Here is a 55,093-nt window from a genome sequence, read left to right on the forward strand (position 1 = left end):
GTCAACCTGACGCTGCGCTTCGCTGGCGCGCGCACCTCGCTGCTGGAAACCCAAATCCTGACCGACACGCCGCTGGAGCTGGTGTGGGACGGTGAATTGCTGGAGCGCTACGCGGCCAAAGAGCAAAAACCGCAGCCGCCGGCAACCCTCGAGCAGGCGTTCCCGGACTATACCCGCCGCATTGTGCCAACGGCTGACGGCCTGCGCGTCACCTTCGGCAAAGTGCGCGCACCGTCGCAGCTGATGACTTCCGGCCAGTCCGAGTATCAGATCCACAAATCGCTGCCGCAGCGCACCACGGTCGACGGCCATCGCTTCCGCGCCACGGCGCGCATCGCCGGCTCCACCACCCTGTACACCACCTACTCGCACCTGCTTACCGCCGAAGAAGCGCGGCGCGAACAACGCGCCATCGCCGACATCCTCGCTCACCCGCAGCGCTATATGGCCGCGTCGGCCCAGCGTTGGGAACGCTATCTCGCCACAGGGCTCAGCAACCCGCACGCCACGGCGGAACAAACCCGCGTGGCGGTCAAAGCGATGGAAACGCTCAACGGCAACTGGCGCGGCGCCGCCGGGGCGATGAAGTTCGACTCGGTCACCCCGTCGGTGACCGGACGCTGGTTCTCCGGCAACCAGACCTGGCCGTGGGACACCTGGAAACAGGCCTACGCCATGGCACACTTCAACCCGGACGTGGCCAAGGACAACATCCGCGCGGTGTTCGCCTTTCAGATCCGGCCGGGCGATGCCCTGCGCCCGTGGGACGCCGGTTTCCTGCCCGACCTTATCGCCTACAACCCCAGCCCGGAGCGCGGCGGCGACGGCGGCAACTGGAACGAGCGCAACACCAAGCCGAGCCTGGCGGCCTGGGCGGTGATGGAGGTGTATCGCGTCACCGGCGATAAGGGCTGGCTGGCGGAGATGTACCCGAAGCTGGTGGCCTACCATGACTGGTGGCTGCGCAACCGTGACCACAACGGCAACGGCGTGCCGGAGTACGGCGCCACCCGCGACAAAGCGCACAATACCCCCGACGGACGCATGTTGTTCACCGTCAAGCGCGGGCAGCGCGAGCAAACGCTGGCCGGCCTCGACAATTACGATCGCATCGTGCGCGAGGGGCAGTACGACAGCATCGAGATCCCGGCGCAGACCGCCGCCTCCTGGGAGTCGGGCCGCGACGATGCGGCGGTATTCGGCTTTATCGATCCGGATCAATTGGCGCGCTACTTGGCGCAGGGCGGCAAACGCGAAGACTGGCAGGTGAAATTCGCCGAAAACCGCGCGCCGGACGGCACGCTGCTCGGCTACTCGCTGCTGCAGGAGTCGGTGGATCAGGCCAGCTACATGTACAGCGACAACCGCTATCTGGCGGAGATGGCCGATATTCTGGGCCACGGCGCCGAGGCCGCCGCCTTCCGCGCCAAAGCCGACCGGCTGGCGGCCTACATCAACACCTGCATGTTCGACAAGCACAGCGGTTTCTTCTATGACATCCGCATCGAAAGCCGGCCATTGGCCAACGGCTGCGCCGGCAAACCGATCGTCGAACGCGGCAAAGGGCCGGAAGGCTGGTCGCCGCTGTTCAACGGTGCCGCCAGCCAGCCGCACGCCGATGCGGTGGTCAGGGTGATGAAGGATCCGCGCGAGTTCAATACCTACGTGCCGCTCGGTACCGCGGCGCTGACCAATCCGGCGTTCGGCGCGGACATCTACTGGCGCGGCCGCGTGTGGGTCGATCAGTTGTATTTCGGCCTCAAGGGCATGGAACGCTACGGCTATCGCGACGATGCGGTGGCGATGGCGCAGGCTTTCTTCCGCCACGCCGACGGCCTGGTCGCCGACGGGCCGATCCGCGAGAACTACAACCCGCTCACCGGCAAGCAACAAGGCGCGCCGAACTTCTCCTGGAGCGCGGCACACCTGTACATGCTGTATAACGACTTCTTCACGCAATAAGCCGCAGCGGCCACCGCCATCGTTGCCCGGCGGTGGCCCGCGTTTATGAGCGGATCGGGATCACCAGCACGTCGATATTCAGCTGGTTGATGGCGTTGCGGGTGGAAGAAAACAGGTTGCTCCACAAATCGTGGTGGTGGCCGAACACCAGCAGATCGATATTCTTGTCCACCACTGCCGTGCGCAGTTCGTCAACAAAGCCGCCGCGCCCGATAATCACCTCCGCGATCGGGTAATTGACGTTTTGCGTAGTGGGTTCCAGCTCTTTGCGGATCTTCTCTTCGAACGACGCGCCCTCATAGCTGTGCTCCGAAAAGCCGATCGCCGCGTGGTAGGTGTCGTAGTGAACGTCCACATAGATCAGCGAGAGTTTGGCCTTCAGCGCCTCCGCTAACAGCGCCCCCTTTTCGACCAATCGTTTGCCGTCATCGCTCAGATCGGTGGCAATGACAATATGGTGGTAACACATAGCGCCTCCTGTCATGGACTCGGTAGAGCCGAGGCTCCGATATCACGTCAGAGTCATATCGTTATGGTTAATTTTAGTTCAGAAACGGCGCGCGCGGCGGGAGAGATAACGGCGGGAAAGCCCCGTTGCCGGGGCGGAAGGGAGAGGTTACTTTTCGCGCTGCGCCTCAAACCAGACGTTGCACAGCGACAGGATCAGCGTGTTGGCGTCTTTCACCAGCACGTTATCGCCGGGCACCCCATCGGTGCCCTGATCGGTGATGCCTTTGATGACGGTATCCGCGTGCTGAATGGCCACGCGCTCGACCGACGGCGTGCTGATGCCCAGCATCGGGAAATCGATGTAGGAACTGCTGCCGGAATTGTCCTCGACGAACTCCTGCGCTTCTACGGTGCTGACGGTGGCGCCTTCGCTTTTCAGCGCCGTGCCGTTCCAGCTGAATGCATCCGCCTTATAGCTGATTTTACCGCCGATCAGGCTCTGCGCCTGCTGTTGATCCCAGCAGCCGGTGGTCTGAGTCGGCACAATTTTACTGACGCGCCAGTTGCCCAGCAGCTGTTTGGGGATCGGCCCGGTATCGCTCTCCGCCGCCCGAACCTGAGTCGCCGAGACGCAGGCCAACACCACCAGCGGCAGCAGCGCCTTGCTCCAAGTGTTCAATCGCATTGTTTTTTCCTTCGTTTCAGTACCCAGTCTGCCCTCGCGGGCCAACGGCTATCATAATAAGCCCGCCGATTCGCCGTCAAAACAATCCGCACCGCGCCAGGCGGCGGCCGCTCATAGCTAATCGCTATGAGTCATAGTGAATCAGTATTTTGTTTTATCCCGACGCTCACCTACAGTCACTGCCACTATTCTGTCCGCCAAAATTAGCAGGCAATGTTGACAAGGACCCTGGGAAAATGACATTTACGCTGAAAAACCTCACCCTGGCGCTGGCCGCCGCCGGCACACTGCTGCTGACCGCCTGTGGCCCGACGGCACAGGACGATCACCACATCAAGGTCGGCATCAGCGCCGGCATCGATCAGTCGCTGTGGGCGGTGGTGCAAAAGGTCGCCAAGCAGAAATACGATCTGGACGTGGAGGTGGTGACCTTCAACGACTACGTGCTGCCAAACGAAGCGCTGAATAACGGCGATCTGGACGTCAACGCCTTCCAGCACAAGCCGTATCTCGACAAGCAGATGCAGGAACGCGGCTACAAGCTGGCGGCTGTAGGCAACACCTTCGTCTACCCGATCGCCGGCTATTCGAAGAAGATAACCGCACTCAGCCAGCTGCCGGACGGCGCGCAGGTGGCGGTGCCGAACGATCCGACCAATCTGGGCCGCTCGCTGCTGCTGTTGCAAAAACAGGGGCTGATCACCCTGAAAGACGGCGTCGGCCTGCTGCCGACCGCGCTGGACATCGTCGGCAACCCGAAAAAGCTGAAGATCGTCGAGATTGAAGCGCCGCAGCTGCCGCGCGCGCTGGACGATCAGAAAGTGACGCTGGCGATCATCAACACCAACTATTCCAGCCAGATCGGCCTGTCGCCGGCCAAGGACGGGCTGTTTGTCGAAGACAAAAACTCGCCGTACGTCAACATCTTCGCCAGCCGCATCGACAACAAAGACAGCGAGAAAGTGAAGGATCTGGTCAAGGCCTATCAGACCGACGAAGTGGCGGCCAGCGCCGCCGACATCTACAAGGGCGACGCCGTCAAAGGCTGGTAACCCTCCCCCGCATGCCCGTGGCGCCCGCCACGGGTTTTTCATTTCCGCCCTCCGCCGCGCCGTTCAATTTTCGCCCACTCAGATCACAAATCAAGCATGGCGCTTTAGGTGAATAAAGCTGCCATGTTGTATACAAGTTTGCGTAAATGTTTTCTATTTGTTTCAAAAAACCGCTGGGGAAAATAATGAAAAATAGAAAAATCAAAGCGTTGCTTGTTACCTGCGCCGTGGTCGGCGCCGCGTTGCTGGCCATCGCCGGTAAAGCGGAGAACGCCGATAAAACCTTCCTCTCCGTCGCCACCGCCTCCACCGGCGGCACCTACTACCCGATGGGCGTCGGGTTGGCCAACGTCTGGAGCAACCGGCTGAAACGCCAGGGGATACAGGTCACCGGCCAATCCTCCGACGGTTCGATCGAGAATATCGACCTGCTGCAAAAAGACGAGGCGCAGCTGGCGATTTTGCAGAGCCTGATCGCCGTCGAAGCCTATCAGGGCGTGCGCAACTTCGACGGCCGCGCCTACGGCGATCTGCGCTCCATCTCCATGCTGTGGCCCAACGTCGAACACTTCGTAATGCTGGAAAGCCGGGTCAAAGACGGCACGCTGAACGATATCGCCGGCACGCGCTTTTCCGTCGGGCCGCAGGCCAGCGGCACCGAACAGTCGACGATGATCATCCTACAGGGCGTCAACCTGACCAAGAAGTCGCTGTCGGCGGAATACCTCGGCTACGGCGACACGGTTTCCGCGATGCGCGACGGGCGCCTGGACGGCGGCGCCCTGCCCGCCGGGGTGCCGGCCGCCGCCGTCACCGACATGTATGCCAGCGGCGTGCCGGCACGCATCCTGGAAGTCACCGACGAACAGCTGGCCAGCATCAACGCCATCGCCAACTCCTGGTTCCGCTTCGACATCAAGGCGGAGACCTACCCCCGCCAGCCCAAAGCGGTCGCCACCATCGCGCAGCCCAATATTCTGGTGGCCCTCAGCCGGCTCGATGAAAAGCTGGTGTACGACCTGACCAAAACGATGTTCGAGAACCTGCCGGAAGTGCACCAGGTGCACAGCTCGGCCAAATACATCTCGCTGGAGAATGCGCTGAAAGGCGTTTCCGTGCCGCTGCACCTCGGCGCCTATCGCTACTACCGCGAAGCCGGCGTCGAGATACCCGATTATCTGATCCCGCCGGAAGCCGCCGCGCTGGCCGCCAACCCCTAACCCAGGAGGACGTATGAGCACTCACCCTTCTTCACCGCAGCCCGCCGTCGATCTGGACAAGGAAGCCGGCGCCGGCAACCGGCCGCTGAGCGGCATCTATTTGCAGCTGGCAACCGTCCTGGCGATCGCCATTTCCGCCTATGCCATCTACGCCAACGCGCTGTCCAACACGCAGGAGTTCTACCGCAACACCACGTTCCTGAGCGGCATTCTGATCCTGGGCTTTATCCTGTTCCCTTTCTCGGCCCGACACGCCACCCGCAGCTTCAACCGCTGGGACTATCTGTTCATCATCCTGACGCTGGTCAGCTACGGCTATTTCTACGTTAACTACGTCGATCTGCACGTGGTGCGCAAGAGCATCCCCAACGCCACCGACTATGTGATGGCGGCGATCGGTATCGGCGTGCTGTTCGAAGCCGCGCGGCGCACCACCGGCTATTTCATCCCCGGACTGGCGACTTTCGCCATCCTCTATGCGCTGTTCGGGCAGTACTTCATGGGCATCTTCGGCCACGGGGGCTTCTCGGTGGAACGCCTGCTGTATCGGCTGTTCATGACCAGCGAGGGGATTTTCGGCATCACCCTGTCCACCGCCTCCACCGCCATCGTGGTGTTTATTCTGTTCGGCGCCTTTCTCAGCGTCAGCGGCGCAACCGCGCTGTTCAACGATCTGGCGCTGGCCGCCGCCGGACGCCGCCGCGGCGGCCCGGCCCAGGTGGCGGTGATCTCGTCGGCACTGACCGGCTCATTGAGCGGCAGCGCGGTGGCCAACGTCGCCACCACCGGCACCTTCACCATTCCGCTGATGAAAAGCATCGGGCTGTCGTCCCGCTTCGCCGGCGCCGTGGAAGCCACCGCCTCCACCGGCGGCATGATCATGCCCCCCATCATGGGCGCGGCGGCGTTTATCATGGCCGGCTTCCTCGGCATCTCATACACCACCATCGTCATCGCCGCCATCGTGCCGGCGCTGCTCTATTACGCCGCGCTGATCATGGCTATCGACCTGGAGGCCAAGAAACAGGGCCTGAAGGGCATCAACAAGGAGAACATTCCTCAGGTGCGCGCGGTGCTGAAGGCGCGCGGGCTGTTGCTGCTGCCGCTCGTCATCGTCATCGGCACGCTGCTGCTGGGCAAAACGCCAATCTATGCCGGCTTCCTCGGCATCATTGCCATCATCGTCGCCAGCTGGCTCACCCCCGACAGCTCGGTGCGCATGACGCCGAAAAAAATCGCGCTGGCCCTGAACGACGCGGCGCGCGGCTCGATCCAGGTCACCATCGCCTGCGCCGCCATCGGCGTGATCATCTGCGTGGTGACCATGACCGGCATCGGCTCCACGCTGGCGTTCAACATCGTCGCCATGACCGACAACACCCTGTGGATGATCCTGCTGGTGGTGATGCTGGTGTGCATCGTGCTCAGCATGGGGCTACCCTCCACCGCGCTCTACATCGTGGTGGCGGTGACCGTGTCGCCGATCCTGATCAAAGCCGGCGTGCTGCCGCTGGCGGCGCATTTCTTCGTGTTCTGGTTCGGCGCGTTGTCCAACATCACGCCGCCGGTGGCGCTGGCCAGCTACACCGCCGCCAGCATCGCCCGCGCCGATCCGATGCAAACCTCGTGGGACGCGGTGCGCCTGGCGCTGCCGGGCTTTATCATCCCGTTCATTCTGGTCTACAACCCGATGCTGTTGATGCAGGGCGACGATCTCAACCCGCTGTCGGTGCTGCATATGGTGATCAGCGCGCTGGTGGGGATCTACGCCCTGTCGATCGCCAGCGCCAATTTCTGGCTGATGAAGACCCACTGGCTGGAGCGGGTGCTGTTTACCGCGGCGGCGATTTTACTGATCAAACCGGGCCTGATGACCGATCTGGGCGGCGCGGCCCTGATCGCCGCCGCCGCCGCCATGCACCTGCTGCGCTATAAACAGCGCGCCGCGCTGCCGGGAGGCGCGTCATGATCCGCAAGGTCACGCGCCAGAAAGCCTCTCATCAGGTGCTGGCGCAGCTGAAAGCCGGCATCAACGACGGCACCTTTCCGGTCGGCGAGAAGCTGCCGTCGGAAAACGTGTTGGCGGACGCGTTCGGCGTCAGCCGGGTGCCGGTGCGCGAGGCGCTCGGCGTGCTGGAGGTCAGCGGCATCATCTCCTCACGCCAGGGCGGCGGCCACCGGGTGGAACAGCATTCGCTGCTGAGCAAATACGAACCGCTGGTGATGGAGGTAGCCGACCGCTGCGAGGTGGAAGCGCTGCTGGAAATGCGCGAAGTCATGGAACAGCAGGCGGCGCGCATGGCCGCCGAGCGCCGCACCGAACAGGAGTTGCAGGCGATCGAACAGGCGCACCTCGCCTTTCGTGACTGTACGCTCAACGACGGCCAGATCGGCTATCGGCAGGACTACCTGTTCCACCGCGCCATCATGCAGGCTTCGCATAACCCCTTTTTCGTGCAGATCCTCGATAACATGCACGAGCTGTATCTGGGGGTGCTGGTGTACTCGCTCAGCAAAAACCTAGGGCGGCAGGCCGAGCGCCAGCGGGTGATCGACGAACATGAGCGGGTATTTATCGCCATTCGCGACGGCGATGCGGCGGCGGCCACCGCCGCCATGCAAAGCCATCTGAACAACGTACGTGGCAAATTACGCCGCCTGGAAAACGAGGAGCAAGAGCCGTGATGTACGACGCGATCGTTATTGGTGCCGGCCTGGTGGGGCTCGGCGTGGTGAATGCGCTGCAGGAAGCGGATCCGCAGCGGCGCATTCTGATCCTGGAAAAAGAGCGCGGCCCGGCGGCGCACCAAAGCGGCCACAACAGCAACGTGGTGCATTCCGGCATCTACTACACGCCCGGCAGCCTGAAAGCGCAGTTGGCAAAACAGGGCAACCGCAGCATGTTCGCCTTCTGCCGCGAACACGACCTGTATCACGACCAATGCGGCAAGGTGATTGTCGCCACCCAGCTAAACGAACTGGATCGGCTGGAGAACATCTATCAGCGCGGTCTGCAAAACGGCCTGCAGGTCACCCGGCTGTCGCAGGCGCAGCTGCGGGAGCGCGAACCGCACGTCAATGGCCTTGAAGCGCTGCTGGTGCCCGACGCCGGTATCGTCAACTACGCGGAGGTGGCCGCCAAGCTGGCGGAGATCATCGTGCGGCGCGGCGGCGAGATCGCCTACGGCCATCAGGTTGAGGCCATCCGCGAACACGCCGGCGGCGTCACCGTCACCGCCGCCGGCGACACCTTCGAGGGAAAACTGCTGATCAACTGCGCGGGGCTGTTCAGCGATCGCATCGCCAAACTGGCCGGTTACGAAACCGGCATGAAGATCGTGCCGTTCCGCGGTGAATACTATGTGCTGGACGACGCGAAAAACCACCTGGTCAACCATCTGATCTACCCGGTGCCCAACCCGGATTTCCCTTTCCTCGGCGTGCATTTTACCCGTATGTATAACGGCAAGCGCGACGTCGGCCCCAATGCGGTGCTGGCCTTCAAACGCGAAGGCTACCGCAAATGCGACTTCAGCCTGCGCGATCTGAGCGAGGTGCTCGGCTATCGCGGCTTTTGGAAAATCGCCGGCAACTACCTCGGCGAAGGGCTGGCGGAAATGCGCCGTTCGCTGTCGCGCCGCCGCTTTGCCGAGAACGCCCGTCGGCTGATCCCGGCGCTGCAGGAGCAGGATATTCGCCCCGGCCCGGCCGGCGTGCGCGCCCAGGCGCTGACCGCCGACGGCAAGCTGGTGGACGACTTCCACTTCGTGCAGGGCCAACGCTCGCTGCACGTATGCAATGCCCCCTCTCCGGCAGCGACCGCCTCGCTGGAGATCGGCCGCGAGATCGTGCGCCGCCACCTGTCCGCTTTCTGACGCCCGTTGAGGCCACGGCGCCCGTGGCCTCAGCCGCGCTGGATGGACACGCCGCCGTCCACCAGCATCGCGGTGCCGGTGACGAATGAAGCTGCGTCGGACGCCAGATACAGCGCCGCATGCGCGATCTCCTCCGGCATCGCCAGCCGCTTCAGCGCGTGCAGATCGGCCACCTGCGCCAATGCCTCCGGGGTATTGCTCATCTGCCGCCCCATTGCCGTATCGGTGCCGCCCGGCAGCAGCGCGTTCACCCGAATGCCGCGCCCGCCGAATTCCACCGCCAGCGCCTGCGTCAGGCCGATCAGCCCCGACTTGCCGGCCGCATAGGCCGCCGTGCCGGGAAACGCCGCGGTGTGGCCGACGAAGGTGGAGGTGAAAATCACCGAGCCCGCGCCGCGCGCCAGCATGGCGGGGATTTGATATTTGGCGCCGTAGTAGGCGCTGGACAGGTTGGTTTCCAGCACCTCGCGCCACTCTGAGGCACTCAACGCCAGCGACGGCCCCAGCGGCCCCAAGGTGCCGGCGTTGTTGAAGGCGATATCCAGCCCGCCGAATTCGTCGACCGCAGTCGCCGTCAGCCGTTCGGCGAAGGCTTCGTCGCGCACGTCGCCCGCCACCGCAAGCGCCCGGCCGCCCTCGCGCCGAATGTCCTCCACCAGCTCCGCCAACAGCGGCTCGCGCCGCGCGCCCAACACCAGCGCTGCGCCCTGGCGGGCGAACAGCAGCGCCGCCGCTTTGCCGATCCCCGAACTGGCGCCGCCGATCACCGCCACCTTGCCGTTTAATGCGTTCATCGCTCATCCTCACACGGTTTAAAGATCCTCAGTGTGAAGCAAGATCCGGCACCGCGCTGGCCGCAAGCGGACATGTAACTGACGCCAATAAAAAAGGCGCTGCAAGCAGCGCCCCGGCAACGCGAATCTGACGGTTAACTCACGGCCTGGCCGCATACTTCTGCATCGTGGCCGGCGTCACCAGCTCGAACGGGATCCAGTAATACGGTTCGAGTTTTTCCCCGTTGATCATGCGCAGCGCCACATCGACCGAGGCTTTGCCCTGGCCGACCGCGTCCTGGAACACCGTGACCTGCATCTTGCCGGAGGCCAGCGCCTTGAGGCCGTCCGGCGTGGCGTCGATGCCGCCGATCAGCACTTTCCTGTCCGCCTTGCCCGCCTGCTGCAGCGCCATGATTGCGCCGATCGCCATCTCGTCGTTGTTGGCGGCGACGATGTCGATCGCTTCGCCGTTGGTCAGCCAGTTCATCATCAGATCCATGCCTTCACTGCGTGAATAGTTGGCGCTCTGCTTCTGCACCACCTTCATTTTCGGGTACTTGCTCACCACCTGCTCCACGTCTTTGGTGCGCTGCAGCGCGCCGGCGTCGGTCAGGTTGCCGATCATCACCGCCACGTTGCCCTGATAGCCGGCCAGCCGCGCCAGCTCTTCCATCTGCAGCGTGCCGGATTCCCGCTCGTCGGAGCCGACGAACACCACGCCCTGCGGCAGTTTGGCGTCGCCCGGCGTGCGGTTCACGTACACCAGCGGCACGCCGGCGGCCTGCACCATTTTGGTCATCACCGGCGTGCTGGCCGAGTTGACCGGATCGACGATAATCGCGTCCACCCCGGCGCTGATAAAGCTCTGCACCTGATCGGTCTGGCGGCCGACGTCGCCGCGCGCGTCCTCAAACTGCACGGTGATGCCGCGCGCCTTGGCCTCCTTGTCGATCGCCTGGCGGATGATGGTGAGGAAGTTCTGGTCGAAATAGGCCATCGACACGCCGATGGTTTGCGCCCATGCCGGGGTAGACGCGCACAGCGCCACCGCCAGCCACAGCCCTTTCAGGTAGTTCATGATGTGCCCCCCAGGTAAAAAAAACGCCGCCGGCCAACCCTGGCACCGGCGGCAATTCACGGCAATCAGTGTTTTTTGCGGTTGCGCCGCATGTCGATCGACACGGCGGCGACGATAATCACGCCCTTGATGATGTCCTGAATGTAAGAGTCGACGCCGATAAAGGTGAAGCCGCTTTTGATAAGGCCCAGGATCACCGCGCCGATCAGCGTGCCGGTGATGCGCCCGACGCCGCCCATCAGGCTGCTGCCGCCGATCACCGCCGCGGCGATGGCGTCCAGCTCATACGACATCCCCATGCTCGACTGGCCGCTGCTGACGCGCGCCGCCAGCACCACGCCCGCCAACCCCGCCAGGCCGCCGGCGATGGTGTAAACCGTCACCAGGTACTTGTTGACGTTGATGCCGGAAACCCGCGCCGAGGTCATGTTGCCGCCGATGGCGTAGATGTATTTGCCGTAGCGGGTATGCTTGAGCGCGATATGGAAGATCACCGCGATCACCAGGAAGATGATCACCGGCATTGCGCCCTGGCCGATTGACGTGAAGCCGTCAGACAGGAAGCTGACCGGGTTGCCCTTGGTGTAGTACTGCGCCAGGCCGCGCGCCGACACCATCATCCCCAGCGTAGCGATGAACGGCGGAATGCCGGTGCGGGTGATCAGGAAGCCGTTGATAAAACCGCAGACGATGCCCACCCCAATCCCCGCGCCGATCGGGATCGCCGCCGGCAGATCGAGCAGCCCCGGGTACATCGGCGAGATGCTGTCCGAGGTCTGCGCCAGGCTGGCCGCCACCACCGCGGTCAGCGCAATCAGCGAGCCGGAGGAGAGATCGATGCCGGTGGTGATGATCACCTGGGTGACGCCCACCGCAATGATGCCGATGATCGCCACCTGCAGCACGATCAACAGCAGGCGGTTCGGATTCAGCAGGAACGACTGATCGCGCATGTACCAGCCGAGGATTTCGAAGATCAGCGCGATGCCGATCATCACGATGAAGATGCCGGTATCCTTCGGCATTTTGCCGCTCAGCCCGGAGAACAGCGTTCCCTTGCCCGTTGAATCGGCGGAGAGCGGCTTCTCAATCTTTACGTTACTCATGATGTTCACCCTTCGTTATTCTGAGGCCAGCGCCAGGATCTTCTCCTGGTCCGCGTCGTCTTTGTCCAAAATGCCGGTGATGCGGCCGCCGTGCATCACCATCACCCGGTCGCTCATGCCGAGGATCTCCGGCAGCTCGGAGGAAACCAGAATGATGGCGACGCCGCGGTTGGCCAGCTCGCTGATCAGGCGGTAGATTTCCGCTTTCGCCCCCACGTCGATGCCGCGCGTCGGTTCGTCGAGGATCAGGATTTTCGGCTGCGCCAGCAGCCAGCGCGCGATCAGCACCTTCTGCTGGTTGCCGCCGCTGAGGTTATTGATGATCTGATCCATAGTCGGCGTTTTGATGTTGAGCTTTTTAATCTGATCCATGCAGTCTTTGGCCATCTGCACGTGGCTGACGAAACCGTTCTTGCCGATGTATTCCGACAGGTTGACGATGCTCATGTTCTCGACCACCGACAGCACCAGAAACAGGCCGGATTTCTTGCGGTCTTCGGTGAGAAACGCCAGCCCGCTCTCGATCGCCTTCGCCGGGGAGTCCACTTTCACTACCTGGCCTTCGATAAAGACCTCGCCGCCGTCCGCCGGGTGCATGCCGAACAGGCTTTCCATCACTTCGCTGCGCCCGGCGCCCACCAGCCCGGCGACGCCGAGGATCTCGCCGCGCTTGACGCTGAACGACACATCCTGGAACCAGCCGCTGCGGCGCAGCCCCACCACCCGCAGCACTTCCTCGCCGATATTGTTGTTGAATTTGGGGAACATCTGCGTCAGTTCGCGCCCCACCATCATGGTGATCAGCGACTGTTTGGTCAGGTTTTCGGTTTTGTCGCAGGCGATGAAGGTGCCGTCGCGGAAAATGCTCACTTCGTCGGTAATGGCGAAGATCTCGTCCATCTTGTGGCTGATATAGATGATGCCTTTGCCCTGCTCGCGCAGTTCGCGAATGATGGCGAACAGGTGCACCACTTCGCCTTCGGTCAGCGCCGAGGTCGGTTCGTCCATGATCAGCACGTCGGCGTTGTAGGACACCGCCTTGGCGATCTCCACCATCTGCTGATTGGCGATGCTCAGCTCGCCCACCAGCGTGTCCGGCTGCAGTTTGATGTTCAGCCGCGCCAGCAGTTCGCGGGTCTGTTCGTTCAGCTGTTCGTGGTTGACGAACCCCAGCCGCGCCGGCTCGCGCCCCAGCCAGATGTTTTCCGCCACCGTCATGTAAGGCACCAGGTTCAGCTCCTGGTGGATCATGGAAATGCCCGAATGCAGCGCCTGCAGCGTGTCGCTGAAGGTGACCGGCCGGCCTTTGATTTTGATCGAGCCTTCGTCCGGGTGGTAGATGCCGATCAGGCATTTCATCAGCGTCGATTTGCCCGCGCCGTTTTCCCCCATCAGCGCGTGCACGCTGCCGGGTTTGATTTTAATCGAGACCTTATCCAGCGCTTTGACGCCGGGGAACTGCTTGCTGATGCCTTCGGCCTCAAGAACATAAGGGTACATACCGCTTACCTCCGCACTGACCCACGTTTTCCGCCGCGCGCGCCCCACACCGGCGCCCGCGGCGGGCTTCAAGGCTTATTTCTTGTTTTTATCGGCGAATTGCTGGTAATTGGCCTGGGTGATCAGCTGGTAAGGGATCAGCACGTTGCTCTCCACTTTCTCGCCTTTCACCAGTTGAACGGCGGTCTGCACCGCGCCTTCGCCCTGGCCTTTGGCGTCCTGGAACACGCTCAGCGCCAGATCGCCCTTCTTGATGAACTCCAGCGCGTCGGGCGTGCCGTCAACGCCGGCCACCAGCACGCCGGATTTCTTGGCTTGCTTCAGCGCCAAAATAGCGCCGATGGCCATTTCGTCGTTGTTGGAGGCGATGGCGTCGATCTGCTGGCCGGACAAAATCCAGTCGGTGGTGACGTCTACCGCCTCTTTGCGGAAGAATTTGGCGGTTTGCTTATCGATAATCTTGATGCCGGGGTAGTTGGCCGCCACCTCTTCCACGCCGCGGGTGCGGTCGCGCGTGGCTTCGCTCGACAGCTCGCCCATCAGGATCATCACGTTGCCCTTGCCGTTCATCAGCTTGGCCAGTTCCTCCATCTGCAGCTTGCCGGCCAGCTTGGAGTCGGAGCCGACGTAGGCCATGCCGGCCGGCAGCGCCACTTCCGGCTTGCGGTTGACGAACACCAGCGGGATCTTGGCCTTCTCGGCCAGCTTGATCATCGGCTTGACGCCCTGGGTATCCACCGGGTTGAGGATGATGGCGTCGACGCCCTGGCTGACGAAGTTTTCGATTTGTTGAATTTGCTGCGCGATGTCGCCCTTGGCGTCTTCGAACTGGCCACTGACGTTGCCGTCGGCCTTCATTTTGTTTTGCATCGACTGGCGCAGAATGGTGAGGAAGTTGTCATCGAAGTAAGCCATGGAAACGCCGATCTTGATGTCTTTCGCCAGCACGCTGGCCGGCAGCATGCACATCAGTACCGAGGCGGCGATCAGTTTCTTCAGCTTCATGTTCGTTACCCTTTAATCGTTAGAATGAAGAGGTCTGTTGGTTGACAGCTAATGAAAAATATTTTTTACATTCAAACAACAATACGGTCGGTGTTATCCCTTTGATACGGCGAATTTACCGCGTTATCGCCGTATCAAGGCCGTTGTAAAAATGGTGATCGATGTCTCAAAACAGATTAAAAACAACCAATTGAAATAAACCCCTGGCACAACAAACGGCGTCTTTACCGCTTTTTTAAATGTTTATTTCATAATTTAGGTTATTGAAACTTTTTAACCCAAACAAGCGAAACATGCATTTTGGAATGGCTTATTAACAAAAACATGACACGGATCTAACAAATGAAGTGCAAGCCGCTGGCGAGCGTTCCCCTTTCGTGCGCCGGCAAAAACTGCGAGCGGCCGCGCAGTTTGCGGTTTCCGCGTTTCCCGACCATCCTTACTCGGCAATAATGGACATATCCCTATCTCAGGAGGACCTGACATGCAGCTCAGCAGCAAGGTGCGGATGAACCGCCTGTTCAACAACGGCAAGTGCCTGGACGTGGCGATCGATCACGGCATCGCCAACGAACCGGATTTCTTGATCGGCCTGGAAGATATCGAACGGGTGATGGGCAACCTGATCGCCGCGCGCCCCGACGCCATTCAGGTCAACTACGGCCAGGCGGATCTGCTGCAGCGCGCGCCGCAGCGCGAAAAACCGGCGCTGGTGATACGCACCGACGTCGGCAACGCCTATAACGCCGCCCGCCACCGCGAGATGTGGGCAGTGCTGCACAATCCGGAGGCGCCAATCCTGGCGGCGCTGCAAATGGACGCCGCCGCGGTGGTGGTCAATCTGTATATGATCCCGGATGAGCCCGGCATTTTCCGCCAGTGCGTGGAGAACATCGGCCGCCTGCGCCACGCCTGCGATCGCTACGCCATGCCGCTGATGATCGAACCGCTGGTGATGGCGCCGGCCGGCCAGGGCGCCGCCTACGGCTCGCTCGGCGACGTGGAGAAGATCGTGCCGCTGGTGCGGCTGGCGCGCGAACTGGGGGCCGACATCATCAAGGCCGATCCAACCGAGCGGGTGGAAGATTTTCACCGCGTGGTGGAAGCGGCGCGCTGCCCGACGCTGGTGCGCGGCGGCGGCAAGGGGGAGCTGGGGCCGGTGCTGGAGAAATCCGCCGCGCTGATGGCCCAGGGTGCCTCCGGCATGGTTTACGGCCGCAACGTCTATCAACACAGCAATCCGTCGCAGGTGGTGCGCGCGTTGATGGCAATCATCCATCAGGGCGCCAGCGGCCAACAGGCGCTGGAGATCTACCACCAGCAGTGACCCGCTTTTGTAACTAAAATAAGCCCCCCGCTCCCCGGCAGCATGCTATAACCTGCTGCCGGTAACTGCAGCTTGCCTCATTCCTCGCTAGAATACGCCGTGATATCGCCATTCGGAGAACCGCCATGCCAAAACAACGGGTGCCGCTCAAGCTGAGCACCTCCATCACGCTGATGGTGTCCGCCATCATCGCTTCGGTGCTGCTGGTGGTGTTCGCGCTGTTTTTCGTGCAGATGAGCCGCGAGGGGCAAGATCAGCTGCAGCAGAAAGCCATCGCCGTCGCCAATACGCTGGCGCTCTCCAGCACCGTGGTCGACGGCCTGCAGCAGCGTGACCAAAGCGGCGCCATTCAGCGCTTCGCCGAGCAGGTGCGCCATCAAAACGAGCTGCTGTTCGTGGTGGTGGTGGATATGCAGGGCATCCGCTATTCGCACCCCAAACCCTGGCTGATCGGCAAGCATTTTATCGGCGACGATCTGGCACCCGCGCTGCAAGGCCACGTCAACAGCGCCATCAACCGCGGCACGCTGGCCCCGGCGCTGCGGGTGTTCGTGCCGGTGTATGACGCGCAGAAACAGCAAATCGGCGTGGTGGCGCTCGGCATCGCGCTGGACACCGTGCAGCGGGTGGTGGCGGAGAGCCGCTGGATCATCTATTGGACCATCGCCTTCGCCGCCCTGGTCGGCAGCCTGGGCACCTTCTTCCTGGTCTCTGCGCTCAAACGCATCATGCTGGGTTTCGAGCCTTACGAAATCTCCAACCTGTTCGAACAGCGCAACGCCATGCTGCAGTCGATTAAAGAAGGCGTGATCGCGGTCGATAATGAATCCCGCATCACCATCGTCAACGACGAAGCCAAGCGCCTGCTGCGGCAGAGCGGCCCGGTGGAAAACCTGCTGCTGGAAGCCGCCAGCAAGCACTGGCCGGCGCAGCTGCATCTGGCGGAGGTGCTGGCCAGCGGCCAACCGCTGCGCGATCGGCAGATCGGCTTCAACGGCAGCGAACTGCTGACCAATACCGTGCCGGTGATCGTCAACGGCCAGGTGACCGGCGCCATCGCCACCTTCCGCGACAAGACCGAGGTCAGCCGCCTGCTGCAGCGGCTGAGCGGCATGGCGCACTACGCCGATGCGCTGCGGGTGCAGTCGCACGAATTTATGAACAAGCTGCATGTGATACTCGGCATGCTGCACATGAAGGCCTATCAGCAGTTGGAAAACTACATCATCAACACCGCCAGCAACTATCAGGAAGAGATCGGCGCGCTGCTGCGCAAGATCCACTCGCCGGAAGTGGCGGGCTTCTTCATCGGCAAAATCAGCCGCGCCCACGAAGCCGGTGTTGAGCTGACCATCGAGGAAACCAGCCTGCTGCCGGAAACCGACGATCCGGAAACCACCCACGTGCTGATCAGCGTGCTCGGCAACCTGATCGAAAACGCCATCGACGCCATCGACGGCGTTGAGGGCCACGAGATCGGCCTGAGCTTCCATCATCACGACGATCAATTACACTGTATCGTCAGCGACGATGGCCCCGGCATCGATCCGGCGATCGGCGCGCGCATCTTCGAACACGGATTTTCCACCAAGGGAACCGGACGCGGCATCGGCCTGGCGCTGATCCGCAGCCATCTGGAGAAACTGGGCGGCAGCATCGATTTCGAGTCCGAACCGGGCGAGCTGACCCAATTTTTCGTGCACCTTCCCTATCAGGCCAAGAGCAGAACCCATGATTAACGTACTGATTGTCGACGACGACCCGATGGTGGCGGAGCTGAACAAATACTACCTGAGCCAGGTCGGCGGTTTTCACTGCCAGGCGACGGTCGCCACTCTGAGCCAGGCGCGCGCGCTGCTGGCCGATGCCGGCGTCAGCATCGATTTGGTGCTGTTGGATATCTACATGCAGCAGGAGAACGGGCTGGATCTGCTGCCCGGCCTGCGCGAGCTCGGCGAGAAGACCGACGTGATCATCATCTCCTCCGCCAGCGACGTGAACACGGTGCAAAAAGCGCTGCACTACGGGGTGGTGGATTATCTGATCAAGCCGTTCCAGTTCAGCCGCTTCAAGGAGGCGCTGAGCCACTACCGGCAGCAGTCGCAGCTGTTGGCGCAGCGCGAGTTTTCGCAGGCCGACGTCGACAGCCTGCTGCGCCGCCAGCCCGGCGGCCAAGAGAGCAAAAAGCTGCCGAAGGGCCTGACCAGCATCACCCTGAGCACGGTCTGCGAGTGGATCGAACAGCAGCACGATAACGAGTTTTCCACCGACAATCTGGCCAACGCCATCGGCATTTCGCGGGTCTCCTGCCGCAAGTACCTCATCTATCTGGCGGAGAGCGGCATTCTCGGCACCCGTATTCTGTACGGCGCCACCGGCCGCCCGGTCTATCTGTATCAGCTGAAACCGGACGCGATCGCCATGCTGAAGGAGCATTGCCGCCCGGCCTAAACGACGCCGGGCGCTGATGGCGCCCGGACGATTAATGTTAGAAGCTGTGCGTGTAACACTTCGCCTCGCGGTGAGGATCTTTCGAGTGTCTCCGCAGGCAGCGCTGCTTTTTCTGCTGCTGCTCCAGGTTCCGCTGCTGCCGCTCGGCGGTCTCTGCCGCCTCGCGCTGCTGTTCGCGCGCAATCGCCTGCTCGTTGGCCAGCGTCAGGTTATCGACATTCCACACCTTGTGGCGCAATGCGTCGCGCTTTTTCTGGTACTCCTCGGTGACCTTACTGTCCTTCGGCGGCGCCGCATGGTATTCCAAATCCACCCGCGCCTGCGCGAAGCAGCAGCTACACAAGGCCGAACCGGCCAACACTATCCTTTTCATCAATGACTCCTTTTACATCGCTTGACTCTGCGCGCACGCCGGCTCAACAACCGTTTGGCGATGCCGGCGGTTTTTCCTCTGAACGGGGCGCGCGCTGCCCGCCGGTGACGGGCGCTTTGCCGGGCTCGATACCGCACTCCGCCAAGCGCGCCAGCTCCTCCGCATCGCGCTCTGTCGGCGTCGCTTCCTCACTCATTTCCTGCCGCAAATCCTGCGCCAACGCTTTCAGGCGCTTTTGAAACAGCACCGGCGACACGCCTTCGCACGGCCTGTCGTAACGCGCCGCGCCGGCGCTTTGGCTTAACGGCAGCAACAGCAAGAGAAAGATCGCGGCCATCTCCTTCGCCATGGGCAACTCCTTTGATTACGCCGAAATAAACCGGCGGTTCCCTATAAGGAAAACGAATTGTCTGTTAACGCAATGAATGGTTGGGCCACGGCAGAATAACGCAGGAAAGGTAAACCCTCCGACAATATCGGCAGAATGCGCGCATTAATTTGGCTGAATATATTTAGCGGCTTAACGATCGAATATTTTCGCCCCATCAAAGGTGCCGCCAATGCCGACGTTTCCTTCATGTAATACCGAGGAGGCGGACTCACCCGCCATGATGCGTTGCCGCTGCTCCCGCGTGGCAGGCTGCGGCTGAGACCAGTCTGGGGACGTCGACGTCGGCTGAATCGCGCTGCAAGCGCTCAACAATAATAACGGTACCGGTGCCCAAAAACGCCATGTCATAATTTTCTCCTTAAAGGAAATAAAATACTCGCAGCTGGCGGCAAGGGTAAATAAAAAAATGACTTTCTTTAGTTTAATAACCGCCGTTATTTCACCATCCGCCCGCCGATGTTAATCACCTGGTTAACCTATTAACCTGAAATAAACATTTTCGCTTAGCCACCCGATAATTCGCAGGCAATAAAAAAGGCCGGGCTAACCCGACCTTGTTTGACCGCTCGACGCGCTTAGACTAGCTCGATCACGTCGAAGTTGGCTTCGCCGCTCAGATCGGCGTCGTAGTCAACGCCCTGCAGACCAAAGCCGAACAGGCGCAGGAATTCCGCCTTGTAGCCCTGGTAATCGGTCAGTTCGTTGATGTTGTTGTCGTTCAGCTGCTGCCAGATGGCACGGCAGGTTTCCTGCACTTCGTCGCGCAGTTCCCAGTCATCCAGACGCAGGCGGTGTTTCTCGTCGGTGTCCGGCGCCGCGCCGCTGTACAGCTTGGTGGCGAACAGACGCTGGATCTGCTCGATGCAGCCTTCGTGAATGCCCTGCTCCTTCATGATTTTGAACACGATGGAGATATACAGCGGCATCACCGGAATGGCGGAGGAAGCCTGAGTCACCACCGACTTGAGCACCGCAACGTAAGCCGCGCCGCCTTTGGCCTGCAGCTTCTGGTTGATGGCGTGCGCCGCGCGATCCAGATCTTCTTTCGCCTTGCCCAGCGTGCCGTGCCAGTAGATTGGCCAGGTCAGATCGGTGCCGATGTAGGAGTAAGCGACAGACTGCGCGTTATCCGCCAGCACGCCCGCTTCGTCCAGCGCGTCCATCCACAGCTGCCAGTCCTGGCCGCCCATCACCTTCACGGTGTCGGCGATTTCTTGCTCGTTGGCCGGCTCGACCACGGCTTCAACCAGCACGTCTTTGTTGGTGTCCAGCGCGACGGATTTGTACGGTTCGCCGATCGGCTTCAGTGCGGAACGCACCACTTCGCCGGTTTCCGGCATCTTACGCACCGGCGAAGCCAGCGAGTAAACCACCAGGTCAACCTGACCCAGGTCTTTTTTGATCAGATCGATCACGGTCTGACGGCACTCGTTGGAGAATGCGTCGCCGTTGATGCTTTTCGCGTACAGGCCTTCTTCTTTAGCTGCCTTGTCGAAACCGGCGGAGTTGTACCAACCGGCGGAACCGGTTTTGCCTTCGCTGCCAGGCTTCTCGAAAAATACGCCGATGGTGGCCGCACCGCTGCCGAAAGCGGCATTGATGCGCGAGGCCAGACCGTAACCGGTGGATGCACCAATGACCAGCACCTTTTTAGGCCCGTTTTTCAGTTCGCCGCGCGACTTAACGTAGGCGATTTGCTCACGGACGTTGGCTTCACAGCCTGCCGGGTGAGCGGTGGTGCAGATAAAACCACGAATTTTAGGTTTGATAATCATAGTAATTTTTTCTTGGTAGCTAAAAACCGAAGGACAATATACCTGATTTTCTCAATATACTTAAGAAAGTACGAAAACAAGCGCAGTGAACAGACCAGTCGGCAAGCCCACCGCCGAGGCATGTCATGATGGTAAAGGGATAATCATGGCAGGCCGGATTGCGATTACCCGGCCTGTCGAGGGTCACGCCTTGTTCTTTTCCAACTGCTCAATCAGCGTGTAACGCAGCGATGAGGCATCGGCCGGCACGTTCTCTACCGGAGTAACGCGCACTTTCAGCCGATACTGATAGCCCGGTTCGAAGGTGAAACCTTCGATGCCGGTATAGAACAACTCCCACGGCTGCTGCGCGGAGCGGCGCACCTGCATGCACTTCATCGGGGCGACGCCCACGCAGTCCACCAGCGCGCTGTTCACCAGCAACACTTCCGTTTGGCCGCCTTTCTCGTTTGCGGGCTGATTCATCGAGGTTCCCTCCTGGCTGCAGCCGGCCAGTGCGGCCAACGTAACAAATAACAACGCTTTAATTTTCAATGTACTGCACCAATAGTCATGTAGGTCGGGCGATCCTAACAAATTGACTGGATGAATTGAACCTTGCTGCGTGCCGGTGGTGGCGCCATTCATCGTAAAGAACGTCTTGTTAAGCGAAATGACTCACGCAGGAATATCAATCTCCGGCACGCTTATCAGCCTGGTAAATACCTGCAAATAAATCCCCTGTTCTTATCCGAACCGGTAATTATCCCCGCCGTTTTTTCTGTTAAAAACAGCTGGCTTGCGCAAGCTATACGCCATTTAACCGAATCGATAAAGAGGGAGTTTTATGCAAGAGATCGAGGCTAAATATTTTCACCTGATCGCCGGCGCAGGTAACTTTGCCAACAACCGCGGCAGCAATGGACGCGTCAACAACAACGGTGGCAACAAGAACAACAGCAGCAGCACAGCAATAAAGGCGGCAATACCTGCTCACGCTCAGCTGTTTTAACTAATCAGAGCTCCGGCTGAGTCTTTCCGTTCAGTCGGCGCTTTCAGCATTTCGGTGATAACAATGTTTAAACTGTTCCGTACCTTGTGCCTGCTACTCGGCTTTTGGATCGCCACCCTGCTGCTCAGCGGCGCCGGGGTTTCTTTTACTCACGGCTACGCCGCGCCGAAAAACCTGTCGCATTTCGTCGTCTCGCTGGTGGTGGTCGGCGCAATGCTGCTGTGGACCCATAAATTGCTGCGGTTCTTTTTTGCCGAGAAATTTGAGAAGAAGCCGCGCTAAGCCGTGTTCTCATTTTGGCTGTCGCCCGCAATGGTAAAACCGGCATCGCGAATTGCCGCCTTCACCTGCCTGGCGTCCATCACCGCCGTTTTCACATAGCCAAAGAAGGCTACCCGTGCGCCGGGCAAACGGATTGGCGTCGCCAGTTGGGCACTGAGCTCACGATTGCGCTGCGCCATCAGCTCGGCGCGCGCCTGCCAAAACGCGGCGGGATCGGTTGGGGTTTCAGTCGCGGTTTCGAACAGCGACGCCAATTCGCTCAGCGCCTCCCACTCCGCCAACAGGGCGGCAACCACTTCAGGATTAGCCACCTGCCCCCAGTCAGAGGGTAAAGCGCCCTCACGCCACGCCTCAAGATAGGCGGGCAACACCCTCTTCAACTGGCTCAACCGATCGTTCAACACAGGTTTCCTTTTATAACGCTTAATGCCTTGATATTCCCCATAATGCCACTCTCATTTAACCGGTGATGGGAGCAATGACCGGAGCTTATCAGCGCCATAAATGACGTAATGACTTTTGGTGCGGCTAAATTAGCGATATGTGCGGGTGAGGAGTGCGGAGCTGAGGTGTTACGACTGGAAAGAGAAACCAAAGTTTTATTGGCGCTTTAAGTGGAATTCCCTTATAAATCAATCACACAAAAAAAGACCGAATACGATTCCTATATTCGGTCTAGGGAAATGGCTCTTGGGAGAGAGCCGTGCGCTAAAAGTTGGCATTTAATGCAGGGCTTGTTCAGCCGTGCACTTTAAGAGTAGCCTACCGCGCCAGTTTTGCCAGCCGCCCGGCGGCCGCGTGATAGTTTCGTGACGAAATAACTATGCGGCAAATGCGCATCAATCCGCGCGCGCTGGGCAAGGCGTTGGCAAACAAGCGGTTAGTCAGCGCACAGCTTCTCGGCGCGTTCGATAAACGGCGCCAGGCTCATTTTTTTCCCCGGTTCGGCAGGGTCGTCCAGCAGGAGCACCTCCAGCGGCTGCGCGCGCTGATGGCCCTTCTTCACCTGCTGCTCCGCTGCGTCGTTGAGCGGGTATTGCATCAGGGTGCTGTTATTCAGCACGAACAGCGCGCCGCCGCTGCGGCACTGCAGCGTCACTTCTTCCTTGGTGAACGCCCACTGTTTGCCGTATTCCAGTTTGGTGATGTTCACCAGTTTGTCTGCCGCCAGCGCGCCGGTCGCGGTTGCCAGCAGCGTAATGCCGAGTAATACCGATTTCATGTGTTGGCCTTAAGGTTGCTATTCACGTCGATTTTCCCGCAGCTTGCCCGGTTGCGGCAAGCCGAAATGTCAAACCGGCGCATAGGTTGCAAATAAACTGACCAGCAGCAGCACCGCCACCCCCAGCCCGACTTCGAGCCAGCAAGCCAGCACCACGCCGCGCTGCGCCAGCGCCGGCACGCGGCTCATCGCCGGCACGATGGCGTAGCGATTGGCCAGCGCCACCATCACCATCAGCGCCACCAGCGCGGTTTTAATCAGCAGCAGGCGCTGATAAGGCGAACCGAGGTTGAGCGGCCAACCGCCGAGAATGATCAGGCTGTTGACGATACCGGTGACGATCACCGCCGCCACCGCCAGGTGCCCCCAGCGCGAAAAACGGATCAGCGTGGTGATGGCGTCGCTGCGCCACTGCGGCGGCTGCAGATAGCGCAGGCAAACCAGCAGCGGCGCCAGGCAGCCGAACCAGTAGCCGGCGGCCAGCAGGTGCACTGCGTGGTTGGCGCGGTGCAGCGCGCCCAGCGCGCCTTCGTGCATCGCCGCGTGGCCGATAAACGCCAGGCTCACCAGCAGCAGTACCGAACACAGCGCCAACGCCTGCGCACGCGGCCGTTCCGGCAGCAGCAGGCTCAGGATCGCCAGCAGCGACAGGCCCAGATGCCAGCGCCACACTTCGCCGAAGGTGGTGCCGAGCACCGCCCACCAGACCTCCAGCCGCCAGGCGTCTTCCCAACCGTCGCCCATTTGCCCAGCCTGAATGGCCAGCAGCGCCACGGCGGAAAGCCCGGCAATCCAGGTGCCGGCAAGCAGCAGCGGGCGCACATCGCGGGAGAGGATCGGGGAGAGGCGCTGCGGTGACAGTAAGGCGGTGAACAGACTGATGCCGAACATCAGCATCACCGCCGCAAAGTGCACCAAGCGACACAGAACGAACAGGGTCGCCAGACTCACGATCAGTTTACGGTGAAGCTGTACTGGCCTTTGGTTTTATGCCCGTCGACCGAAACCACATGCCAGCTGACGTTGTATTTGCCCGCGCTCAACTCACCTTCGATCGGCACATTGACCTGGGTGTTGTTGTTCGGATCGAGCTGCAGTTTGCCGGTTTTCACCACGGCGTTGTCCGGGCCGGTGATTTTCACGCCGCTGAAGTTCGGTTCGATGCCTTCGGAGAAGCTGAGGGTCAGCGCCTTCGGCGCCGGGCTGACGCTGGCGTCGGCCTTCGGCGTTTCCACTTTCAGGTGGGCGTGCGCCAGCGCTTGCTGCGAAGACAGGCCGACGAACAGGACGAAAACGGTGGAAAGCAGGCGACAAGAGGAACGAATTTTACCGATCACAGTGGTATCCCTTAACAGTAAAAGAGGGTCATAAGGGTTAAGGCCACAGCCAAGGCGATGTATCAGCGGCCCCAACCCACCGCAAATGATTGCGCCACGGGTAAACAGAAAAACGGGTTGTATCGGCTAACCCGCTGTTTTGACTCTACCATCCCTGTAGCGTATCGCGGTAAATCATAACGACCGCGCTGCGGCAAGTCGAGCGCATCACTGGCATTTTGCGATCCGGCAGCACGTATCGCCGCATAACCGCGATAAACGCAGGGTAAAAAAAACCGCGCGTCAGGCTCGCCCGCGCGCGGTTTTCCGATATTCTGGTGCGAATTAAGCCTGGCCGTTGCCGCCCTGGCCCATCGCGCCCATTTTCTTCAGATCTTTGTCGATGAAGAACAGGCCTTTGCCGCTGGTGCCCACCAGCGCCAGCTTATCCAGCACGGATTTGAACAGTTTCTCTTCTTCGTGCTGCTCCGCCACGTACCACTGCAGGAAGTTGAAGGTGGAATAATCGTGTGCGGTCATGGCGGCGTGCGCCAGTTCGTTGATCTGACGGGTGATCAGCTGTTCGTGTTCGTAGGTCTGCTGGAACACGTCCGCCAGCGATTCGAACGCCACCGGCGGCGCGGCGATGCTGCCCAGCAGCGGCAAAGAGCCGGTGTCGCTCAGGTAGTCGAACAGGCGTTGCATATGCTGCATCTCTTCCTGAGAGTGCTCTTTAAGAAATGCGGCGGCGCCTTCAAAGCCTTTATCGCTGCACCATGCGCTCATTTGCAGGTACAGGTTCGCGGAGTAGAACTCCAGATTCAGTTGCTCATTCAGCTTTTGAGTCATTTCTTGCGTCAGCATAATGATTCCTTTTATTTTGCAGGTCATGAATTTAATTTCCGCGCATTATGCCCTGCTGCCGTAAAAATAAAAACACCTTATTTACACCCGATCAATATTAATTATTTATTTACTTAAAATCAAACACATAAAATCATATAGAAATTCACGCTAATTATTATGATAATTATTCCCATCTTTTATTTTAATCAAAAAGCGAATCATTCTTATTTAAAAGAATAAATAGATTGCATTACTCTTTGGAAAATATCGTCCGCCGCGGCGGCGCTACGGGCTTGCCAAGCGTCGCCGGGTGGATTACCTTCTGCGCAGGTTCAATACGGCAAAGTAAGTAAGGAGCATAGCGTGGGTTACAATCTGGCCGAGCTGTCCAAAGAAGAGATGGACAGGGTGAACGTGGATCTCGCCGCCTCTGGCGTGGCGTACAAAGAGCGCTACAACATGCCGGTGATCCCGGAAGTGGTGGAGCGCGAACAGCCGGAACCACTGCGCGACTATTTTCGCGAGCGTGTGGCGCACTACCGCGCGGAATCCCACAAGTTTTCGCGCCTGCCGTACGAGCCGAAGGCCAAATAACAAAACCCGCCGTTACGGCGGGTTTTTTGCGTCACTTGCCGGCGAACCGGTCGGTGGCGATCATCAGCTGGTGCAAGATGCCCGGCTCGTCATACGAATGCCCCGCCCCTTCCACTATATGCAATTCCGCTTCCGGCCAGGCCTTGGCCAGATCCCAGGCGTTCTGCACCTGGCAGGCCATATCATAGCGGCCGTGGACGATCACCGCCGGGATATGGCGGATCAGCGGCACGTTGCGCAGCAGCTGGTCATCGCTCTCCAGGAAGCCCAGATGGGTGAAATAGTGGTTTTCAATGCGGGCGAACGCCAGCGCGAAATCATCCTCGCCGAACGAAGCGGATTCGCGGCTCGGCAACAGCGTGACCGTCTCCCCTTCCCACACGCTCCACAGCTTGGCCGCTTCGAGTTGCACCTGCGGATCGGCCGAGGTCAGCCGCTGCCGGTAGGCGGCGATCACGTCTTTACGTTCTTCATCCGACAGAATGGACAGCACGCGCTCCCATTTGTCCGGGAAGAAGCGTGACGCGCCGTCCTGATAATACCAATGCAGCTCCTGCTTGCGCAGGGTGAAGATGCCGCGCAGCACCATTTCACTGACGCGCTCCGGGTGAGTCTGCGCATAGGCGAGCGCCAGCGTCGATCCCCAGGAACCGCCAAACACCAGCCATTGATCGACGCCGGCCATTTCGCGCAGCCGCTCGATATCGGCCACCAAATGCCAGGTGGTGTTGTTGTCCAGGCTGGCGTGCGGACGGGAGCGGCCACAGCCGCGCTGATCGAACAGCAGCACCTTGTAGCGTTCGGGATCGAACAACTGGCGATGATGCGGGGAGATGCCGCCGCCCGGCCCGCCGTGAATGAAGACCGCCGGCTTACCGTTCGGGTTGCCGCTCAGCTCCCAGTAGATCCGGTGGCCATCCCCAGTGTCCAGCCAACCGCTGTCGTATGCCGCTAACGGCGGGTACAAACCTCGTAATTGTTCCATGGCGCTTTCCGTCTCTCTGTGAGTCATGCTTTCATCAAAGCGGAAGCCGCCCGGCAGGTCAACGGTAAAACCCGAAAACTAGAACGCGCACCGAGAACTCGGCGCGCGTTTGCTCAAAATCGCAACGACCTGCCGGCAAAATGCCCACAGGCGCGATCGGTTGAGGGGCGCATTCGCCCCCCGGTAACTCAGTTAGCCACCTTTGCGCATATGCGGCTCGCGCATCTCCTGCGCGGTTTTCGCCTCGATGCTCAGTTCCGCCGTCGGGCGCAGCAGCAGGCGCGCCAGCCCGATAGGTTCGCCGGTTTCCCGGCAGTAGCCGTACTCGCCGTTCTGCAACCTTGCCAGCGCCGCATCGATTTTCGGCAGCAGGCGGCTTTCGCGATCCAACTGGCGGAACAGCAGGCGCAGATCCTCTTCGCGCGCCGCCTTGTCGGCTTCATCGCCCGTCGCTTCGCCGCCGTCGATCTCTTTTTTCAGCTCATCGATGTGCAGCAGCAGCTTTTGCCGCTCATCTTGCAGCAGCTGGCGGAAAAACGCCCGTTGAACCGAGTTCATATAATCAGAATCCGGCATGGCCAGCAGTTGCTGCGCATCCGGTAACGTCATGACTGTCATTGCGCTCTCCCAACACCAAAAGTGTAACATTATAACATAATATTTATTTTTAACACCCGGTCATCCAAAAACAAAATTTCATGCACAAACAGCCGGTTAACCTAAACCTGCACTTTGCCGCTTGCATCCTCTTGGCTTTAGGCGGTTAATGGCTGAGCAAGCCACCCAATCATAGGTAACGAGAGGCCATCATGAGTAAGGGAATGGATAGCAAAAAGAATGCGAAGAAGAAGCCGTTGAAAACCCCAGCTGAGAAACGTGCGGAGAAACGCGCCAAAAAAGCGCATCCGTCTGGTGAGTAAGCGCCCTTCCATCCGTCATTAAACCCGCCAAGGCGGGTTTTTTATTGCCTACAACCTGGGTGCGGTTGGCACGGCCGCCTGCGGCGGTTAAGCTGAGGCCTGACGGCAACGCGGAGGAAAACATGACGTTACGCGTAATAGATACCGAGACCTGTGGGCTGGACGGCGGCGTGGTGGAAGTGGCCTCCCTCGATCTGCTCGACGGCCAATTGACCAACCCGATGAGCGATCTGGTCAGCCCGGATCGCCCCATCAGCCTCGACGCGATGGCGATTCATCACATCACCGAACAGATGGTGGAAGGCAAACCGCGTATTGCGGTGGCGATCGGCCGCTATCAGGGCAGCCCCTACTATGTGGCGCACAACGCCGCTTTCGATCGCGGCGTGCTGCCGGAGATGAACGGCGCCTGGATCTGCACGCTCAAGCTGGCGCGCACGCTGTATCCGGACATCAAGTACGGCAACCAATATCTGCGCTACGCGCTGAACCTGGACGTGCAGCTGCCGGCAGACGCCACGCTGTACCCGCACCGCGCGCTGTATGACTGCTACGTCACCGCCGCGCTGCTGCAACGCATCATCAAGGATTCGGGCTGGACGCCGGAGCAAATGGTGCAGATCACCGAACAACCGGTGCTGCTGAAGAAGTTCAAATTCGGCAAGTATCGCGGGCAGGAGATCGATCGCATCGCCCAGGAAGATCCTGGCTATCTGCGCTGGATGCTGAAATCCATCGACGATCTGAGCCCGGACATGAAACACACGCTGAAATACTATCTGATTGGCTAACACGGCGGGCGGCGCAGGCCGCCCGCCGAATGCCGTTACTCCGCCAGCGCCAGAATGAAGGCATACTCCAGCGCAATATCCTCATAGGCCTTGAAGCGCCCGGACTTGCCGCCGTGGCCGGCATCCATGTCGGTATACAGCAGCAGCTGCCGATCGTCGGTTTTCAGCTCGCGCAGCTTGGCCACCCACTTGGCCGGCTCCCAATACTGCACCTGCGAATCGTGCAGGCCGGTGGTCACCAGCAGATGCGGGTATTCCTGCGCCTTCACCTGATCGTACGGGCTGTACTGCTTGATGTAGTCGTAATAGGCCTGCTCGTTCGGGTTGCCCCACTCGTCGTATTCGCCGGTGGTCAGCGGGATCGACTCATCCAGCATGGTGGTCACCACGTCGACGAACGGCACCTGCGCCACCACGCCGTGGAACAGCTGAGGCGCCTGGTTGATCACCGCGCCCATCAGCAGGCCGCCGGCGCTGCCGCCCATGGCGAACACCCGCTTGCCGTCGCCGTACCCCTGGGCGACCAGCGTTTCGGTCACGTCGATAAAATCGTTGAAGGTGTTCTGCTTGTTGAACAGCTTGCCGTCTTCATACCACAGCTGCCCCAGCTCGCCGCCGCCGCGAATGTGCGCCAGCGCGAACACGAAACCACGATCGAGCAGGCTCAGGCGGCTGGCGCTGAACGCCGGATCCATGCTGCTGCCGTAGGAGCCGTAGCCGTACACCATCAGCGGGTTGGCGCCGCGCTGAAAGCTGTCCTGGCGATACACCAGCGAGACCGGCACCTCGACGCCGTCGCGCGCCTTCACCCAGACTCGCTCGCTGTGGTAGTTTTCCGGCGTGAAGTTCTTCACTTCCTGCTGTTTGAGCATCGTCCGCTCGCCGCTGTCCATATTCAGCTCGTACAGCGTGGTCGGGGTGGTCATCGACGAATAGCCGTAGCGCAGCAGCGCGGTTTCCGGATCCGGGTTGTACGCCAGCCAGGTGGTGTAAGTCGGATCGTCGAAGGCGATGCGCTTCTCTTCGCCAGTCTGCCAGTGGATCTGGCGCAGCAGCGTCAGGCCGGCGCTGCGCTCCTCCACCACCAGCCAGTCGCGGAACAGGCTGAAGCCCTCCAGCATCACATCGGCGCGCGGGGCGATCAGCGTCTGCCACTGCGCTTCGTCCGCCTGCTCGCTCTGGTACAGGCCGAAGTTCTTGCCGTCCTTGTTGGAGCGGATGTAGAAATGCTGGTGATAGTGATCGATGGCGTATTCGTGATCCTTGCGGCGCGGCACGAACAGCTGCGGCTTGGCGTCCGCACGGTCGGCGTCCAGCAGCAGGATCTCCGAGGTGGTGGTGCTGCTCAGGTGGATCAGGATAAAGCGCTCGGAGGTGGTTTTCTCCAGCCCGACGTAAAAGGTATCGTCCAGCTCTTCGTAAATCAGCTCGTCCTGCTGCGGATCGCTGCCCACCACGTGACGATAAACCTGATACGGCAACAGCGTCTTGGCGTGCTTGCGCACGTAGTACACCGTCGAGGAGTCGTTGGCCCACTCGAAGCTGCCGGAGGTGTTCTCCAGCACTTCGTCCGCCCAACTGCCGTCGGCAAGGTTCTTGAAGCGAATGTCATACTGGCGGCGCGACAGGAAATCCTCCGCCACCCCCAGCCGCTGGTTGTCGGGGCTGACGTCCAGCCCGCCCAGGGTGTAAAACTCGTGATTCTCGGCGCGCTGGTTGCCGTCGATAAGCACCTCCCAGCGCTCGCTCTCGGCCTGCGGCTGGCGCACGGAAATCGCGTATTCATTGCCCGGCTCATAGCGCGTCTGATAGCGATAGCCGTGGCGCACGTAAGGCACCGAATGTTCCTGCTGCGGAATGCGCGCCACCATCTCTTCGTACAGGGTTTCGCGCAGCGCCTGCTGCGGCTTCAGCATCGCATCGGTGTAGGCGTTCTCCGCCTGCAGGTAGTCCAGCACCTGGCGGTCTGCGCGCTTGTCGTCGCGCAGCCAGTAATAGTCATCCACGCGCGTGTCGCCGTGGATGGTGATGGGATAAGGGCGTTTTTCCGCTTTCGGTGGGGTCATCATTGCTAAATCATCCGCTTACATAGATTGCGGCAAGAGTGACACGATTCCCCCCGGCTTGCCAAGCGGCGCTACGCCAGCTCGCGCTTTTTCTCGTTGACGTCGCTCTCGATGCCCTGCTTGACGTCCGCCGGGATCTTCAGCGCCTGCGCCAGCGCGTCGAGGTAGCCGCGCTCCATAAAGTGATCGACGTCGATCACCAGGCAGCTCAAATAGTAAACCTCCAGCGCCTCGTCTTCGTTTTGCACGCTGCGGGCGATCAATTCCGGGTTGAGCGGCTGCTCGATCGCTTCTTGCACCCAGCCCTGCGCCTCTTCCCCCACCTGCAGCTGCGCCAGGCTGTGATCGATGGCGCGCTGCTCGTCGGCATCGATATGGCCGTCGCTCTTGGCGGCGAACACCAGCGCCTGCACCAGGCGTTTGGCGCGCAGATCCACCGGCGTGGTTTGCAGGCCGAACTGCGGTTCGTCCTGATGGGTCTCTTTCACCCGCTGCTTATACTTGTTCCACAGCACTGCGCCCACGGCCGCGCTGCCGCCGATGATCAGCGCATTCTTGCCGAACTTGCCCACCAGCTTGCGCGAGGACTTGTTGGCCAACAGCACGCCGACCAGGCCGCCCAGCGCCGTCGGCGCCAGCAGCTTGCCGATGCCTTCTGCCCCGCCCATCGCGCCGGCCTTCTGCCCGATCAACGTTTGAATCTGCTGCATCCAGTTACTTTTCATCATCTGCCCCTTGCGTGAAAAAGCGCGGCGCGCAGGCGCGGCCGAGCCGACGGTAAACCGCCAGATTAAGGGATCTTTTGTCAATTTACGTCTGGGGGATGCAAACCTGTGTTTAGCGGGCCGGGCGGCCCGCCTGGGTAAGCTGCGGCGTTACGCTTCTTCGTCGCCCGCTTCGTCGTCCTGCTCGTACTCCGCCAGCTCGTCGCGCATCGCCTGGATGGCGTCGCGGGTCATCAGCGCCAGCGTGCGGTAAAAACCGGTGGTGGCGTGGGCTTCCACTTTGCCGAGGAAGCGGCCGCACCACGGCAGCAGGAACTCGTCGAACAGGGCGATCTGCGCCTGCGCTTCATCTTCCTGCGACTGATCTTCCAGCCAGGACGCCGCCAGCAGCAACTGGCCGAAATGATCGGCCGGCGCCTCCGCCAGCGGCATGCCACGCTGCTGCAGGAAGGTGCGCACGTCCGCTTCACTGGCGCCTTCGACGTAGTCGGAGCGGAACGGCGACACGCTGCACTCGCTGCCGACGAACATCGCGTTAAAATCTGTCGCCAGCTGGTTGACGTCGCAGCCCTGCTGCAGGCGCTTCAACAGATCATCCTGCTCCAGCGGCCAGTGCTGCTGCAGCTTGCCCTCTTTGATCAGCGCGAACAGCGGCACCAACAGCGGATCCTGCGGCTGGCGGTAGAACAGCGTACCCAGCACGCGGCAGACAATGGAAAACTCATTCATGATAATGCCTTATACAATACGGAAAATTTTGCCGGGACGATGTCACAAATCGGCCAATTCCGCAATCGCCGGCTTGCCGCGCCGCTCGAGAAAGTCCAGCAACCGGCGCGGGCTGACGTTGAGAATACGTGCCTGCGGGAAGCCCACCTCACCGATAATGCGCTCGCAGTGCTCAAAGTTACCCAGCGAAAAGGCGACGTGCGAATCCGAGCCCAGCGCCAGCCAGCCGCCGGCATCGCGCACCGCGGCGGCGATCGCCCGGCAGTTGGCCTCGCTGCCCTTGCGGGAGTGGGTGAACGACGAGTTATTCAGCTCCAGCGCCACCTCGTATTTGGCCGCCGCCGCCGCAACGGCGGGAATGTCGATCGGGTAGCGCGGGTTGCCGGGGTGGCTGATGATATGCACGTCCCCCTGCGCCATCGCGGCGATCATCGCTTCAGTATTGGACGCTTTATCCTGCGGCGCAAACACCGGCTCATGGAAACCGGCGATGATTACGTCGGTGGCGGTCAACATCGGGCCGGTGCAGTCGATGTCGCCCTGCAGGTTTTTGATGTTGGCTTCGATGCCGCGCAAGATGCCCACGCCGTTCACCAGGCGCGGCCACACGTGCATGTTCATAAAGTGCCAGTAGTGCGGCGCATCGGCCATGTCCGGGCCGTGATCGGTGATGGCGAACAGCTTGATGCCCTTCAGCTGGGCTTCGGCGATGTAATCGTGCAGCGTGCTGTAAGCGTGGGTGCTGGCGACGGTGTGCATATGCAAATCAACGGGGTACATTGTTTCTCCTTCCAGAGGGCCGCCCGCAAAGGCACGGGCAGGCGCGATGACGATAACAGCTTATCAGCTACCGAACGGCGGCAGAAGGATCAGTACCCCCGTTGCCTGTCGACCACGCCGGCCGGGGCATGCCCCGCCTCCAGCGCGCGGATGTTGGCGGCGATCTGATCCATCGCCTGCTGCGGCAACGTGATGGCAGCAATATGCGGGGTAATGGTGACACGCGGATGACGCCAGAACGGGTGATCCTGCGGCAGCGGCTCGCGGGCGAACACGTCCAGCGTGGCGGCGGCCAGCTGCCCCTGCTCCAGCGCCGCCAGCAGATCGGCTTCCACCAGGTGCGCGCCGCGCGCGATGTTGATGAGATAGGCGCCCGAACTCAGCTGCGCGAACAGCTCGCGGTTGAGGATGCCGACGGTCTCCGGCGTATTGGGCAGCAGGTTGATCAGCAATTTGACGCCGTCGAGGAAGGCAGCGCGCTGCGCCTCTCCGGCGAAGCTTTGCACGCCATCGATCTGTTTGGCGCTGCGGCTCCAGCAGCGCACGCTGAAGCCAAACTCGGTCAGCTTGTGCGCCACGCTCTGCCCCAGCACGCCGGCGCCGAGGATGCCGATGGTGAAATCATCCAGCGAGTGCGGATCGAGCGGCTGCCACTCCTGCCGCTGCTGCAGCGCCTGATACTCGTCGAAACGGCGGAAATAGCGCAGCACATAGCTCAGCGCGTATTCCTGCATCTGCTGCGCCATGCCGGTATCCTCCAGCCGCAGCAGCGGCACGCCGGCAGGCAGCGTGCCGGGGTGTTTGCGCTCCTGATCGAGGATCGCGTCGACGCCGGCGCCGAGGGCGAACACCGCTTTCAGATCGCGGCGGTTGGCCAGCATCTCATGCGGCGGGCGCCACACCAGCGCGTAATCGGCCGGCCGCTCGTCGCCGCGCTGCCACTCGCGGATCTCGGCCTGCGGCAGGCGTTGCTTGATGCCGGCCAGCCATTCCTGGGCGTTAAACAAGGGATGATAATAAATGATGTTCATACTGCGGGCTCCCGTTTGTTTTTATTGGTTTACCTCCAGCCTTCCGCGATTCGCCGCCGGATGCAAGCGTTAAAGCCCAAAATAAAAACAGCCCCGACCAGTGGGGCTGTTGTGCATGTTAGCCAATCAGGCGGCAGTTGGGCCGTCGCGCCGGATAAGGCGCCGCAGCAGCGGAATGAGAATCAGCATCGCCACGCCGACGCCCGTCGCCCCCCAGCCCAGCGCGCTGAAGATTTCGCTGTAGCCGGGGTTGGTCTGCAGCGGCGTGCTGCCACTGTTTTCCGGCATCAGGCCGGAGACGTAGCCCGCCAGCACCGAGGCGACGCCGGTCACCATCATCCAGCAGCCCATCATCACGCCCTGATAGCGCGGAGGCGCCAACTTGCCGATCATGGCGTAACCGATCGGCGAGATCATCAATTCACCGACACTTTGCAGCACATAGCTGATGACGATCCATTTAAACGCCACCAGCCCATCGCCGCCCGCCATGCTGATGCCCAGCGGCAGCACCAGCATGCCGAGCCCGATACAGAACAGCGATCCGGAGAACTGCAGCGGAATGTCAATGTTGCAACCGCGAGCGCGCAAGCGGTTGAACCACCAGGCCAGCAGCGGGCCGCCCACCACGATCACCAGCGTGTTGATGTTCTGGATCCACTGCGGCGCCACCTGAATGCCGTAAACGTTCAGGTTGATGTTGTGCTCGGAGAACAGCATCAGCCCCATCGGCGCCAGCTGGTACAGCGCCCAGAACACCAGCGAGCCCAGCGCCAGGATCAGATAGGCCGCCATTCTGCGGCGCTCATCGCGCGGATGGTGGCGCAGCGTCACCACGCACAGCATCAGGAAGATCAGCGCGCCGAGCACGATCACGAAGTGGCCGCTGAACTCGGCGTGGGTCAGCATCACACGGATGATCGGCACCAGCGCCACCAGTACCGCCAGCCCGACCAGCATGCGCCAACGGTATTGGCTGCGGCTGGCTTCGCGCAGCGGCGTATTGAGATCCGCCAGAATGCGCCAGCGGCAGACGGCGACGACGATCGCCGCGGCGTTGCCCAGCGTGGCGAACAGGAACAGCGCGCGGTAGTTTTCCGTCAGTTGGAAATAACCGGCGACGGTAAAGCCGACGAAGAACCCGAGGTTCATACCGGCGTAGTTCCACAGGAACGCCGATTCGCGCCGATCATCGTCCGGCTTGAAACGCTGGGTGAGCATCATATTGATGCAGGTAACGTTGAGGCCGCTGCCGGTCAGGAACATCGCCAGCCCCCAGTACAGCCCCCACACGCCCGCGACGGCAATCAGCGCGCAGCCGATCACCTGCAGCACCATGCCGAGCACGAACAGATTACGGTTACTGAGGAATCGGCCGCCGAGGTAACCGCCGAACATGTGCAGGCCATAGTTGAAGGCGCCGAACACGCCCATCATGGCGTTGGCGCTGCTTTCGTTGAAACCCAATCGCTTGGTGGCGTACAGCACCAGCGTGGAGTAGAGCACGGCGAAGCCTAGCGTGGCGAAGATTTGGATGAAGAACAGCGCCCCCGCACCGGGGGGAATGGCATGGCGCGCTTGCGGCGCCGGTATGGCATCTGAAGGAGTCACAACGAACCTCTACTGCATTATTATGTAATGAGTCTGTCCCTGTCTGCGATATCGCCGGCCTGTCACCCGGCAATCTGCGCGGCGACGTGATGTTCCTTGCCAAAAACGCCGCGCCGACATGATTCCATTTAGCGACACATCTGACTAATAATCCAGTATTAATGCATATAACAGCAAACAACCCAACCTCAATGGCGATATATTGAGCTATCTGTGCAGAAAAAGGTCAAGCGATCGTCTTTCATGGATTCTTACCACTGCCTGCCCTGCCCGCTGGCGGCCGCGAGTGGGAATATCGTTCGGTAAATCAGCAAATTGCTGCAAGTTTGGCTAAACAGTCATGAGAATGAAATAAGAGGGTTGACGCTGAGATCAGATTCTCCTACATTAGCGCCCGTCGACAGCGCAAAGCGTTTTCGACAACAAAACGGTGAGGTGTCTGAGTGGCTGAAGGAGCACGCCTGGAAAGTGTGTATACGCGAAAGTGTATCGAGGGTTCGAACCCCTCTCTCACCGCCAAATTCAAAGAGAAAGCTTGGATTCGCGTCCAGGCTTTTTTATTTGCATGATGCACCGCCGAGAGGGGCGAGAAGCCTCGACAGGGTTCGACAAAACGCCTGCGTTTTGGACCGCCAACGGCGGCCCGCAGGGTGAGCGCAGCGAATCAACCCCTCTCTCACCGCCAAATTCAAAGAGAAAGCTTGGATTCGCGTCCAGGCTTTTTTATTTGCATGGCGCACCGCCGAGAGGGGCGAGAAGCCTCGACAGGGTTCGACAAAACGCCTGCGTTTTGGACCGCCAACGGCGGCCCGCAGGGTGAGCGCAGCGAATCAACCCCTCTCTCACCGCCAAATTCAAAGAGAAAGCTTGGATTCGCGTCCAGGCTTTTTTTTTGCATGATGCACCGCCGAGAGGGGTGCGCGCAGCGCATCTCCCCCCGCTCTGTGACCGCGATTCTCATTTCCGCCGGTTATCCACGAACCTTACCGCTGATTTTCTCGCCTATTCATGACATCTGCCCTGCCGTTCGCCGCAGTTTTCAGCAAAGTGCGCACGGCTTGAGCGGACGAACAAAAACACAGAAATTATTCTTGACCGGATCGGCCCCACTCCCTATAGTAGCGCCCCGTTGCAGCGATGATTTCGCAACAAAAAATATGGTGAGGTGTCCGAGTGGCTGAAGGAGCACGCCTGGAAAGTGTGTATACGCGAAAGTGTATCGAGGGTTCGAATCCCTCCCTCACCGCCATACTCTACGAAGAAGCCTGAACTTGCGTTCGGGCTTTTTTGTATGCATAACGCACCGACCGGGAGGGTAAGAACCCTCGACTGGGTTCGACAAAACGCCTGCGTTTTGGACCGCCAACGGCGGCCCGCAGGGTGAGCGTAGCGAATCAATCCCTCCCTCACCGCCATATTCTAACGAGAAAGCCTGAGCGAAAGTTCAGGCTTTTTTGTATGCATAGCGCACCAACCGGGAGGGTGAGAACCCTCGACAGGGTTCGACAAAACGCCTGCGTTTTGGACCGCCAACGGCGGCCCGCAGGGTGAGCGCAGCGAATCAATCCCTCCCTCACCGCCATATTCTACGAAGAAGCCTGAACTCACGTTCAGGCTTTTTTGTATGCATAGCGCACCAACCGGGAGGGTGAGAACCCTCGACAGGGTTCGACAAAACGCCTGCGTTTTGGACCGCCAACGGCGGCCCGCAGGGTGAGCGCAGCGAATCTATCCCTCCTTCCACATAAACAAAAAAGCCCGAACGCAAATTCAGGCTTTTTTATCCCCACTGCCCAACCGTTCAGTGGTGCGTGCGCCCCATAGACGCCGGCTGCGCCAACGCGCGGCGCCAGTCGCCCGGCGTTTGGCCGAACTGGCGCTTGAAGCTGCGGTTGAACGACTGCTGTGAGTCGAAGCCGAGCGAAATCGCCACGCTGACGATAGGCTCGCCGCTGTTGGCCAGGCGCTCCGCCGACACTTTCAGTTTTTGCATGCGGATATACTCCCCCAGCGCGTAGCCGGTCTGGCGTTTGAACATGCGCTGCAGGTGCCATTTGGAATAGCCCGCGCGATCCGCCACGGTGTTGATATCCAGTTTCTCTTCCAGATTGTTGTCGATCCACGCCTTCAAATCGGTAATAAAGCCCGTAGTGTTCATGCTGATGCTCCCATCATTTGGCAGGGTTCCCCTCTGCCCGATGCACATACGTTGCAACAGTTTCGCTTTAAATGCAATTTTTATTATTGCATTTACCGGAAAGCCGCCACTATACTCCACCCAATTAATGTAACCGATATTGATACATTAATGTGACACCAATGTGTTTCAAAACCTAACGTTGCGCCGCTGCATGGCGCAGCCGGCCCCTCACCGCACGCCGGCGCGGGGCGAATCCCGGAGAACAGGGCCGGGTATGGGGCCTGACCGCACTTACTCATCGGAATAAAAATAATGGCAAATCAACCAAACTCATCGTTCAACGCCGGCGGCCGCACGCGCGCCGTCGCTCTGGGCCAGCGGCTCTCCGGGGTGGCGCTGCTGGCCGCCCTGCTCGCCGGGTGCGACAACAGCGTCGCGCACAACGCCCCGCCACCGCCGCCGGTGGTCAGCGCCGCCAGCGTGGTGGTCAAACCGATCAGCCAGTGGGATGCCTTCAACGGCCGGGTCGAAGCGGTGCAGAGCGTGCAGCTGCGCCCCCGGGTCTCCGGCTACATCGAACGGGTCAACTACACCGAAGGCGACGAGGTGAAAAAAGGCCAGGTGCTGTTCACCATCGACGATCGCACCTACCGCGCCGCACGCGAACAGGCGCAGGCCGAGCTGGTGCGGGCTCGCAACCAGGCCGCCCTGGCGCGCAGCGAATCCTCGCGCACCGAGAAACTGATCGGCACTCAGGCCATCTCTCAGGAAGTCTGGGAACAGCGCCGGTCGTCCGCCGCGCAGGCGCAAAGCAACGTGCTGGCAGCGCAGGCCCAGCTCGATATGGCGCAGCTGAACCTCGACTTTACCCGCGTTACCGCGCCGATTGACGGGCGCGCCAGCCGCGCGATGATCACCGCCGGCAACCTGGTCACCGCCGGCGACAGCGCCAGCGTGCTGACGACGCTGGTGTCGCTCGACAAGGTCTACGTCTATTTCGATGTGGATGAAGCCACCTTCCTGCGCTATCAGCAGCAGGGCCGCCACGACGCGCGCCTGCCGGTGAAAGTCGGCCTGGTAGGCGAAGACGGCACCCCGCATCAGGGGCTGGTGGATTTCACCGATAACCAGCTGAACGCCGGGACCGGCACCATCCGCATGCGCGCCCTGCTCGATAACCGCGAGCGCCGCTTCACGCCGGGGCTGTTCGCCCGGGTACAGATGCCCGGCAGCGCCGAGTTCAACGCCATGCTGATCGACGATAAAGCGGTGATGACCGACCAGAACCGCAAGTTCGTTTACATCGTCGATAAAGACGGCAAGGCGCAGCGCCGCGACATCGACGTGGGCCGCATGGCCGAAGGATTGCGCATCGTGCAGAAAGGGTTGGCAAACGGCGATCGGGTGATCGTCGACGGCATGCAGAAAGTGTTTATGCCGGGCATGCCGGTCGACGCGAAAACCGTCGCCATGAACCCTATCGCCTCCGCACTTAACTAAGCTCCCAGCAGAGACTTCTGACCCATGGACTTTTCCCGCTTTTTCATCGACCGACCGATCTTTGCCGCGGTGCTGTCGATACTGATTTTTGTCGCCGGGGTGATAGCCATCCCGCTGCTGCCGATCAGCGAGTACCCGGACGTGGTGCCGCCCAGCGTGCAGGTGCGCGCAGAATACCCGGGCGCCAACCCGAAAGAGATCGCTGAAACGGTGGCCACGCCGCTGGAAGAAGCGATCAACGGCGTCGAAAACATGATGTACATGAAATCGGTCGCAGGTTCCGACGGCGTGCTGGTGACCACCGTCACCTTCCGCCCGGGCACCGATCCCGATCAGGCCCAGGTGCAGGTGCAAAACCGCGTGGCGCAGGCCGAAGCGCGCCTGCCGGAAGACGTGCGCCGCCAGGGCATCACCACCCAGAAGCAGTCCCCGGCGCTGACGCTGGTGGTGCATCTGGTCTCGCCTTCCGGCAAGTACGATTCGCTGTACCTGCGCAACTACGCCACCCTGAAGGTCAAGGATGAGCTGGCCCGCCTGCCGGGCGTCGGCCAGGTGCAGATCTTCGGCGCCGGTGAGTATGCGATGCGCATCTGGCTCGATCCTAACAAGGTCGCCGCGCGTGGGCTGACCGCCTCCGACGTGGTGAGCGCCATGCAGGAGCAAAACGTGCAGGTCTCCGCCGGCCAGCTCGGCGCAGAGCCGATGCCGACGCGCAGCGACTATCTGCTGTCGATCAACGCCCAGGGCCGCCTGCAAACCGAAGAAGAGTTCGGCAACATCATCCTCAAGAGCGGCGACAACGGCGAGATCGTACGGCTGCGCGACGTGGCGCGCATCGAAATGGGCTCCGGCAGCTACGCGCTGCGCGCCCAGCTCAATAACAAGGATGCGGTCGGTATCGGTATCTTCCAGTCGCCGGGCGCCAACGCCATCGAGCTGTCGGACGCGGTGCGCGGCAAGATGGCCGAGCTGGCGACCCGCTTCCCGGATGGCATGAGCTGGAAATCGCCTTACGATCCGACGGTGTTCGTGCGCGATTCGATCCGCGCGGTGGTGGATACGCTGCTGGAAGCGGTGATCCTGGTGGTGCTGGTGGTCATACTGTTCCTGCAGACCTGGCGCGCCTCGATCATTCCGCTGCTGGCGGTTCCGATCTCCGTGGTCGGCACTTTCGCCGCGCTGTATCTGCTGGGCTTCTCGCTCAATACCCTCAGCCTGTTCGGGCTGGTGCTGGCGATCGGCATCGTGGTGGATGACGCCATCGTGGTGGTGGAAAACGTCGAGCGTAATATCGAAGAGGGGCTGTCGCCGCTGGCGGCGGCGCACCAGGCGATGCGCGAGGTTTCCGGCCCGATCATCGCCATCGCCGTGGTGCTGTGTGCGGTGTTCGTACCGATGGCGTTCCTCTCCGGCGTTACCGGGCAGTTCTACAAGCAGTTCGCCGTCACCATCGCCATCTCGACGGTGATCTCCGCCATCAACTCGCTGACCCTGTCGCCGGCGCTGGCGGCGCGGCTGCTCAAACCGCACGGCGCGCCGAAAGATCTGCCGTCGCGCCTGATCGACCGGCTGTTCGGCTGGCTGTTCCGGCCGTTCAACCGCTTCTTCGCCAGCAGTTCGCAACGCTACCAGCGCGGCGTCTCACGCGTGCTGGGCCGGCGCGGCTCGGTGTTTGTCGTCTACCTGCTGCTGCTGGCCGCCGCCGGGGTGATGTTCAAGACCGTGCCTGGCGGCTTTATCCCGACGCAGGACAAGCTGTACCTGATCGGCGGCGTGAAAATGCCAGAAGGCGCCTCGCTGGAACGCACCGATGCGGTGATCCGCAAGATGAGCGCCATCGGCCTGAGCGTGGACGGCGTCACCGATGCGGTGGCCTTCCCCGGCCTGAACGCGCTGCAGTTCACCAATACGCCGAATACCGGCACGGTGTTCTTCGCGCTGGAGTCGTTGAGCACCCGTACCCGCACCGCGGCGCAGATCAACGCCGAGATCAACGCGCGCATTTCACAGATCCAGGAAGGCTTCGCCTTCTCAATCATGCCGCCGCCGATCCTCGGTATCGGCCAGGGTTCCGGCTATTCGCTGTACGTACAGGATCGTGCCGGGCTGGGCTACGGCGCGTTGCAAACGGCGATCAACACCATGTCCGGCGCCATTATGCAAACGCCGGGGATGGGGTTCCCGATCTCCTCGTATCAGGCCAACGTGCCGCAGCTGGACGCCAAAATCGATCGCGACAAGGCCAAGGCGCAAGGGGTACCGCTTAATGCGCTGTTCAGCACGCTGCAGACCTACCTCGGTTCGTCTTACATCAACGACTTCAACCGCTACGGCCGCACCTGGAAGGTGATGGCGCAGGCCGACGGCCAGTTCCGCGACAGCGTAGAGGACATCGCCAACCTGCGCACCCGCAACGACAAGGGTGAAATGGTGCCAATCGGCAGCATGGTCAGCATCGGCACTACCTACGGCCCGGATCCGGTGATCCGCTATAACGGCTTCCCGGCGGCGGATCTGATCGGCGACGCCGATCCGCGCGTGCTCTCTTCTACCCAGGCGATGGGCGCGCTGACGCAGATGGCCGGCAAGCTGCTGCCGAACGGCATGAACATTCAGTGGACCGATCTGAGCTATCAGCAATCGACCCAGGGCAACGCCGCGCTGGTGGTGTTCCCGGTGGCGGTGCTGCTGGCGTTCCTCGCGCTGGCGGCGCTGTACGAAAGCTGGACGCTGCCGCTGGCGGTGATCCTGATCGTGCCGATGACCATGCTGTCGGCGCTGTTCGGCGTGTGGCTGACCGGCGGCGACAACAACGTGTTCGTGCAGGTCGGGCTGGTCGTTCTGATGGGGCTGGCCTGCAAGAACGCCATTCTGATCGTCGAGTTCGCCCGCGAGCTGGAAATGCAGGGCAAAGGCATCGTCGAGGCGGCGCTGGAGGCCTGTCGCCTGCGGTTGCGGCCGATCGTGATGACCTCCATCGCCTTCATCGCCGGCACCATCCCGCTGATCCTCGGCCACGGCGCCGGCGCCGAGGTGCGCGGCGTCACCGGCATCACGGTGTTCTCCGGCATGTTGGGGGTCACCCTGTTCGGGCTGTTCCTGACTCCGGTGTTCTACGTCACGCTGCGGCGCCTGGTGGCGCGCAAAGCGCAGCCGCAGACCGTCTGAACGCGGCGTTAAAATGCAAAAAGGTCGGGCATTGCCCGACCTTTTTTATGCATGCGAACCGCGATTATTTGTCTGCGGTTTCAGCCTCTTGCGCGGCGGCGTACTCCGCGCAGGCGCGCTTGTCGCCCCGTTCCAGTTCGGCCAGCGAATCGGCCACGGTATGGCGCGCCAACACCGCAAGCGAAGCCTGTTCGGCTTCGTTCACCACCGATTTGAAATACCAGCAGGCGTTGGCGCTCACCAGGCAGCGGGCCGGCACTTCAGGGCGGGAAGCCCAGATGCGCTTGTCGTCGATCACCGCCAGATAGATGTCCCGCAGGGTGATCTCTTCCGCCGGGCGGCCGAGGTGGATAGAGCCGTTGCGGCCCAAGGTGGAAACGATGATGCCGTCTTTGGTCAGCGGCACCATCAGTTTGCGGATAAAGCTGGGGTTGGCTTCCAGAGCGGCGGCAAGGGTGGCGCTCGTCGAACGCATGCCCTGCTTCTCAGCTACGGCGACGCTAAGGACCATTTGCAACGCTGTCGGAAAGCGAAAATCTAACATGTCGTTATCTCTGCGAGACGAAATACTCAGGTTTGGCCGGTGTGGCGATTGACGCCGATAACACCGCTTAATTGCACAATAATATAACAAACGCGGGGGCTTTTTTGAAGTTTTGCCCAGTGATATCGCACGCAGACATTAGAACGATCGCAAATTGTTGGGCGGGCAGAAAACAGAAACCCGCGTCAATGTTAACGCCGCTCGCTTAACCGGGTTAAACGATCAGAACTAACACTGCCCGCGGGCTTAATTCGAATGTGGCGATCAGGCTCTGTTCAGCACCAGCTGGCCGTTTTTATCCAACGGGATTTGCGTGCCCGGATCGTGATCCATGCGGATCTTGCCCTGCTGATTGCCGATCTTGTAGGTCACGTCATAGCCCAGCATTTTCTGAGACTTGTCATAGACCGTTTTGCAACGCTGCTGCACGCTGGTGGTGACGTCGTTATTCTGCATCGCCCCTTGCACCTGGTTACCGGCATAGCCGCCGCCCAGCGCGCCAACCACGGTCGCCACGTCGCGCCCGCGGCCGCCGCCGAACTGGTGGCCGATCACGCCGCCCGCCACTGCGCCCAGCACTGAACCGGCGATGCGGTTTTCATCCTGCACCGGCGCACGGTGCGTCACGGTGACGTTGCGGCATTCCTGACGCGGCGTTTTGATGGTTTCTTTAATCGGCGTTGCGGCGAGCACCTGCGCATATTGCGGACCGGCAGAAAAGACGTCCAGGCTGGCTACCGCGGCAATCCCCAGAGCGGCAGCGATACCAATTCCAACACCGGCTAACATTGACTTGTTCACAGGAAACCTCCTGAAAGTGTTACCACGCATTTTTTCCGGGGTCTGTTACCGGCATGGCACCGCGCTTATTATTTTGCGCGTGGGCGGCTTGCGGTATCCCGGTTTACGGCGTGCGCGACGCGCCGTCTGTAAACGAGGTAAAGTCTGCACAATGATCTGAAGCCCCGCAATAAGACAAGGGGACCAAAAATGCGGGAAAACGGCCGTTTTTCCGCTGTTTAGGAGGAATCTTAAGAATTTTACCCATACCGACGACAGCTTATGCTGAAGAATCAAGCAACCGCCGCCGATCGCCTCGCGCCGCCATAAAAAAACCCGCGCGGGCGAACCGGCGCGGGTTGGTCGACAAAGGCGGGATCAGTGCATTTTCAGACGTGGGCGGATCACCCGGTTGATGCCGCCCACCAGCATCATCAGGCCGGTTTTGATGTAACCGTGCAACGCCACCTGGTGCATGCGGTACAGCGAGATGTAAACGAAGCGCGCGATGCGCCCTTCCACCATCATCGAGCCGCGCATCAGGTTGCCCATCAGGCTGCCGACGGTGCTGAAGCGCGACAGCGACACCAGCGAGCCGTGGTCTTTATACACGTATGGCTTCAGCGTCTGGCCGTTCATCAGCGCCAGGATATTGGTGGCGCAGCGCGAGGCCATCTGGTGCGCCGACTGGGCGCGCGGCGGCACGAAACCGCCGCCCTCTTTCGGGCAGGAGGCGCAGTCGCCGATGGCGAAGATGTTCGGATCGCGCGTGGTCTGCAGCGTCGGCTCCACCACCAGCTGATTGATGCGGTTGGTTTCCAGGCCGCCGATATCCTTCATGAAGTCCGGCGCCTTGATGCCGGCCGCCCACACCATCAGATCGGCGTCGATGAACTCGCCGCCCTTGGTGTTCAGGCCTTTGGCGTCCGCGCTGGTCACCATGGTGTTGGTCAGCACGCGCACGCCCAGTTTGATCAGCTCCTGGTGCGCCGCAGCGGAAATGCGCGGCGGCAGCGCCGGCAGAATGCGCTCGCCGGCCTCCACCAGCGTCACGTTCAACGCGCTGTTGTCCAGGCCTTCGAAACCGTAGCTGTGCAGCTGCTTCACCGCGTTGTGCAGCTCGGCGGACAGCTCGACGCCGGTGGCGCCGCCGCCGACGATGGCGATGTTGACCCGCTCTTTTTGCCCCGGCTGCGCCGAGAATTTCAGGAACAGATTGAGCATTTCGTTGTGGAAACGACGCGCCTGATGCGGGTTATCCAGGAAGATGCAGTGCTCTTTCACGCCCGGCGTACCGAAATCGTTCGAGGTGCTGCCCAGCGCCATCACCAGGATGTCGTACGGCAATTCGCGCGCCGGCACCAGCTCGCCGCCCTGCTCGTCGCAGATCTGCGCCAGCTGCAGCGTTTGCGTTTCGCGGTTGATGTTGGTCAACGACCCCAGTTGGAAGCTGAAATGGTGGTTGCGCGCGTGCGCCAGGTAGCTGAGCGCATCCACGCCGTCATCGAGGGAACCGGTCGCCACTTCGTGCAACAGCGGTTTCCACAAATGGCTGTGGTTGCGATCCACCAGCGTGATCTCCGCTTTGTTCTTGCGGCCAAGTTTATGGCCCAGGCTGGTCGCCAGCTCCAAGCCACCGGCGCCGCCGCCAACAATAACGATTTTCTTCTTTGGCGTTGTCAAAATAACCCCCTAAATGTGAACCATTTGTTATTCCAGGGTAAATAAATAATATCCTTAGAATACATAGGGTTCGCTTAAAATAAATCGGCTCTCTGAGGCCAGAATAACATGTGAGGTTATTTGGTCATACCAAAATTGATGTACATCAAATTTTTTTGGTTAAAGGCTGGACGAGGGGATTTTTTGGCGATTGTGATTCAAATAGTTAGCGCTGAGTCACAGTTTTAAATTTTGCCGATTGCCACGCAAGATCTTGCCTTGGCGCACAAAAAAGCCGCACTTTCCGCCGGTGAAAAACGGGAAGCGCGGCTCACGGCAGCGTTATGAAACTGTTAACCCAGCGCCTTGAACGCCTTGATCCGCTGCAGATGGGGGGAGATGTTTTTGAACTTGTGCGTCTGCTGTTCATCCCACACGATCTCGTAGTAGTGATGCAGCAATTCGGCGCTGCGCCGGTTATCCAGCACCTCGTCGTGCCGCGACAGCACCACCAGACAGCGATCGCGGTTCTTCTCGCGGAAATCCTCCACGCACTTGGTGGCGATATCGCGATACTCTTCCGGCCGGTCTATTTTGCCGTGCATGTGCTCTTCCGGATACAGGTTCGGGTTGAACATCGCCTGGCGAATGCCGCACAGGAAGCCGATGCGCTCCGCCCAGAAACCGCCGAGGCCGACCCCGCAGATCAATGGGTGCGCGTCGCCGCCTTGCTGCACCGCCTTGTCCACCTCTTTCAACAAATGCTGCATGTCGTGACGCGGATGCAGCGTGCTGTAGCTGATGAAGCGCACGTCCGGATCGATAAACTGCAGCTGTAACACCTTTTCATGATTGCCGGGACTGGTGGAATCGAAGCCGTGCAAATAGATAATCATGTGGATCCTCGCAACAAGCCAAGGGCCGCGGGCGCGGCCCTCATCATTTCCGCTCTGCGCCGCGATGCGGCGCCTGGATTCACCCCTGCGAACGCTGCTTGTGCTCCTCCCAGCGTTCGCTCAGCGCGCTAAGCGCCTTGTGCGCCTGCTGCCAGCGCTCGGAGTCGCGCAGTTCCTGACGGGTGAACTGACCGCGATGATATAACCGCTTCACCTTCTCTGCTTTGACCGGGGACAGGTTATCCAGCACGCTGACCGCACCTTCGCGGTGGTTGCACACCAGGATCATGTCGCAACCGGCATCCAGCGCCGCCTGGCCGCGCTCGGCGTAGCTGCCCATGATGGCGGCGCCTTCCATCGACAGATCGTCGGAGAAAATCACGCCATCGAAGCCCAGCTCCTGACGCAGGATCTGCTGCAGCCAGTACGGCGAGCCGCTGGCCGGGCGCGGGTCCGCTTCAGTATAGATGACGTGGGCCGGCATGACGGCGTCCAGCAGCTGGCGGTTGATCAGCTCGCGGAAGATCGCCATGTCATGCTCGCGGATCTGCGCCAGCGGCCGCGGATCGCGCGGGGTTTCCTTGTGCGAATCGGCGCTGACGGCGCCGTGCCCAGGGAAGTGTTTGCCGGTGGTTTTCATGCCGGCGCTGTGCATGCCGAGGATAAAGCGTTCGGCCATCGCCAGCGCCTGCTGCGGATCGCTGTGGAACGAACGCTCGCCGATCGCCGCGCTGCCGTGGCCGATGTCCAGCACCGGCGCGAAGCTGATGTCGATATCCTGCGCGATCATCTCCGCCGCCATCAGCCAGCCGGCCTCCTGCGCCAGCCGGCCGCCTTCCTGCACATCGTGCAACGCGGCGAACGACTGCGCTGCCGGCAGGCGGGTGAAGCCCTCGCGGAAGCGCTGCACGCGCCCGCCCTCCTGGTCTACCGCCACCACCAGCCGATCGTGCGAGGCGGCGCGGATCTGGCGCACCAGCTCACGCAACTGCTCCGCATCGTGAAAGTTGCGGGTAAACAGGATCAATCCGCCAACCAGCGGGTGTTTCAGAATCTCGCGTTCTTCTGCATCCAGCTCGTAGCCGGCGACATCTAGCATTACTGGGCCCACGGGCACCTCACTTCATTATTGTTCGTTCAGAATTCGGATGATGATAAACAGAATCGCCGGCGCACCGCAGCGCCCCAGCGTAAAAATTCGGCGTCGCCGCTCTGCTGCCAGCGCACTTCAAACCACAGCAGCATCAGATAATCCACCCACGGCAGCCAGCCCCGCACCTGGGCCTGCAGCCGGGCGGCGTCGTGATAGCCCTGGCGCGCGTAGTGCTGCAAAAAGCGCTGCTGCTGCCCGGCCGACCAACCATTGCCGCGAAACAGCGCGGCGATATCCAGCGCCACGTCGCCGTCGGCGGCATACTCCCAGTCGATCAATCGCAGCCCCTCACCGGTGGCGAGCAAATTGCCCGGGTGGATGTCCATGTGCAGCGGCGCCAGGCGCAGCGGCCGTGGTGGCACACTTAGCAAAAAATGGCGCTGCAGGCGCAGCCAGGCGGGGGTTACACGCCGCGTATCCAGCTGCGGCCAGTAGCGGAGGAACTGCCGCCGCAGATCCAGCCGGTAACCGCTGAGCGGCCGCCGATGCAGTTCCGCCGCCATCGCCGCCAGCTCGCCGCGCTCATTCAGCGCCGCAAACTCGGCATCTGTGACGATGTCACCTTCGAGCCATTCGAGGATAAGCCACTGATTATTCTGTGCGAAAACCCGTGGCCCCAGCCCCGGCGCGCAGCGGCGCAAGACCCGCGCTTCCCGCCGGCGGCTCACGCCCAGCGCGCGTTTTTCCGCACTGTGCTGGCGCGCCAACAGCGTGATGCCCGCGCCGTCGATGCGCCAGCTCTCGCCGGTCAGCCCCTGCACCGGGCTGAAATGACAACCGGCGGTATTCACCGCCGGCAGTCTGGTTTCCATCAATCGTCGCAGCGCGGCCTCAGCGTTTAACGGCGCCATTGCCCGACCAGACGATCTCGCCGGTTTGCACCAGCATCAGCTGCATATCCAACGCCGGCGACTTCACGTCGCCGCTGACGTCGCTGTACAGCACGTACTGCGCGCCGACGATGCGCGCCAGGCCAATCGCCTTGCTGCGCGAACCGAAGCTGTCATCCGCCGACAGGCCCAGCGTTTGTCTGGCGCTGGTCAGCTTCGCTTCCGGCACCACGCTGAAGGTGGAATTCGACGCCAGCGCCTTGTACAGCGCCGCGGTGGCTTTGCCCATCTGCAGCGAACCGTTGGTGTTGTTCTTGACGCTGTCCAGCAGCAGCACGCTGCCGGCCGTGACGCCATCGGCCTTCAGCATCTGCCCCACCAGTGGCTGGACGCTGCCCAGCCAGTCGAGCTGCTGAATTTTCGGCGGCTGCGGCACCGGCTCGGTGGTTGGCGGCTGCGGCTGCTCGACCGGCGGCGTCGGCTGTTCCGGTTCGACGGTGACCGGCGGCAACGGTTGTTCCGGCTCAGGCGGGCGCGACAGACAGCCGCTGAGGGTTAATGCGGCCAGCGCCACTAAGACGTACTTTTTCATGCTTTTTCTCCAAACCTGGCAAGCGCTTACAGGTACAGATACAGACGCGCGCTTTTAGCGTCCAGATTGCCGTTAATCGAGTAAATTTTGGCGTCCGAGTCGGGCGCCACCACGATCTCGCGCGGTTTCTCGAAGGGGCGAATATCCAGCCCCTGCGCGTCGTACCAATAGAAGCGGTAATGTACGGTGACCGGCGTCATTTGGCTGTTGTTGAGCACCGAGGTCGCCATCACCCGCCCGGAGGCGTTCGAAATCGAGGGCGTATCGGCCAAAATGCCGGCGGTCAGCACCGAAGGATCCATCACCACCGTCTGCCCTTGGTTGACCGCGATGCCGGGCGGTGAACTGCATCCCATCAGCAACGCGGCGGGCAGCGCCAACGCCATCAGACCACGGAGAGTTTTTTTACCGCGCATGATTTCCTCGCTTAACGTGACAGCAGCGGCCCCAGCGAACGGCCACCGACCAGGTGCATGTGAATATGATAGACCTCCTGACCGGCGTGGCGGTTGCAGTTGACGATCAGGCGGTAGCCGTCCTCGGCGATGCCTTCCTGTTCGGCGATCTTCGCCGCGGCGGTGATCATGCGGCCCAGCGCGGCTTCATGCTCCACGGTCACGTCGTTGACGGTTGGGATCAGCACGTTGGGAACGATCAGCACATGGGTGGGTGCCTGGGGAGAGATGTCACGGAAAGCGGTGACCAGTTCGTCCTGATAAACCACATCAGCAGGGATTTCGCGGCGGATAATTTTACTGAAAATCGTTTCTTCGGCCATCTGGCGTTCCTTGTTTTACACAATTAGCTGTACGCAGTATGAGTGACAAATTCTACTGCTTTCAACCTGATTGCGCACTTTCCACGTCGAGTGCTGCAGATTCGCGCAGCCCGGCGCCCCGTTTGTGCATCTTTTCACTTTGGTTATTCACTATTGTTGCTTTACTTGCCCCGCGCCGCCGCCAATAGTAACCCCATGATTAACAAAGGATAGAGGGTGCTATGCCACTGAGGATTTCGGCGCTGTGCGCGCTGTTGCTGAGCGCCGCCGTGCAGGCGGCCACGGCGGGCGGTATCGATCTGCAGGCTAACCGAGAGCCGATACGCGCGGAGAAAAACCCGGCCGCTATCGCACTGATTCCGGCAAACTTTCACTTCGCGGTGCCCGGCAAGCTGACGGTGGCGGTGGCGTTCGAGAACTCTCCGCCGCTGGCGCTGTTCGCCGAGGACAATAAAACGCTGATCGGCAGCGATCCGGACATCGCCCGCCTGGTGGCCGACAGCCTTGGGCTGGAGCTGAATCTGGTGCCTACCTCGTGGGAAGATTGGCCGCTGGGCATCAGCACCGGCAAATACGACGCGGCGATCTTCAACATCGCCGTCACCAAACTGCGCAAGACCAAATTCGACTTCGCCACTTATCGGGTGGACACGCTGGGCTTTTACGTCAAATCCACCAGCCACATCACCTCGATCAACCGGCCGCAGGACGTCGCCGGGCTGCGGATCATCGTCGGATCCGGCACCAATCAGGAAAACATACTGTTGGGATGGGATAAGCAAAACCGCGCCGCCGGGTTGCCGCCGGTGCAGCCGATCTACGTCACCGACGACGCCGCCACCAACCTGAGCATTCAGTCCGGGCGCGCCGATGCGTTCTTCGGCCCCCACTCCACCGGCGCCTACAAGGCGGCGCTGACCGGCAAGACCAAAATGGTCGGCATCGGCCCCAGCGTGGCCTACGTCGCGGTCACCACCAAAAAAGGCAACGGGTTGGTGAACGCCGTCAACGCCGCCATCAACGGCGTCATCGTCAGCGGCGAATACGCGCAGGTGCTGGAACGCTGGGGCGAAGGCGATGAAAAGATCGAGCGCTCCGCCATCAACCCGCCGGGCATCGGCGACTAGCCGCCGATCAGCTGCGGCGCGTGTCGGCGCATCCACTCGGCCAGCGAGTCCAGCGTCGGCCGCAGCGATTTACCGAGCGCGGTGACCTGATACTCCACCCGCGGCGGCACCTCGGGAAATACCTGCCGCGTCACCAGGCCGCGCTGCTCGAACAGCCGCAGCTGACGCGTCAGCTCTTTCTGCGCAATGGGCGCCACCGCCCGCTGCAGCTCGCTGAATCGCACCGGGCCGTCGATCATTATCAGTCGGTACAGGATGGGTATCGCCCACTTGCCCGACACCAGATTGACGAAGTCCACCATCGGGCAGGGTTCGCCCGCCGGCGGCAACGCCGCCAAATTATTTTCCGCCGCTAATGGCGCTTGCGCCGTCATTTCATCCCACCTCGCCCTTTAGTATCCAAAAGGTGCCTACTATGCAAAAGTAACTATAGCGTAAATAATGCCGCAACTGACGCTAAAGAGGAATCGGTTATGGCACGACTGCAAGGCAAATACGCATTGATTACCGGCGGCACCAGCGGCATCGGGCTGGAAACCGCCCGCCAGTTCATCGCCGAGGGCGCGACGGTGGCGATCACCGGGCGCAGCCAAAGCGCCCTGGACGCGGCGGGCCAGGCATTGGGTGGCAAGGCGCTGTTGCTGCTGAGCGACGCCGGCAATATTCCGCAGCAGCGCGAACTGGCGCAGCGGCTGGGGCAACGGTGGCCGCGGCTGGACGTGCTGTACATCAACGCCGGCGACGTTACGCATCGCCCGCTGCAGGAGTGGGATGAGCAGAGCTATCAGCGGCTGATGGATATCAATCTGAAGGGGCCGTTTTTTCTGATCCAGGCGCTGCTGCCGCTGCTGGCCAACCCTTCTTCGGTGATCCTGTGCGGTTCGGTCAGCGCCCATATCGGCCTGCCGCAGAGCAGCGCCTACGCCGCCAGCAAAGCCGGCTTGCTGTCGCTGGCCAGAACGCTGTCCGGCGAGCTGCACGCGCGCGGCATTCGCGTCAACGGCCTCAGCCCCGGCCCGACCGAAACCCCGGCGTTGGGTAAGCTGGGGTTGGCGGAAGCGGATGAGCAGGCATTGCGCGACGATATCCGCGCGCTGGTGCCGATCGGCCGCATGGGCAGCGCGCTGGAGCTGGCAAAAGCAGCGGTGTTTCTGGCGGCAGACGAGTCGGCATTTATGGTCGGCGCCGAGCTGCAGATGGACGGTGGTGTGGGAAATTTATAATTTAGCGACGCGGCCGCGCCCCGCGCGGCTCGCAAGATCACCCCAGCCCAGGGATATCGACGCCGAAGGTCTGCAACAGCAGCACCACGTTGAGCAGCACGATCACCACCGTGCCGACCACCGCCGCCAGACTGGTCCAGCGGCCGTTGGCGAACTCGCCCATGATGTCGCGGCGGCGGGTGAACATCACCAACGCAATCATCGGCGCCGGCAGTGCCAGGCTCAGCACCACTTGGCTGTAGACCAGCGCGTCGGTGGCGTTGACGCCCATCGCCACCACGATAAACGCCGGCACCATGGTGACCAGGCGGCGCACCCACACCGGAATGCGAAAACCGACGAAACCCTGCATGATCATTTGCCCGGCCATGGTGCCCACCACCGAGCTGGAAATGCCGGAGGCGATCAACGAAGCGAGGAAGATGCCGGCGGCCGCCGCGCCGAACAGCGGCGTCAATGTATGGTAGGCGGTGCCAATTTCGGCCACGTCGCTGTTACCGGCGTGGAAGGCGCTCGAGGCCATGATCACCATCGCAATATTCACCAGCCCGGCAAGCGCCAGCGCGATCACCACTTCAATATTGGAAAAACGCAGCAGCTTGCGCCGCTCGCCGTTGTCGCTGGCCGGGCTGCGGTGCTGGGTCAGCCCCGAGTGCAGGAAAATGGCGTGCGGCATCACGGTTGCGCCGATAATGCCGACGGCGATGGTCAGCGCCTGCGCGTCCGGCAACTGCGGCGTCACCATGCCGAGGCCAGCCGCTTGCCAGTCCACCGGTACGATGAACATCTCCACCAGATAGCACAGCGCGATAATGCCCACCAGGCCGCCGATCATCAGCTCGACCGGGCGGAAACCTTTCTTTTCCACCATCAACAGCGCATAGGTGATCACCGCCGTCACCCCCATCCCCGCCAACAGTGGCATATGGAACAACAGCGCCAGCGCGATCGCCCCGCCGAGAAACTCCGCCAGATCGGTGGCCATCGCCGCCACTTCGCTGAGCAGCCACATGCCGATCACTACCGGCCGTGAAAACTGGTCGCGGCACATCTCCGCCAGATTGCGATTGGTGACGATGCCGAGCTTGGCCGACAGCGCCTGGAACAGCATGGCGATCAGGTTGGCCATCACCACCACCCACAGCAGGCTGTAGCCGTATTTCGCCCCGGCCTGAATATTGGTGGCGAAGTTGCCGGGATCCATATAGGCAATAGAGGCAATCACCGCCGGGCCGGCGAACAGCAACGGCGTAAAGGCGCCGCGCTTGCGTCCGGCAAGGGCGGCGCCAATCGCAATGTTGGTCCGTTCGGTTAACGATGGAGTGGTTGCCGCGTCACGCATGAATTACCCTCAATCTTTTACTGGTTATTTTTCCACCTATCATGCTGACAATGTAGCATCGGCTACACTTTATGCAACAGGCGAAATTCATTGGCTTTGTGTAGAGATATTTCTAACTACCACAATGCGTGGCATCGAATTGATAATGTGTGCTATTTGGACTAACTTAGGGCAACCCTCCCCGCATTGCCGGGAGACGCCATTTTTATGCTTACAGGACGCCCCACGCTATGGTTACCCGCGCGCCAGATAACGCCGATCGCCACGCCCAGACCGACATGCCGGACGAGGCCGAGCACGCCCTGCGTTTTAGCCGCGCCCGCGAAGCGCAATCCAATGCGCTGATCGAAGATTACGTTGAGCTGATCGCCGATTTGCTGCAAAGCACCCGCGAAGCCAGAACCACCGATATCGCGCGCCGCTTCGGCGTGTCTCACCCGACGGCGATCAAAAATATCGCGCGGCTGAAAAGCGCCGGACTGGTGGAATCGCGCCCTTATCGCGGGGTGTTTTTAACCGAGGAAGGCGAGCTGCTGGCGCAGAAGGTGCGCCGCCGTCACCGCATCGTGGTCGATCTGCTGATGTGCGTCGGGGTGCCGAGCGAAACCGCCGAGCTGGACAGCGAAGGGATTGAGCACCATATCTCGGACGAAACGCTGGCGGTGTTCGAGCATTACCTGCAAAAGCACGCCAAGCCCTGACTCCCGGAGCGCCGATGAGCTACGCCGTGCAGCAAATCCACGATCTGCGCCTGGTGGTGTTCGCCGAAGCCGGGCCGCCATTGAAAGACGAAAATGACGTCAGCCTGTTTATCGCGCCCGCCTTTGAACACGATGCCGGGATGATTGCCCTCCCCGTCAACCGCCTCGACGCCGCCTTTTTCCAGCTCAGAAGCGGCGTGGCCGGCGCCGTATTGCAGAAATTCATCAACTACCGCCTGCGCGTTGCGCTGCTGGGCGATATCTCCCCCTGGCTGGCGCAAAGCAACGCGCTGCAAGATTTCGTGCGTGAGGCCAACCGCGGCGAACAGGTCTGGTTCCTCCCTTCTCTCGCCGAACTCGAACAGCGCCTGGTCGCCTGACGGCAGGCAATAAAAAAGGGAGGCTTTCGCCGCCATTTCGAGGTTAAGGAAAACAAACAGTTACAGGGTTATCAGTAGTTTAGATGCCTGTAACTGCGTGCTTAAAATGGGTATAGCGTAGAGGATTTGGGCAAAATGTGGACACTGCGAGTTTCTTAAAGAAGCGTTACTCAACTCATCAATCCAACCATCCCTCTAGCGAAGACGAGCATTTTTAAGTTCATTGCCAGTGCAATATTTATACAGATCATTTAGTGACCGTTCGATGTTCGAAAGTTGCGCTAATCCATACTTAGGAAGACTAGTCAGTAGAGGAAGTTTATATTCTTCACTAGATTTCTTTATATTTAAAAAAGAATCTC

The 55,093-nt window shown here is 60.9% G+C and carries 56 protein-coding genes, 2 tRNA genes and 3 other RNA genes (1 of these 61 running past the window's edge); 24 read left to right on the top strand and 37 right to left on the bottom strand.

The window, feature by feature from the left end:
- A protein-coding gene (ygjK, locus tag ACJ8IN_RS19955) for an alpha-glucosidase (protein ID WP_308325666.1) crosses the window boundary here: on the top strand, positions 1-1,962 show its 3' portion. It extends 414 nt beyond the left edge of the window; only the last 1,962 of its 2,376 coding nucleotides appear in the window; its start codon lies beyond the left edge, outside the window; the stop codon is at positions 1,960-1,962.
- A gap of 43 nt (positions 1,963-2,005) precedes the next feature.
- On the opposite strand, the gene ACJ8IN_RS19960 is transcribed toward ygjK, so the two are convergent.
- Together ACJ8IN_RS19960 and ACJ8IN_RS19965 are read right to left on the bottom strand one after the other, a co-directional pair.
- Complete coding sequence (locus tag ACJ8IN_RS19960; RefSeq protein ID WP_033638134.1) at positions 2,006-2,431, bottom strand: universal stress protein; 426 nt, start codon at positions 2,429-2,431, stop codon at positions 2,006-2,008.
- Positions 2,432-2,578: 147 nt separating this feature from the next.
- On the bottom strand, positions 2,579-3,097 hold the full coding sequence (locus tag ACJ8IN_RS19965) for a hypothetical protein (RefSeq protein ID WP_033638133.1): 519 nt from the start codon (positions 3,095-3,097) through the stop codon (positions 2,579-2,581).
- 236 nt (positions 3,098-3,333) lie between these two features.
- On the opposite strand from ACJ8IN_RS19965, the gene metQ reads away from it, so the two are divergent.
- The 5 genes from metQ to lhgO all read left to right on the top strand — a co-directional run bounded on the left by metQ (position 3,334) and on the right by lhgO (position 9,244).
- Positions 3,334-4,149, top strand: a complete 816-nt coding sequence (gene metQ / locus ACJ8IN_RS19970) for a methionine ABC transporter substrate-binding lipoprotein MetQ (protein WP_033638132.1) — start codon at positions 3,334-3,336, stop codon at positions 4,147-4,149.
- A gap of 185 nt (positions 4,150-4,334) precedes the next feature.
- Positions 4,335-5,369 (top strand): TAXI family TRAP transporter solute-binding subunit, encoded by a 1,035-nt coding sequence (locus tag ACJ8IN_RS19975; protein WP_308325665.1) that lies wholly within the window; start codon positions 4,335-4,337, stop codon positions 5,367-5,369.
- A 13-nt stretch (positions 5,370-5,382) separates the two neighbouring features.
- Positions 5,383-7,338: a TRAP transporter permease gene (locus ACJ8IN_RS19980; RefSeq protein ID WP_033646414.1), complete on the top strand. Its 1,956-nt coding sequence runs from the start codon at positions 5,383-5,385 to the stop codon at positions 7,336-7,338.
- On the top strand, positions 7,335-8,054 hold the full coding sequence (locus tag ACJ8IN_RS19985; protein WP_033653838.1) for a FadR/GntR family transcriptional regulator: 720 nt from the start codon (positions 7,335-7,337) through the stop codon (positions 8,052-8,054). Before ACJ8IN_RS19980 ends, ACJ8IN_RS19985 begins: the two co-directional genes overlap by 4 nt.
- Positions 8,054-9,244, top strand: coding sequence for an L-2-hydroxyglutarate oxidase (gene lhgO / locus ACJ8IN_RS19990; protein WP_033638128.1), 1,191 nt, complete (start codon positions 8,054-8,056; stop codon positions 9,242-9,244). Before ACJ8IN_RS19985 ends, lhgO begins: the two co-directional genes overlap by 1 nt.
- Positions 9,245-9,273: 29 nt before the next feature.
- Here lhgO and ACJ8IN_RS19995 read toward each other — a convergent pair whose 3' ends face one another.
- The 5 genes from ACJ8IN_RS19995 to ACJ8IN_RS20015 form a co-directional block, all read right to left on the bottom strand.
- Positions 9,274-10,038, bottom strand: a complete 765-nt coding sequence (locus ACJ8IN_RS19995) for an SDR family oxidoreductase (RefSeq protein WP_308325664.1) — start codon at positions 10,036-10,038, stop codon at positions 9,274-9,276.
- Between the two features lie 139 nt (positions 10,039-10,177).
- A complete protein-coding gene (locus ACJ8IN_RS20000) occupies positions 10,178-11,098 on the bottom strand; it encodes a sugar ABC transporter substrate-binding protein (RefSeq protein ID WP_086579661.1) in 921 nt (306 codons plus the stop codon).
- A gap of 65 nt (positions 11,099-11,163) precedes the next feature.
- Positions 11,164-12,204, bottom strand: a complete 1,041-nt coding sequence (locus ACJ8IN_RS20005; protein WP_025160279.1) for an ABC transporter permease — start codon at positions 12,202-12,204, stop codon at positions 11,164-11,166.
- A 15-nt stretch (positions 12,205-12,219) separates the two neighbouring features.
- Complete coding sequence (locus ACJ8IN_RS20010; protein ID WP_308325663.1) at positions 12,220-13,704, bottom strand: sugar ABC transporter ATP-binding protein; 1,485 nt, start codon at positions 13,702-13,704, stop codon at positions 12,220-12,222.
- Between the two features lie 75 nt (positions 13,705-13,779).
- Complete coding sequence (locus ACJ8IN_RS20015; RefSeq protein WP_033638124.1) at positions 13,780-14,709, bottom strand: sugar ABC transporter substrate-binding protein; 930 nt, start codon at positions 14,707-14,709, stop codon at positions 13,780-13,782.
- Positions 14,710-15,193: 484 nt separating this feature from the next.
- On the opposite strand from ACJ8IN_RS20015, the gene ACJ8IN_RS20020 reads away from it, so the two are divergent.
- The 3 genes from ACJ8IN_RS20020 to dcuR all read left to right on the top strand — a co-directional run bounded on the left by ACJ8IN_RS20020 (position 15,194) and on the right by dcuR (position 18,487).
- Positions 15,194-16,036, top strand: coding sequence for a class I fructose-bisphosphate aldolase (locus ACJ8IN_RS20020; RefSeq protein ID WP_060425011.1), 843 nt, complete (start codon positions 15,194-15,196; stop codon positions 16,034-16,036).
- 125 nt (positions 16,037-16,161) lie between these two features.
- Positions 16,162-17,775 carry a sensor histidine kinase gene (locus tag ACJ8IN_RS20025; RefSeq protein ID WP_308325662.1) on the top strand — a complete coding sequence of 538 codons (1,614 nt, stop codon included), beginning with the start codon at positions 16,162-16,164 and terminating at the stop codon, positions 17,773-17,775.
- Positions 17,768-18,487, top strand: a complete 720-nt coding sequence (gene dcuR / locus ACJ8IN_RS20030) for a two-component system response regulator DcuR (protein WP_033638121.1) — start codon at positions 17,768-17,770, stop codon at positions 18,485-18,487. The genes ACJ8IN_RS20025 and dcuR overlap by 8 nt, the downstream gene beginning before the upstream one ends.
- 37 nt (positions 18,488-18,524) lie before the next feature.
- Here the strand turns inward: dcuR and ACJ8IN_RS20035 are convergent, their stop codons facing one another.
- The 5 genes from ACJ8IN_RS20035 to ACJ8IN_RS20055 all read right to left on the bottom strand — a co-directional run bounded on the left by ACJ8IN_RS20035 (position 18,525) and on the right by ACJ8IN_RS20055 (position 21,560).
- On the bottom strand, positions 18,525-18,860 hold the full coding sequence (locus ACJ8IN_RS20035; RefSeq protein WP_047568023.1) for a hypothetical protein: 336 nt from the start codon (positions 18,858-18,860) through the stop codon (positions 18,525-18,527).
- A 43-nt stretch (positions 18,861-18,903) separates the two neighbouring features.
- Positions 18,904-19,209 carry a hypothetical protein gene (locus ACJ8IN_RS20040; protein WP_047568025.1) on the bottom strand — a complete coding sequence of 102 codons (306 nt, stop codon included), beginning with the start codon at positions 19,207-19,209 and terminating at the stop codon, positions 18,904-18,906.
- Positions 19,210-19,380: 171 nt separating this feature from the next.
- Entirely contained in the window at positions 19,381-19,599 is a 219-nt protein-coding gene (locus ACJ8IN_RS20045; protein WP_072021565.1) for a hypothetical protein, read from the bottom strand.
- 227 nt (positions 19,600-19,826) lie between these two features.
- Positions 19,827-21,026: an enoyl-ACP reductase FabV gene (gene fabV / locus ACJ8IN_RS20050; protein WP_033638117.1), complete on the bottom strand. Its 1,200-nt coding sequence runs from the start codon at positions 21,024-21,026 to the stop codon at positions 19,827-19,829.
- Between the two features lie 183 nt (positions 21,027-21,209).
- Positions 21,210-21,560 carry a DUF4377 domain-containing protein gene (locus ACJ8IN_RS20055; RefSeq protein WP_047568027.1) on the bottom strand — a complete coding sequence of 117 codons (351 nt, stop codon included), beginning with the start codon at positions 21,558-21,560 and terminating at the stop codon, positions 21,210-21,212.
- A gap of 292 nt (positions 21,561-21,852) precedes the next feature.
- Between ACJ8IN_RS20055 and ACJ8IN_RS20060 the strand changes: the two genes are divergently transcribed.
- Both ACJ8IN_RS20060 and ACJ8IN_RS20065 read left to right on the top strand, forming a co-directional pair.
- Entirely contained in the window at positions 21,853-22,017 is a 165-nt protein-coding gene (locus ACJ8IN_RS20060; RefSeq protein ID WP_154609290.1) for a hypothetical protein, read from the top strand.
- A 63-nt stretch (positions 22,018-22,080) separates the two neighbouring features.
- Complete coding sequence (locus ACJ8IN_RS20065; protein WP_033638114.1) at positions 22,081-22,299, top strand: hypothetical protein; 219 nt, start codon at positions 22,081-22,083, stop codon at positions 22,297-22,299.
- Here ACJ8IN_RS20065 and ACJ8IN_RS20070 read toward each other — a convergent pair.
- From ACJ8IN_RS20070 to ftnA, 5 genes are all read right to left on the bottom strand, one after another.
- Positions 22,296-22,700: a hypothetical protein gene (locus ACJ8IN_RS20070; protein WP_047568029.1), complete on the bottom strand. Its 405-nt coding sequence runs from the start codon at positions 22,698-22,700 to the stop codon at positions 22,296-22,298. The genes ACJ8IN_RS20065 and ACJ8IN_RS20070 overlap by 4 nt on opposite strands.
- A 479-nt stretch (positions 22,701-23,179) precedes the next feature.
- Complete coding sequence (locus tag ACJ8IN_RS20075) at positions 23,180-23,521, bottom strand: YebY family protein (protein WP_025302452.1); 342 nt, start codon at positions 23,519-23,521, stop codon at positions 23,180-23,182.
- A 69-nt stretch (positions 23,522-23,590) separates the two neighbouring features.
- Positions 23,591-24,472 carry a copper homeostasis membrane protein CopD gene (gene copD, locus ACJ8IN_RS20080; protein ID WP_047568032.1) on the bottom strand — a complete coding sequence of 294 codons (882 nt, stop codon included), beginning with the start codon at positions 24,470-24,472 and terminating at the stop codon, positions 23,591-23,593.
- Between the two features lie 2 nt (positions 24,473-24,474).
- On the bottom strand, positions 24,475-24,858 hold the full coding sequence (gene yobA, locus ACJ8IN_RS20085) for a CopC domain-containing protein YobA (RefSeq protein ID WP_004940886.1): 384 nt from the start codon (positions 24,856-24,858) through the stop codon (positions 24,475-24,477).
- Positions 24,859-25,182: 324 nt separating this feature from the next.
- Complete coding sequence (ftnA, locus tag ACJ8IN_RS20090; RefSeq protein ID WP_025302449.1) at positions 25,183-25,701, bottom strand: non-heme ferritin; 519 nt, start codon at positions 25,699-25,701, stop codon at positions 25,183-25,185.
- Positions 25,702-26,046: 345 nt separating this feature from the next.
- Here ftnA and ACJ8IN_RS20095 point away from each other — a divergent pair, with 345 nt between their 5' ends.
- Positions 26,047-26,277 carry a DNA polymerase III subunit theta gene (locus tag ACJ8IN_RS20095; protein ID WP_033642715.1) on the top strand — a complete coding sequence of 77 codons (231 nt, stop codon included), beginning with the start codon at positions 26,047-26,049 and terminating at the stop codon, positions 26,275-26,277.
- A gap of 31 nt (positions 26,278-26,308) precedes the next feature.
- On the opposite strand, the gene pip is transcribed toward ACJ8IN_RS20095, so the two are convergent.
- Together pip and dksA are read right to left on the bottom strand one after the other, a co-directional pair.
- The gene (gene pip / locus ACJ8IN_RS20100; RefSeq protein WP_033646426.1) at positions 26,309-27,262 is read right to left on the bottom strand and encodes a prolyl aminopeptidase; all 954 of its coding nucleotides are present in this window, start codon (positions 27,260-27,262) and stop codon (positions 26,309-26,311) included.
- 192 nt (positions 27,263-27,454) lie between these two features.
- Positions 27,455-27,880 carry an RNA polymerase-binding protein DksA gene (gene dksA / locus ACJ8IN_RS20105; protein ID WP_033653830.1) on the bottom strand — a complete coding sequence of 142 codons (426 nt, stop codon included), beginning with the start codon at positions 27,878-27,880 and terminating at the stop codon, positions 27,455-27,457.
- A 424-nt stretch (positions 27,881-28,304) separates the two neighbouring features.
- On the opposite strand from dksA, the gene exoX reads away from it, so the two are divergent.
- Positions 28,305-28,973, top strand: coding sequence for an exodeoxyribonuclease X (gene exoX / locus ACJ8IN_RS20110; protein ID WP_004928833.1), 669 nt, complete (start codon positions 28,305-28,307; stop codon positions 28,971-28,973).
- A 35-nt stretch (positions 28,974-29,008) separates the two neighbouring features.
- On the opposite strand, the gene ACJ8IN_RS20115 is transcribed toward exoX, so the two are convergent.
- The 6 genes from ACJ8IN_RS20115 to ACJ8IN_RS20140 all read right to left on the bottom strand — a co-directional run bounded on the left by ACJ8IN_RS20115 (position 29,009) and on the right by ACJ8IN_RS20140 (position 35,897).
- Complete coding sequence (locus ACJ8IN_RS20115; protein ID WP_308325660.1) at positions 29,009-31,042, bottom strand: S9 family peptidase; 2,034 nt, start codon at positions 31,040-31,042, stop codon at positions 29,009-29,011.
- A 68-nt stretch (positions 31,043-31,110) separates the two neighbouring features.
- Complete coding sequence (locus ACJ8IN_RS20120; protein WP_033638740.1) at positions 31,111-31,764, bottom strand: tellurite resistance TerB family protein; 654 nt, start codon at positions 31,762-31,764, stop codon at positions 31,111-31,113.
- A gap of 150 nt (positions 31,765-31,914) precedes the next feature.
- On the bottom strand, positions 31,915-32,493 hold the full coding sequence (locus tag ACJ8IN_RS20125) for a TorD/DmsD family molecular chaperone (protein ID WP_033646428.1): 579 nt from the start codon (positions 32,491-32,493) through the stop codon (positions 31,915-31,917).
- A 42-nt stretch (positions 32,494-32,535) separates the two neighbouring features.
- The gene (locus ACJ8IN_RS20130) at positions 32,536-33,273 is read right to left on the bottom strand and encodes a phosphatase (RefSeq protein ID WP_308325659.1); all 738 of its coding nucleotides are present in this window, start codon (positions 33,271-33,273) and stop codon (positions 32,536-32,538) included.
- Between the two features lie 89 nt (positions 33,274-33,362).
- Entirely contained in the window at positions 33,363-34,304 is a 942-nt protein-coding gene (gene ghrA / locus ACJ8IN_RS20135) for a glyoxylate/hydroxypyruvate reductase GhrA (RefSeq protein ID WP_049211640.1), read from the bottom strand.
- Between the two features lie 126 nt (positions 34,305-34,430).
- Entirely contained in the window at positions 34,431-35,897 is a 1,467-nt protein-coding gene (locus tag ACJ8IN_RS20140; protein ID WP_308326146.1) for a peptide MFS transporter, read from the bottom strand.
- A 447-nt stretch (positions 35,898-36,344) separates the two neighbouring features.
- Between ACJ8IN_RS20140 and ACJ8IN_RS20145 the strand changes: the two genes are divergently transcribed.
- The 5 genes from ACJ8IN_RS20145 to ACJ8IN_RS20165 all read left to right on the top strand — a co-directional run bounded on the left by ACJ8IN_RS20145 (position 36,345) and on the right by ACJ8IN_RS20165 (position 37,663).
- A tRNA-Ser gene (locus ACJ8IN_RS20145) sits at positions 36,345-36,434 on the top strand.
- A gap of 640 nt (positions 36,435-37,074) precedes the next feature.
- Positions 37,075-37,164 (top strand) — tRNA-Ser (locus ACJ8IN_RS20150).
- A gap of 46 nt (positions 37,165-37,210) precedes the next feature.
- A non-coding RNA gene (locus ACJ8IN_RS20155) (RtT sRNA) lies at positions 37,211-37,330 on the top strand.
- Between the two features lie 47 nt (positions 37,331-37,377).
- A non-coding RNA gene (locus tag ACJ8IN_RS20160) (RtT sRNA) lies at positions 37,378-37,497 on the top strand.
- A gap of 46 nt (positions 37,498-37,543) precedes the next feature.
- Positions 37,544-37,663: non-coding RNA, RtT sRNA (locus ACJ8IN_RS20165), on the top strand.
- Positions 37,664-37,716: 53 nt separating this feature from the next.
- Here the strand turns inward: ACJ8IN_RS20165 and ACJ8IN_RS20170 are convergent.
- Positions 37,717-38,073, bottom strand: coding sequence for a helix-turn-helix domain-containing protein (locus ACJ8IN_RS20170; RefSeq protein WP_004928813.1), 357 nt, complete (start codon positions 38,071-38,073; stop codon positions 37,717-37,719).
- A gap of 294 nt (positions 38,074-38,367) precedes the next feature.
- Here ACJ8IN_RS20170 and sdeA point away from each other — a divergent pair, with 294 nt between their 5' ends.
- A complete protein-coding gene (gene sdeA / locus ACJ8IN_RS20175; protein WP_033646431.1) occupies positions 38,368-39,555 on the top strand; it encodes a multidrug efflux RND transporter periplasmic adaptor subunit SdeA in 1,188 nt (395 codons plus the stop codon).
- A gap of 24 nt (positions 39,556-39,579) precedes the next feature.
- Positions 39,580-42,723: a multidrug efflux RND transporter permease subunit SdeB gene (gene sdeB / locus ACJ8IN_RS20180; protein ID WP_103772740.1), complete on the top strand. Its 3,144-nt coding sequence runs from the start codon at positions 39,580-39,582 to the stop codon at positions 42,721-42,723.
- 64 nt (positions 42,724-42,787) lie between these two features.
- On the opposite strand, the gene ACJ8IN_RS20185 is transcribed toward sdeB, so the two are convergent.
- The 9 genes from ACJ8IN_RS20185 to hinT form a co-directional block, all read right to left on the bottom strand.
- Positions 42,788-43,267, bottom strand: coding sequence for an RrF2 family transcriptional regulator (locus tag ACJ8IN_RS20185; protein ID WP_025302433.1), 480 nt, complete (start codon positions 43,265-43,267; stop codon positions 42,788-42,790).
- A gap of 264 nt (positions 43,268-43,531) precedes the next feature.
- Positions 43,532-44,068: a glycine zipper 2TM domain-containing protein gene (locus ACJ8IN_RS20190; RefSeq protein WP_004928798.1), complete on the bottom strand. Its 537-nt coding sequence runs from the start codon at positions 44,066-44,068 to the stop codon at positions 43,532-43,534.
- Positions 44,069-44,425: 357 nt separating this feature from the next.
- Positions 44,426-45,730, bottom strand: a complete 1,305-nt coding sequence (locus ACJ8IN_RS20195) for an NAD(P)/FAD-dependent oxidoreductase (RefSeq protein ID WP_004928794.1) — start codon at positions 45,728-45,730, stop codon at positions 44,426-44,428.
- Between the two features lie 332 nt (positions 45,731-46,062).
- On the bottom strand, positions 46,063-46,605 hold the full coding sequence (gene ycfP, locus ACJ8IN_RS20200) for an alpha/beta hydrolase YcfP (RefSeq protein ID WP_033638056.1): 543 nt from the start codon (positions 46,603-46,605) through the stop codon (positions 46,063-46,065).
- A 79-nt stretch (positions 46,606-46,684) separates the two neighbouring features.
- Positions 46,685-47,704 (bottom strand): beta-N-acetylhexosaminidase, encoded by a 1,020-nt coding sequence (nagZ, locus tag ACJ8IN_RS20205; protein ID WP_041034657.1) that lies wholly within the window; start codon positions 47,702-47,704, stop codon positions 46,685-46,687.
- 38 nt (positions 47,705-47,742) lie between these two features.
- A complete protein-coding gene (gene thiK, locus ACJ8IN_RS20210) occupies positions 47,743-48,609 on the bottom strand; it encodes a thiamine kinase (RefSeq protein WP_060420602.1) in 867 nt (288 codons plus the stop codon).
- Complete coding sequence (gene lpoB / locus ACJ8IN_RS20215; protein WP_033646436.1) at positions 48,590-49,180, bottom strand: penicillin-binding protein activator LpoB; 591 nt, start codon at positions 49,178-49,180, stop codon at positions 48,590-48,592. The genes thiK and lpoB overlap by 20 nt, the downstream gene beginning before the upstream one ends.
- A gap of 26 nt (positions 49,181-49,206) precedes the next feature.
- On the bottom strand, positions 49,207-49,596 hold the full coding sequence (locus tag ACJ8IN_RS20220; RefSeq protein ID WP_033638052.1) for a YcfL family protein: 390 nt from the start codon (positions 49,594-49,596) through the stop codon (positions 49,207-49,209).
- Between the two features lie 11 nt (positions 49,597-49,607).
- Positions 49,608-49,958 (bottom strand): purine nucleoside phosphoramidase, encoded by a 351-nt coding sequence (gene hinT, locus ACJ8IN_RS20225; RefSeq protein WP_004928776.1) that lies wholly within the window; start codon positions 49,956-49,958, stop codon positions 49,608-49,610.
- A gap of 221 nt (positions 49,959-50,179) precedes the next feature.
- Here hinT and ACJ8IN_RS20230 point away from each other — a divergent pair, with 221 nt between their 5' ends.
- On the top strand, positions 50,180-51,085 hold the full coding sequence (locus ACJ8IN_RS20230; RefSeq protein ID WP_308325656.1) for a transporter substrate-binding domain-containing protein: 906 nt from the start codon (positions 50,180-50,182) through the stop codon (positions 51,083-51,085).
- Here ACJ8IN_RS20230 and ACJ8IN_RS20235 read toward each other — a convergent pair.
- Positions 51,082-51,459, bottom strand: coding sequence for a winged helix-turn-helix transcriptional regulator (locus ACJ8IN_RS20235; RefSeq protein WP_072264913.1), 378 nt, complete (start codon positions 51,457-51,459; stop codon positions 51,082-51,084). The genes ACJ8IN_RS20230 and ACJ8IN_RS20235 overlap by 4 nt on opposite strands.
- A gap of 99 nt (positions 51,460-51,558) precedes the next feature.
- On the opposite strand from ACJ8IN_RS20235, the gene ACJ8IN_RS20240 reads away from it, so the two are divergent.
- Positions 51,559-52,308 carry an SDR family oxidoreductase gene (locus tag ACJ8IN_RS20240; protein ID WP_161764293.1) on the top strand — a complete coding sequence of 250 codons (750 nt, stop codon included), beginning with the start codon at positions 51,559-51,561 and terminating at the stop codon, positions 52,306-52,308.
- A gap of 37 nt (positions 52,309-52,345) precedes the next feature.
- Here the strand turns inward: ACJ8IN_RS20240 and ACJ8IN_RS20245 are convergent, their stop codons facing one another.
- Entirely contained in the window at positions 52,346-53,650 is a 1,305-nt protein-coding gene (locus ACJ8IN_RS20245) for an Nramp family divalent metal transporter (protein ID WP_004928764.1), read from the bottom strand.
- Between the two features lie 230 nt (positions 53,651-53,880).
- Between ACJ8IN_RS20245 and mntR the strand changes: the two genes are divergently transcribed.
- Together mntR and ACJ8IN_RS20255 are read left to right on the top strand one after the other, a co-directional pair.
- Complete coding sequence (gene mntR, locus ACJ8IN_RS20250) at positions 53,881-54,351, top strand: manganese-binding transcriptional regulator MntR (protein ID WP_033638048.1); 471 nt, start codon at positions 53,881-53,883, stop codon at positions 54,349-54,351.
- A 14-nt stretch (positions 54,352-54,365) separates the two neighbouring features.
- Complete coding sequence (locus tag ACJ8IN_RS20255) at positions 54,366-54,731, top strand: DUF4180 domain-containing protein (protein WP_161764292.1); 366 nt, start codon at positions 54,366-54,368, stop codon at positions 54,729-54,731.
- Positions 54,732-55,093: the final 362 nt, after the last annotated feature.

Origin of the sequence: Serratia sp. CY31944 (genome assembly GCF_052169175.1) — a bacterium.
In the GTDB taxonomy this organism is placed as follows: Bacteria; Pseudomonadota; Gammaproteobacteria; order Enterobacterales; family Enterobacteriaceae; genus Serratia; species Serratia sarumanii.

Excerpts from the sequence above, each read along its gene's own strand:
- ACJ8IN_RS19960 (WP_033638134.1), bottom strand. The coding sequence starts at position 2,431 with ATGTGTTACCACCATATTGTCATTGCCACCGATCTGAGCGATGACGGC.
- ACJ8IN_RS19965 (WP_033638133.1), bottom strand. The coding sequence starts at position 3,097 with ATGCGATTGAACACTTGGAGCAAGGCGCTGCTGCCGCTGGTGGTGTTG.
- metQ (WP_033638132.1), top strand. The coding sequence starts at position 3,334 with ATGACATTTACGCTGAAAAACCTCACCCTGGCGCTGGCCGCCGCCGGC.
- ACJ8IN_RS19975 (WP_308325665.1), top strand. The coding sequence starts at position 4,335 with ATGAAAAATAGAAAAATCAAAGCGTTGCTTGTTACCTGCGCCGTGGTC.
- ACJ8IN_RS19980 (WP_033646414.1), top strand. The coding sequence starts at position 5,383 with ATGAGCACTCACCCTTCTTCACCGCAGCCCGCCGTCGATCTGGACAAG.
- ACJ8IN_RS19985 (WP_033653838.1), top strand. The coding sequence starts at position 7,335 with ATGATCCGCAAGGTCACGCGCCAGAAAGCCTCTCATCAGGTGCTGGCG.
- lhgO (WP_033638128.1), top strand. The coding sequence starts at position 8,054 with ATGTACGACGCGATCGTTATTGGTGCCGGCCTGGTGGGGCTCGGCGTG.
- ACJ8IN_RS19995 (WP_308325664.1), bottom strand. The coding sequence starts at position 10,038 with ATGAACGCATTAAACGGCAAGGTGGCGGTGATCGGCGGCGCCAGTTCG.
- ACJ8IN_RS20000 (WP_086579661.1), bottom strand. The coding sequence starts at position 11,098 with ATGAACTACCTGAAAGGGCTGTGGCTGGCGGTGGCGCTGTGCGCGTCT.
- ACJ8IN_RS20005 (WP_025160279.1), bottom strand. The coding sequence starts at position 12,204 with ATGAGTAACGTAAAGATTGAGAAGCCGCTCTCCGCCGATTCAACGGGC.
- ACJ8IN_RS20010 (WP_308325663.1), bottom strand. The coding sequence starts at position 13,704 with ATGTACCCTTATGTTCTTGAGGCCGAAGGCATCAGCAAGCAGTTCCCC.
- ACJ8IN_RS20015 (WP_033638124.1), bottom strand. The coding sequence starts at position 14,709 with ATGAAGCTGAAGAAACTGATCGCCGCCTCGGTACTGATGTGCATGCTG.
- ACJ8IN_RS20020 (WP_060425011.1), top strand. The coding sequence starts at position 15,194 with ATGCAGCTCAGCAGCAAGGTGCGGATGAACCGCCTGTTCAACAACGGC.
- ACJ8IN_RS20025 (WP_308325662.1), top strand. The coding sequence starts at position 16,162 with ATGCCAAAACAACGGGTGCCGCTCAAGCTGAGCACCTCCATCACGCTG.
- dcuR (WP_033638121.1), top strand. The coding sequence starts at position 17,768 with ATGATTAACGTACTGATTGTCGACGACGACCCGATGGTGGCGGAGCTG.
- ACJ8IN_RS20035 (WP_047568023.1), bottom strand. The coding sequence starts at position 18,860 with ATGAAAAGGATAGTGTTGGCCGGTTCGGCCTTGTGTAGCTGCTGCTTC.
- ACJ8IN_RS20040 (WP_047568025.1), bottom strand. The coding sequence starts at position 19,209 with ATGGCGAAGGAGATGGCCGCGATCTTTCTCTTGCTGTTGCTGCCGTTA.
- ACJ8IN_RS20045 (WP_072021565.1), bottom strand. The coding sequence starts at position 19,599 with ATGACATGGCGTTTTTGGGCACCGGTACCGTTATTATTGTTGAGCGCT.
- fabV (WP_033638117.1), bottom strand. The coding sequence starts at position 21,026 with ATGATTATCAAACCTAAAATTCGTGGTTTTATCTGCACCACCGCTCAC.
- ACJ8IN_RS20060 (WP_154609290.1), top strand. The coding sequence starts at position 21,853 with ATGCAAGAGATCGAGGCTAAATATTTTCACCTGATCGCCGGCGCAGGT.
- ACJ8IN_RS20065 (WP_033638114.1), top strand. The coding sequence starts at position 22,081 with ATGTTTAAACTGTTCCGTACCTTGTGCCTGCTACTCGGCTTTTGGATC.
- ACJ8IN_RS20075 (WP_025302452.1), bottom strand. The coding sequence starts at position 23,521 with ATGAAATCGGTATTACTCGGCATTACGCTGCTGGCAACCGCGACCGGC.
- ftnA (WP_025302449.1), bottom strand. The coding sequence starts at position 25,701 with ATGCTGACGCAAGAAATGACTCAAAAGCTGAATGAGCAACTGAATCTG.
- pip (WP_033646426.1), bottom strand. The coding sequence starts at position 27,262 with ATGGAACAATTACGAGGTTTGTACCCGCCGTTAGCGGCATACGACAGC.
- dksA (WP_033653830.1), bottom strand. The coding sequence starts at position 27,880 with ATGACAGTCATGACGTTACCGGATGCGCAGCAACTGCTGGCCATGCCG.
- exoX (WP_004928833.1), top strand. The coding sequence starts at position 28,305 with ATGACGTTACGCGTAATAGATACCGAGACCTGTGGGCTGGACGGCGGC.
- ACJ8IN_RS20115 (WP_308325660.1), bottom strand. The coding sequence starts at position 31,042 with ATGATGACCCCACCGAAAGCGGAAAAACGCCCTTATCCCATCACCATC.
- ACJ8IN_RS20120 (WP_033638740.1), bottom strand. The coding sequence starts at position 31,764 with ATGAAAAGTAACTGGATGCAGCAGATTCAAACGTTGATCGGGCAGAAG.
- ACJ8IN_RS20125 (WP_033646428.1), bottom strand. The coding sequence starts at position 32,493 with ATGAATGAGTTTTCCATTGTCTGCCGCGTGCTGGGTACGCTGTTCTAC.
- ACJ8IN_RS20130 (WP_308325659.1), bottom strand. The coding sequence starts at position 33,273 with ATGTACCCCGTTGATTTGCATATGCACACCGTCGCCAGCACCCACGCT.
- ghrA (WP_049211640.1), bottom strand. The coding sequence starts at position 34,304 with ATGAACATCATTTATTATCATCCCTTGTTTAACGCCCAGGAATGGCTG.
- ACJ8IN_RS20170 (WP_004928813.1), bottom strand. The coding sequence starts at position 38,073 with ATGAACACTACGGGCTTTATTACCGATTTGAAGGCGTGGATCGACAAC.
- sdeA (WP_033646431.1), top strand. The coding sequence starts at position 38,368 with ATGGCAAATCAACCAAACTCATCGTTCAACGCCGGCGGCCGCACGCGC.
- sdeB (WP_103772740.1), top strand. The coding sequence starts at position 39,580 with ATGGACTTTTCCCGCTTTTTCATCGACCGACCGATCTTTGCCGCGGTG.
- ACJ8IN_RS20185 (WP_025302433.1), bottom strand. The coding sequence starts at position 43,267 with ATGTTAGATTTTCGCTTTCCGACAGCGTTGCAAATGGTCCTTAGCGTC.
- ycfP (WP_033638056.1), bottom strand. The coding sequence starts at position 46,605 with ATGATTATCTATTTGCACGGCTTCGATTCCACCAGTCCCGGCAATCAT.
- nagZ (WP_041034657.1), bottom strand. The coding sequence starts at position 47,704 with ATGCTAGATGTCGCCGGCTACGAGCTGGATGCAGAAGAACGCGAGATT.
- thiK (WP_060420602.1), bottom strand. The coding sequence starts at position 48,609 with ATGGCGCCGTTAAACGCTGAGGCCGCGCTGCGACGATTGATGGAAACC.
- lpoB (WP_033646436.1), bottom strand. The coding sequence starts at position 49,180 with ATGAAAAAGTACGTCTTAGTGGCGCTGGCCGCATTAACCCTCAGCGGC.
- ACJ8IN_RS20220 (WP_033638052.1), bottom strand. The coding sequence starts at position 49,596 with ATGCGCGGTAAAAAAACTCTCCGTGGTCTGATGGCGTTGGCGCTGCCC.
- hinT (WP_004928776.1), bottom strand. The coding sequence starts at position 49,958 with ATGGCCGAAGAAACGATTTTCAGTAAAATTATCCGCCGCGAAATCCCT.
- ACJ8IN_RS20230 (WP_308325656.1), top strand. The coding sequence starts at position 50,180 with ATGCCACTGAGGATTTCGGCGCTGTGCGCGCTGTTGCTGAGCGCCGCC.
- ACJ8IN_RS20235 (WP_072264913.1), bottom strand. The coding sequence starts at position 51,459 with ATGACGGCGCAAGCGCCATTAGCGGCGGAAAATAATTTGGCGGCGTTG.
- ACJ8IN_RS20240 (WP_161764293.1), top strand. The coding sequence starts at position 51,559 with ATGGCACGACTGCAAGGCAAATACGCATTGATTACCGGCGGCACCAGC.
- ACJ8IN_RS20245 (WP_004928764.1), bottom strand. The coding sequence starts at position 53,650 with ATGCGTGACGCGGCAACCACTCCATCGTTAACCGAACGGACCAACATT.
- mntR (WP_033638048.1), top strand. The coding sequence starts at position 53,881 with ATGGTTACCCGCGCGCCAGATAACGCCGATCGCCACGCCCAGACCGAC.
- ACJ8IN_RS20255 (WP_161764292.1), top strand. The coding sequence starts at position 54,366 with ATGAGCTACGCCGTGCAGCAAATCCACGATCTGCGCCTGGTGGTGTTC.